General features: G+C 43.7%; 50 protein-coding genes and 2 pseudogenes (1 of these 52 running past the window's edge). 25 read left to right on the top strand and 27 right to left on the bottom strand.

Annotated elements, in window-relative coordinates; all coding sequences use genetic code 11:
- Positions 1–939 carry the beginning of a hypothetical protein gene (locus FS373_RS21520; protein WP_152830563.1) on the bottom strand. Its footprint begins 1713 nt before the window's first position, so 939 of the gene's 2652 nt are visible here — the first part of the coding sequence; it begins with the start codon at positions 937–939; the stop codon falls past the left edge of the window.
- A gap of 956 nt (positions 940–1895) precedes the next feature.
- Between FS373_RS21520 and FS373_RS21515 the strand changes: the two genes are divergently transcribed.
- The 3 genes from FS373_RS21515 (at position 1896) to FS373_RS21505 (ending at position 5821) form a co-directional block, all read left to right on the top strand.
- Positions 1896–2573 (top strand): hypothetical protein, encoded by a 678-nt coding sequence (locus FS373_RS21515; protein ID WP_152830562.1) that lies wholly within the window; start codon positions 1896–1898, stop codon positions 2571–2573.
- Positions 2574–2732: 159 nt separating this feature from the next.
- On the top strand, positions 2733–3005 hold the full coding sequence (locus FS373_RS21510) for a hypothetical protein (RefSeq protein ID WP_152830561.1): 273 nt from the start codon (positions 2733–2735) through the stop codon (positions 3003–3005).
- A gap of 230 nt (positions 3006–3235) precedes the next feature.
- Positions 3236–5821, top strand: coding sequence for an AAA family ATPase (locus FS373_RS21505; RefSeq protein WP_194165916.1), 2586 nt, complete (start codon positions 3236–3238; stop codon positions 5819–5821).
- 743 nt (positions 5822–6564) lie between these two features.
- Here the strand turns inward: FS373_RS21505 and FS373_RS21500 are convergent.
- Complete coding sequence (locus FS373_RS21500; RefSeq protein WP_152830559.1) at positions 6565–7362, bottom strand: class I SAM-dependent methyltransferase; 798 nt, start codon at positions 7360–7362, stop codon at positions 6565–6567.
- Positions 7363–7718: 356 nt separating this feature from the next.
- Between FS373_RS21500 and FS373_RS21495 the strand changes: the two genes are divergently transcribed.
- The gene (locus FS373_RS21495; RefSeq protein ID WP_152830558.1) at positions 7719–8594 is read left to right on the top strand and encodes a hypothetical protein; all 876 of its coding nucleotides are present in this window, start codon (positions 7719–7721) and stop codon (positions 8592–8594) included.
- Positions 8595–8672: 78 nt separating this feature from the next.
- Positions 8673–9341, top strand: coding sequence for an NAD(P)H-binding protein (locus FS373_RS21490; protein ID WP_144044699.1), 669 nt, complete (start codon positions 8673–8675; stop codon positions 9339–9341).
- Positions 9342–9372: 31 nt separating this feature from the next.
- Here the strand turns inward: FS373_RS21490 and FS373_RS21485 are convergent, their stop codons facing one another.
- Positions 9373–10200 carry a rhodanese-like domain-containing protein gene (locus FS373_RS21485; protein ID WP_227993143.1) on the bottom strand — a complete coding sequence of 276 codons (828 nt, stop codon included), beginning with the start codon at positions 10198–10200 and terminating at the stop codon, positions 9373–9375.
- Positions 10201–10460: 260 nt separating this feature from the next.
- On the opposite strand from FS373_RS21485, the gene FS373_RS21480 reads away from it, so the two are divergent.
- Positions 10461–10856, top strand: a complete 396-nt coding sequence (locus FS373_RS21480; protein WP_152830557.1) for a ribonucleotide reductase subunit alpha — start codon at positions 10461–10463, stop codon at positions 10854–10856.
- Between the two features lie 80 nt (positions 10857–10936).
- Here the strand turns inward: FS373_RS21480 and FS373_RS21475 are convergent, their stop codons facing one another.
- The 6 genes from FS373_RS21475 to FS373_RS21450 form a co-directional block, all read right to left on the bottom strand.
- Positions 10937–11767, bottom strand: coding sequence for a peptidylprolyl isomerase (locus FS373_RS21475; protein ID WP_227993117.1), 831 nt, complete (start codon positions 11765–11767; stop codon positions 10937–10939).
- Between the two features lie 142 nt (positions 11768–11909).
- The gene (narI, locus tag FS373_RS21470) at positions 11910–12587 is read right to left on the bottom strand and encodes a respiratory nitrate reductase subunit gamma (RefSeq protein WP_144044696.1); all 678 of its coding nucleotides are present in this window, start codon (positions 12585–12587) and stop codon (positions 11910–11912) included.
- A gap of 9 nt (positions 12588–12596) precedes the next feature.
- The gene (gene narJ, locus FS373_RS21465) at positions 12597–13331 is read right to left on the bottom strand and encodes a nitrate reductase molybdenum cofactor assembly chaperone (RefSeq protein ID WP_322619548.1); all 735 of its coding nucleotides are present in this window, start codon (positions 13329–13331) and stop codon (positions 12597–12599) included.
- Between the two features lie 4 nt (positions 13332–13335).
- Complete coding sequence (gene narH, locus FS373_RS21460) at positions 13336–14874, bottom strand: nitrate reductase subunit beta (protein WP_144044694.1); 1539 nt, start codon at positions 14872–14874, stop codon at positions 13336–13338.
- An 11-nt stretch (positions 14875–14885) separates the two neighbouring features.
- Entirely contained in the window at positions 14886–18650 is a 3765-nt protein-coding gene (locus FS373_RS21455) for a nitrate reductase subunit alpha (protein ID WP_152830556.1), read from the bottom strand.
- Positions 18651–18781: 131 nt separating this feature from the next.
- Positions 18782–20386 carry an MFS transporter gene (locus FS373_RS21450; protein WP_152830555.1) on the bottom strand — a complete coding sequence of 535 codons (1605 nt, stop codon included), beginning with the start codon at positions 20384–20386 and terminating at the stop codon, positions 18782–18784.
- Between the two features lie 376 nt (positions 20387–20762).
- On the opposite strand from FS373_RS21450, the gene FS373_RS21445 reads away from it, so the two are divergent.
- Both FS373_RS21445 and narL read left to right on the top strand, forming a co-directional pair.
- On the top strand, positions 20763–22508 hold the full coding sequence (locus FS373_RS21445) for a histidine kinase (protein ID WP_144044692.1): 1746 nt from the start codon (positions 20763–20765) through the stop codon (positions 22506–22508).
- A 19-nt stretch (positions 22509–22527) separates the two neighbouring features.
- On the top strand, positions 22528–23169 hold the full coding sequence (gene narL, locus FS373_RS21440) for a two-component system response regulator NarL (protein WP_152830554.1): 642 nt from the start codon (positions 22528–22530) through the stop codon (positions 23167–23169).
- 238 nt (positions 23170–23407) lie between these two features.
- Here narL and FS373_RS21435 read toward each other — a convergent pair whose 3' ends face one another.
- From FS373_RS21435 to FS373_RS21420, 4 genes are all read right to left on the bottom strand, one after another.
- The gene (locus FS373_RS21435; RefSeq protein WP_144044690.1) at positions 23408–23785 is read right to left on the bottom strand and encodes a GFA family protein; all 378 of its coding nucleotides are present in this window, start codon (positions 23783–23785) and stop codon (positions 23408–23410) included.
- A 151-nt stretch (positions 23786–23936) separates the two neighbouring features.
- Positions 23937–24578 carry a hypothetical protein gene (locus FS373_RS21430; RefSeq protein ID WP_152830553.1) on the bottom strand — a complete coding sequence of 214 codons (642 nt, stop codon included), beginning with the start codon at positions 24576–24578 and terminating at the stop codon, positions 23937–23939.
- A gap of 198 nt (positions 24579–24776) precedes the next feature.
- Entirely contained in the window at positions 24777–25271 is a 495-nt protein-coding gene (locus FS373_RS21425; protein ID WP_152830552.1) for a peptidylprolyl isomerase, read from the bottom strand.
- A 119-nt stretch (positions 25272–25390) separates the two neighbouring features.
- Entirely contained in the window at positions 25391–26221 is an 831-nt protein-coding gene (locus FS373_RS21420) for an isocitrate lyase/PEP mutase family protein (protein WP_227993114.1), read from the bottom strand.
- Between the two features lie 280 nt (positions 26222–26501).
- Here FS373_RS21420 and FS373_RS21415 point away from each other — a divergent pair, with 280 nt between their 5' ends.
- Together FS373_RS21415 and FS373_RS21410 are read left to right on the top strand one after the other, a co-directional pair.
- The gene (locus FS373_RS21415) at positions 26502–27908 is read left to right on the top strand and encodes a M28 family peptidase (protein ID WP_152830655.1); all 1407 of its coding nucleotides are present in this window, start codon (positions 26502–26504) and stop codon (positions 27906–27908) included.
- A gap of 246 nt (positions 27909–28154) precedes the next feature.
- The gene (locus FS373_RS21410) at positions 28155–29060 is read left to right on the top strand and encodes a substrate-binding periplasmic protein (RefSeq protein ID WP_152830551.1); all 906 of its coding nucleotides are present in this window, start codon (positions 28155–28157) and stop codon (positions 29058–29060) included.
- Positions 29061–29156: 96 nt separating this feature from the next.
- Here the strand turns inward: FS373_RS21410 and soxR are convergent, their stop codons facing one another.
- Complete coding sequence (gene soxR / locus FS373_RS21405; RefSeq protein WP_227993111.1) at positions 29157–29630, bottom strand: redox-sensitive transcriptional activator SoxR; 474 nt, start codon at positions 29628–29630, stop codon at positions 29157–29159.
- 85 nt (positions 29631–29715) lie between these two features.
- Here soxR and FS373_RS21400 point away from each other — a divergent pair, with 85 nt between their 5' ends.
- Both FS373_RS21400 and FS373_RS21395 read left to right on the top strand, forming a co-directional pair.
- A complete protein-coding gene (locus tag FS373_RS21400) occupies positions 29716–30129 on the top strand; it encodes a VOC family protein (RefSeq protein WP_144044686.1) in 414 nt (137 codons plus the stop codon).
- Between the two features lie 325 nt (positions 30130–30454).
- The gene (locus tag FS373_RS21395; RefSeq protein WP_144044685.1) at positions 30455–31009 is read left to right on the top strand and encodes a DUF2799 domain-containing protein; all 555 of its coding nucleotides are present in this window, start codon (positions 30455–30457) and stop codon (positions 31007–31009) included.
- 96 nt (positions 31010–31105) lie between these two features.
- Here the strand turns inward: FS373_RS21395 and FS373_RS21390 are convergent, their stop codons facing one another.
- On the bottom strand, positions 31106–31822 hold the full coding sequence (locus FS373_RS21390) for a glutamine amidotransferase-related protein (RefSeq protein WP_144044684.1): 717 nt from the start codon (positions 31820–31822) through the stop codon (positions 31106–31108).
- A 100-nt stretch (positions 31823–31922) separates the two neighbouring features.
- Between FS373_RS21390 and FS373_RS21385 the strand changes: the two genes are divergently transcribed.
- Both FS373_RS21385 and FS373_RS21380 read left to right on the top strand, forming a co-directional pair.
- A complete protein-coding gene (locus FS373_RS21385; protein WP_144044683.1) occupies positions 31923–32732 on the top strand; it encodes an AraC family transcriptional regulator in 810 nt (269 codons plus the stop codon).
- Between the two features lie 101 nt (positions 32733–32833).
- On the top strand, positions 32834–33085 hold the full coding sequence (locus FS373_RS21380; protein WP_144044682.1) for a DUF2999 family protein: 252 nt from the start codon (positions 32834–32836) through the stop codon (positions 33083–33085).
- Positions 33086–33652: 567 nt separating this feature from the next.
- Here the strand turns inward: FS373_RS21380 and FS373_RS21375 are convergent.
- A complete protein-coding gene (locus FS373_RS21375; RefSeq protein ID WP_144044681.1) occupies positions 33653–34630 on the bottom strand; it encodes a transposase in 978 nt (325 codons plus the stop codon).
- Between the two features lie 153 nt (positions 34631–34783).
- On the opposite strand from FS373_RS21375, the gene FS373_RS21370 reads away from it, so the two are divergent.
- Both FS373_RS21370 and FS373_RS21365 read left to right on the top strand, forming a co-directional pair.
- Positions 34784–35449, top strand: a complete 666-nt coding sequence (locus tag FS373_RS21370) for an SDR family NAD(P)-dependent oxidoreductase (RefSeq protein ID WP_144044680.1) — start codon at positions 34784–34786, stop codon at positions 35447–35449.
- Between the two features lie 183 nt (positions 35450–35632).
- Complete coding sequence (locus FS373_RS21365; RefSeq protein WP_152830550.1) at positions 35633–36457, top strand: substrate-binding periplasmic protein; 825 nt, start codon at positions 35633–35635, stop codon at positions 36455–36457.
- Positions 36458–36602: 145 nt separating this feature from the next.
- Here FS373_RS21365 and FS373_RS21360 read toward each other — a convergent pair.
- Positions 36603–37771, bottom strand: a pseudogene (locus FS373_RS21360) (M48 family metallopeptidase); the annotation flags it as partial.
- 244 nt (positions 37772–38015) lie between these two features.
- On the opposite strand from FS373_RS21360, the gene FS373_RS21355 reads away from it, so the two are divergent.
- Positions 38016–39041, top strand: coding sequence for an alpha/beta hydrolase (locus FS373_RS21355; protein WP_144044678.1), 1026 nt, complete (start codon positions 38016–38018; stop codon positions 39039–39041).
- A gap of 76 nt (positions 39042–39117) precedes the next feature.
- Here the strand turns inward: FS373_RS21355 and FS373_RS21350 are convergent, their stop codons facing one another.
- On the bottom strand, positions 39118–40035 hold the full coding sequence (locus FS373_RS21350) for a cation transporter (protein ID WP_144044677.1): 918 nt from the start codon (positions 40033–40035) through the stop codon (positions 39118–39120).
- Positions 40036–40392: 357 nt separating this feature from the next.
- Between FS373_RS21350 and FS373_RS21345 the strand changes: the two genes are divergently transcribed.
- The gene (locus FS373_RS21345; protein ID WP_144044676.1) at positions 40393–40689 is read left to right on the top strand and encodes a DNA polymerase III subunit epsilon; all 297 of its coding nucleotides are present in this window, start codon (positions 40393–40395) and stop codon (positions 40687–40689) included.
- A gap of 98 nt (positions 40690–40787) precedes the next feature.
- Here the strand turns inward: FS373_RS21345 and FS373_RS21340 are convergent, their stop codons facing one another.
- From FS373_RS21340 to FS373_RS21325, 4 genes are all read right to left on the bottom strand, one after another.
- Positions 40788–41423: a hypothetical protein gene (locus FS373_RS21340; RefSeq protein ID WP_152830549.1), complete on the bottom strand. Its 636-nt coding sequence runs from the start codon at positions 41421–41423 to the stop codon at positions 40788–40790.
- 385 nt (positions 41424–41808) lie between these two features.
- Positions 41809–42015, bottom strand: a complete 207-nt coding sequence (locus FS373_RS21335; RefSeq protein ID WP_152830548.1) for a hypothetical protein — start codon at positions 42013–42015, stop codon at positions 41809–41811.
- A 684-nt stretch (positions 42016–42699) separates the two neighbouring features.
- Positions 42700–44340, bottom strand: coding sequence for a chaperonin GroEL (groL, locus tag FS373_RS21330; protein ID WP_144044672.1), 1641 nt, complete (start codon positions 44338–44340; stop codon positions 42700–42702).
- A gap of 64 nt (positions 44341–44404) precedes the next feature.
- Positions 44405–44695: a co-chaperone GroES gene (locus FS373_RS21325; protein ID WP_013049650.1), complete on the bottom strand. Its 291-nt coding sequence runs from the start codon at positions 44693–44695 to the stop codon at positions 44405–44407.
- Positions 44696–44924: 229 nt separating this feature from the next.
- Here FS373_RS21325 and FS373_RS21320 point away from each other — a divergent pair, with 229 nt between their 5' ends.
- The 3 genes from FS373_RS21320 to FS373_RS21310 all read left to right on the top strand — a co-directional run bounded on the left by FS373_RS21320 (position 44925) and on the right by FS373_RS21310 (position 47678).
- Complete coding sequence (locus tag FS373_RS21320) at positions 44925–46301, top strand: MATE family efflux transporter (protein WP_144044671.1); 1377 nt, start codon at positions 44925–44927, stop codon at positions 46299–46301.
- 21 nt (positions 46302–46322) lie between these two features.
- Positions 46323–46988 (top strand): Qnr family pentapeptide repeat protein, encoded by a 666-nt coding sequence (locus tag FS373_RS21315; RefSeq protein WP_144044670.1) that lies wholly within the window; start codon positions 46323–46325, stop codon positions 46986–46988.
- A gap of 138 nt (positions 46989–47126) precedes the next feature.
- Positions 47127–47678 (top strand): hypothetical protein, encoded by a 552-nt coding sequence (locus FS373_RS21310; RefSeq protein WP_144044669.1) that lies wholly within the window; start codon positions 47127–47129, stop codon positions 47676–47678.
- A 68-nt stretch (positions 47679–47746) separates the two neighbouring features.
- Here the strand turns inward: FS373_RS21310 and FS373_RS21305 are convergent, their stop codons facing one another.
- From FS373_RS21305 to FS373_RS21290, 3 genes and pseudogenes are all read right to left on the bottom strand, one after another.
- A complete protein-coding gene (locus FS373_RS21305; protein ID WP_152830547.1) occupies positions 47747–49381 on the bottom strand; it encodes a polysaccharide deacetylase family protein in 1635 nt (544 codons plus the stop codon).
- Between the two features lie 401 nt (positions 49382–49782).
- Positions 49783–49965: pseudogene (locus tag FS373_RS32225) on the bottom strand (LysR family transcriptional regulator); the annotation flags it as partial.
- 11 nt (positions 49966–49976) lie between these two features.
- Positions 49977–50921, bottom strand: coding sequence for a LysR family transcriptional regulator (locus FS373_RS21290; protein WP_144044667.1), 945 nt, complete (start codon positions 50919–50921; stop codon positions 49977–49979).
- 204 nt (positions 50922–51125) lie between these two features.
- Between FS373_RS21290 and FS373_RS21285 the strand changes: the two genes are divergently transcribed.
- From FS373_RS21285 to FS373_RS21270, 4 genes are all read left to right on the top strand, one after another.
- Entirely contained in the window at positions 51126–52205 is a 1080-nt protein-coding gene (locus FS373_RS21285; RefSeq protein ID WP_152830546.1) for an efflux RND transporter periplasmic adaptor subunit, read from the top strand.
- Positions 52206–52271: 66 nt separating this feature from the next.
- On the top strand, positions 52272–55346 hold the full coding sequence (locus tag FS373_RS21280) for an efflux RND transporter permease subunit (protein WP_322619547.1): 3075 nt from the start codon (positions 52272–52274) through the stop codon (positions 55344–55346).
- Between the two features lie 219 nt (positions 55347–55565).
- Positions 55566–55934, top strand: coding sequence for a hypothetical protein (locus FS373_RS21275; RefSeq protein WP_152830544.1), 369 nt, complete (start codon positions 55566–55568; stop codon positions 55932–55934).
- 35 nt (positions 55935–55969) lie between these two features.
- A complete protein-coding gene (locus FS373_RS21270; RefSeq protein ID WP_227993103.1) occupies positions 55970–56335 on the top strand; it encodes a hypothetical protein in 366 nt (121 codons plus the stop codon).
- Between the two features lie 117 nt (positions 56336–56452).
- On the opposite strand, the gene FS373_RS21265 is transcribed toward FS373_RS21270, so the two are convergent.
- Positions 56453–56755: a hypothetical protein gene (locus FS373_RS21265; RefSeq protein WP_152830543.1), complete on the bottom strand. Its 303-nt coding sequence runs from the start codon at positions 56753–56755 to the stop codon at positions 56453–56455.
- 238 nt (positions 56756–56993) lie between these two features.
- A complete protein-coding gene (locus FS373_RS21260; protein WP_152830542.1) occupies positions 56994–57407 on the bottom strand; it encodes a hypothetical protein in 414 nt (137 codons plus the stop codon).
- Positions 57408–57671: the final 264 nt, after the last annotated feature.

Genomic DNA, 57671 nt, shown 5'->3' with positions numbered 1-57671 from the left:
CCCCGCTGATAATATGCTTAAATGACCGAGGAACTTATTAGGCTCATTGGCTGTATGTGCTTGACGCTTAGCTAAAATAAGTAACTCTTCACCCGCCAGAGAGCTAACGTCGGCAGTCTTAAGTTGCAGGAATGCTTCAAAACCGTCGTCACCTATACCCATCATCGTAAGGCGATATGAAGCCGCAATTGATTGGTTATATTTACTTTCAATATCATATAGATTATAAAGATAAACTATTCCATTATAACCAACGGCAAGTAGCTCATCATAGCCGTCGCCATCATTATCAACCAGTGTCGCTACAATCTGATTTTTGCTATTGTCCACATTCTTAGAAGGTAGCGTAAAGGCACCACCATCTTCGGTTGTTAGCGTGATATGATTACCTTTATATCGAATCCTAATAAATGCATAATTATTACCTTCATCTGCTTCCAGTACTATTTTTATCGGGGTTTTTAGCAGCCCGCCATTGATGGATTCAAAATTTGCATTAAGATCGACATAAGAAAGATTATCTAACTGATAAGCAGAAAACCCCATTTGGTCAACGAAGAACTCTCCACCTAAATCAGATTGATTATGTATATGGCTGTTACTTGTTAGTGGTTGTTCGTTAAATGTAAAACCATATGGGTCCGAAAAAGATTTGAATTTCACTCCCCAGCCAGGAGTAAACTTGCCATATACGAAATTGTGAACTGGAGCTGCTTCCATCAACTTTACTGGGGGAGAATAGTCAGGATCATGTTGTTTGGTTATTGGGTTGTATGGTCTGTTATCTATGGATAAAATAGGTAGACCAAGTTGAACTAAAGCATCGACATATTCATCTTCTGGTATGGGTTCTATTGAGCTTTGATGTATAAAACCCTCTGCATTAATAAAAAGCGGGGTTAGCAATAAAGCGAGAGGAAGTAAAAAAGTTTTATTCATTATTTATCCATATTAAAAACATTATTGCACCTTCGGCTGGAACAACACACTAAAAAATATTAATTTAGTACATAACAAGCAGAAGGTGAAACGTATAAAACAACACAGCAAATATTAAACTTGATGGATTTTAGTCACTACTGCCTAACAGGACAGTCCCCTATATATTATTAAAAGTCACTACTTAGATTAATGTTCAATATGAGGATGCAAGCACAAAGTTAATTATAAATAAATGGTAATTAAAACAATCATCTTAACTTCCATTTAAAAGTTAACCAGTTAATAAACTTCCTACTCAATGACATGATTTACTGGATTTTATAAGCTTGAAGTTATTGACAAACTTATGATCTGTATCAACTTACTGTCAGATTATTACTTGAGTTCAGTATCAATGAACAATATTTTAAATTGTTCTCTTACATCTAACACTTCTTCACCATTATATAGAGTTTAAGAACTAACTAATTTTTGTCCAGATATGTCTTAGAGTGATCGCTCTAAGCCATTATTGTCCCATTATGTTTTAGCACCAACATTTAGTTATGCACATACCCTACCTATTTCCCATATTTTTTCTTATAGGTTACAGGTCGATTTATTGAGAAGTTAAGTTATAACAAACTGAAAATAAAATCACAGCACTGTATACATCGATCTAGTCACATGTATAATAACCGTAAGTAGGAAGTGGTGATGACATATTAGAGCTTAAGAAATAACACATTTATGCCAAAGACTCTTTTTACTTCTCGTTATGTAAAACGTGAAAATTATCGATTATCAAAACTCTCGATTTCTCCACCCCAGATGATCATTACTTGGTAATGGTCTTACTGATAAGTTGCTAAAAAATTACGAATAAGTACCACTGTAATGACTAGGTAAGCTTATGGCATTAGCGTGTTTATCGGGACTCGCGCTAATAAGACGTTATATTTTTAGGATTATCAATGGAAGACGTTAGTAGATTAAAGAGTATAGTAGAGCTATACTTTAATAAAAAATACAAGTTATTTAAGCCTAAATATGCTAATGGTGACGAACTTAATAAGTGGTTCGAATTTGAAAGTCGAGCTGATTTTTTAGATTCCTATTTAGATTATTACCGACAATTACCAGATTTAAAGTCTGCAATTATCGATGGTTGCTCATCAAAGTTTAAAATATTATACGAAGGTCAAGAGTATGTATTGAAACATACGCATCAAGAAGAGTTTGAAGATAGTGATGGAAATATCAGAGGTGTGAAAAATATTGTATTGTCTAGTATGGCATATAAACTTATTTCTCAAGAAAAAAAATTAAAAGAAGCTAAGGCATTTGTCGATGTTTATGAAATAGTAAAGACAATAAAGGTGCCTGGCTTTGGTGAGTTATCAAATTACGATGCAGCCATACGTATATCAAGTTTTCTTGGTTTTAAACCAACTGATATTTACTTGCATGCAGGTACTCGTACTGGAGCACAATATCTTGAAGATAAAGGGTTACTTCCTGAGGATTCATTACTTGAAACAAAATTACCAATAGATATTTTCCCAGAACAAATTCAAGAGCTAGAAGCTTTTCAAATTGAAAACTTTCTTTGTTCATACAAACACGATTTAAAAAGTTTAACTAATTACTAAAAACGCTAATTTCAGCTAACAAATTTTTTCTGCTAAAGTAAGTGAAAATCTCAATATAGCCATAATCTATTGTTGCGTACGTATATCCAAAGTACATAGGAAATACGCGCACGCCGTAGATTAAAATGTTAACTTAAAACTCGAAAAAGAAGAAGCTCAATGATAAATGTTAATATTAATAATGATAAAGATATTGTAAATATTTCAGAAATTCAATTGGTAATAACTGGGTTACTAAATGCGAATTGCTCTACGACGGATGCCATTCGAGAGATTGAGAACATTGCAACTGCTACACGCGATTTAGATACTGCCGATTTTGCCCATGTAGCAGCTTACTATCATATTAGAACTCAAACAACGTTGAATTCTATTTGTTCTATTCATATAGGGATGTGTACAAATGGTAAACTTATCTTTAATCATCAGTAAAAGTTCACAAACCCATCAAATCGGACTCCAAACACTTGGCATTTTCACTTCGTTCATGGTAAGTAATTTGGAAGTTTAGAGTATTCAAAAAATGAAACCAGCGCGGTCTTTATGCCGCGTTATTAATAATAAGATTATTCATTAAGTAGAGGATGTTGTTTAACATCAAAGCAATTGCTTACTTTTTGCAGCATATTCATATGCTGACACATATTACAAATAGGATTTGTATGACGCAAATAGCGAAAGTTGTTACGTGGGTAAATAGGGCTAAAAAGCCGCTATGGTGGAGACAGGTAATTCGTAGAGTCATGGAGCAGGGAGAGCTTCAACAGCAAGATTTACAGCTTATTTACCAAGTTGCAAAAATGGAATTAGGTCTGCTTCCAAAAACTGCTGACTTTCCTAATTACATTAAAGCCGTTGCGGTTGCAGGGTTTGAAACCGAAGCCGCACCAGTAACCTTAGCAAGTTTAGGCAATGTAAAAAATGTCTCATCTTTAATTGAAGATGTAACACTAAATTTTCCAATTGAGGGTTTAACAGCCGTTTATGGGGATAATGGTGCTGGTAAATCAAGCTATGCAAAGATACTGAAAAGTGCATGTTTAACTCGCGGTGATGTCCCTGTTATTACTACCAATGCTTTCAACCCTTCAACGGTTCCATCACAAGCTACTTTAGGCGTGTCAGTTAACGGTGCCGCAGTAGTTGAAAGTATCTGGACTATTGGCGGTGAACCAAACTCAGAGTTGAAGTCTATAAGGGTATTTGATTCTCACTCTGCAACAAACTACATTTCTAAAACAGACAGTGTTGAGTACAAACCTGCAGAAGTAAAATTACTGGATGAGTTGAGTAGAGCTTGTCAATTTGTGAAGGACGAATTGACTCGTGAAATGGTTCCATTTAGCACCCCTTACAGAATACCTGATTTAAATCCATTATCTAAGGTGAGTGCTTTTTGTAATTCGCTAGTTACAGCCACACAAGCCACATTAGATGCTCAATGTAGTGGTGAAGGTGAGTTGCCCGAAATAGCTCAATTAAAAAAAGATATAACTGAATTAAGTGGGAAAACTCCTGCTCAAGTCAAAGCTGTTTATATAACCAAATTAAAACATCGTGAACCGCTATTGGCTTTCCTTAACAGTCTATGTGCAAAACTAGGTGATGAAAACCTAGCCAAAATAGGTTTGTTATACGATGATAAATTGACCAAGTTGAAGGCTGCTGAAAAAGTAAGACAGAGCACATTAAATGGTTTACCAATTGAAGGGATCGGCAATGATGCTTGGAAGCAAATGTGGCTCCATGCACAGAACTTCATAATTGGTAATGGTGATGATAAAACTTTCCCTCCAGTTGAAAATGAACACTGTCCTACTTGCTTGCAACCGATAGGAAAACAAGCTGCTGAAAGGATGTCTAGGTTCAATAATTATATTACAAATCAGTCTCAAGTAGATGCAGGTAATGCAACTAATGCTCTAACTTTACAGATGAATTTCATAACTCAATTGAGTTTTGACCTTAAACCGTATGATGGTATTTTTGCGGAAATTGGACAGTCTACACCTGAAGCTATAGACCAGTTCAACATCCTTATACAGCAATTGTTTGACAGGAAGAACAGCCTAATTTCTGCGAAACCAGCATTTATTCATCCAGCACTCGATATGAGATTTATACAACGACTATCTCAGCAAGTTGAGGGGATAAAAGTAAAAAGGGACAGTGTTGTTGATGATGGTACGTTAGCTCAGACAATTAAGGTTAATCAGGACAGACTAATAGAGCTTGAAGATCGACAGAAGTTATCTGCGCATAAAGAAAATATCGTTATAGAAATAAATCGTATTAAGACATTTGGACGTTTTAATACAGCCTTATCTACAACTAACCTTTCACTTATTACGCGATTTATATCGGAATTGTCCAAAACTGGCAGTTTGGGCTTAATTAATACTGCATTTGCCAAAGAATTAGCAGCGTTAAACTTTCAAAGTTTTGATGTAGAAACTAAAACTCAAGGTTCTGCTGGCCAACAGAAATTGACTTTACAGGTCTCAAGGTATGCGTCAAAGATAGGGCATATCGCCAGTGAAGGTGAGCAAAAGTGTATCGCTTTAGCTGGTTTTATGGCCGAACTAACGATTGATAACCGTAAGTCTGCCATCATTTTTGATGATCCAGTTAACTCATTAGATCATAAATGGCGTAGGTTATTTGCAGAACGGATAGCCGTAGAGTCACAGCAACGTCAGGTGATCGTGTTGACTCATGATTTACCATTTTTGGTTATGTTGAGAGAAGCTACTACTGACGGCTCGTTTAACTTATTGCATATTGCCCAAAGAGGTCAGTATTCAGGCTTCCCTGTCGGTCGTTTGCCATGGGATGCTATGTCCACAAAAGACCGAATAAAATTCCTACGCCAACTAGTTGTTGACTTGCGAAGGTACTGCAACGACTTAGAACAGTTCATCGAGGATGATTACAAAGAGAAAGCAAGATACGTCTATGGGAAGCTGCGAACTACTTTAGAAAGATTGAGTGAAGAGTGGTTGATGGGTGATGTAGTTCAACGTTTTAGCCGGAATGTCCAGATCGGTAAGATATCTAAACTATTAAAAGTTAGTGAGCCAGAAGTTACTTACATAACAAACATACACGATAAATGTTGCCGCTACATCGATGCTCATGATAACGCAGCAGGGCTTGGCGTGGTTGCAATGCCTAACATTGACGAACTAGACAAAGACATCGAAGGTTTAGTGACATTTTTTGGGGAAGTAAAAGATAACAGGAAGTAGTATTTCGAGATGTGAATATAGACTTGTTCGCATACAAGCAGGGGGTGATAATAGCACCCCAGCGAGTCATTTTCAATGACTCTATATCTCGCTTAAACTAAGCCGCTGCGCGGAGCCTAAAAAGGTTCAATCGAGTGTCTAACCGACTTTGAATCAGTTAGACTTAAAGAAGTGTGAAGGAACACAAGCATGATAAAGGAATTTGAATGAAAAACTTACCATTAGCTCGATTTCAATTGATGAGTTCAGCTCTACAGCCCAGAGCCAGCATCAAAAAAAGAAAATCCCTAAATAGATATGTGGGGTCAATAGATATGTGGGGTCAGTGTAAACTTTATTTGAACACCATACATTTACTAATCCCACGACCTACCTTTAGACCCTTTGCTCTAAATGATTTTTGTCCACAAACGAGTTAATGGCCAGTAAAATTCAAATCGAAGAAGCAAACATTCAGGTGTAAACGCGGCTGTGACCGTCCGTGACAAGGATGTCACGGCCGAGGCTATAGGGATATATTTACGCCGTGTCACAGAAGTTTTTGCACTTAAGGTCGCTCTTAGGCATCCATGCCTTCACGACATTCGTATATCCATATACAGCACCCACGGCAGGTGATAGATAAAATTAAAGTTGCGATCTTCAATCAACTAGCCAAACATCAAAGTCGCCCAATGAACCGAACTCAACAGATATTTAAGCAACTTGTTATCCGACAATGTCCAAAGCCTGCGTATAAATTATCACTGCGCTTTTTTCACGAATTTATAGATAAATCTGTCAGTCTTACCCCGTGTCTCTTTCTCGAACACATTGATCGACTTATTGTCGTTAGGATTTCTTAAGTAAAAGGCCTCCTCGACCAGCTTAAAGCCAGCTTCGGCCATCTGATACCTGACGATATTCGAGTCAATCCTATGCACTGAATTTGGCGCATCATAGCCTGAACCTCTGATGGCTTCATGATCGATAATAATAAATACACCATCATCTTTCATCGATGCCTTTATCTTAGCCAGCGCAGCCTTATGATCGACTGCCTGCTCGCGAAACTCTGTTCTCTCACCCGTTTTCTCATCTATGTTATAGGTGAAGAAAAGGTCATGATAATTCAGTGCCGTAAAGGCGATATCTATGCTCTTTGCTGGAATGTCCATATCAGCAATATCTATCTTATCCAGACGAGTAACATTGGACAGACGGTTAGCCTTAGTCCGCTCGGTAATCCCCTTCTCGGCGAAGCGCCAAATCACGCTATCATTTTGCGCGTATACCTTGCCTTTACTGCCTACGGCCATCGAAAATAACTCAGAGTACCAACCGCCACCGGCGAACAGATCCAGTACCTTATCTCCCTGTTCCACTCCAGAAAAATGCATCACCTCGGCAGGCTTACGTGCCTCATCGCGGGCCTTATCTTTAGCAGGGCGCCCACTGCTCACCATCAGTTTATTGAGATCCAACATGGACAGTGGCGTGGCAAGCACAGACGTTGCGGTAAAGCTTGTTGCCAGCAAGAGAGCTAGAGCAGAGATTCTCATCATCATTCCTTTATATTCAGAGTAAGCAGATATTGGATTTAGCTATCATGATTAACGGGCATCAGGTTACTGATAATATCGATTGGTATTAGTACAGTAATGTCCTATTAATCTCGAGTGATACAGGTGAGCTAATTGTTACAGATTATTTTATGCCGACTGCCAACTACAACTCCTATTCCACAGAGCTGCCAGCCTTGAATTTCCTCTGTTTGATTCCAGCTGCCATCCCCACAGGACTGGCTCTGTTAGCTCAATAAAAGCTGACTATTCATCCTTTGTAACACTCAAACACCTGATAAAAGCGCTTAAATATCTTAAGTTAAGATTGACTCCATCATTCAGGAAACGTCCATATGAAGCCAACGGCACCACAGATCCCCTATCGGGTACTATTGCCTATCGCCGTCGGATTCATCTGCTTTGTTATTTCAGCTCTCGAGCTCAGCCATGCAACCCAGCTCGATATCAAGCATAGTGGATTATCGAAGCAGCAAGCCAAAACGGTAAACCTATGGATCACTCAAGGTATCGATGCGGTTGAACAGACGCTTTCACCTATCCCTATGGACTCGCTGACCATAGAGGTCGTAAGAAAGAGATATGCCCGAGAACCTGTACCTTTTGCGCAAGTGGATCGCGGCTCACCGACTAAAGTGAAGCTTCAGGTTGATGCCAATGCATCCTTGCAGGAATTTGTCGATGACTGGACCCTGTATCATGAGCTGTCCCACCTTTATCTGCCTTATCTTGACACCCCCTCATTTTGGTTAAACGAAGGCTTTGCCACCTATATGCAATATCTGACCATGCTAGGCGCTAAAGTAATAGATCTAAGCCAATATGAAGCTCGCATGAAAGATGGCTTTGACCGGGGTAAAGCAAGAACCCGCTCACATCCAGGAAGGCTCAGTGATGTGTCTGATGATATGTGGAACAGAGGTGCCTTTACCCGAGTATATTGGTCGGGAGCCGCCTACTTTGCCGAAGTTGACAGGGCCTTAATCGCCCGAGGAACAGATCTCACCCATGTCATAGGGCAATATAGCCAGTGCTGTTTACGTCAAAATAGCTCTGGCTGGCAGCTCGTCACGCAACTGGACAAGGTAAGTCGTAGCAAGATATTTACCGATACTTACCTTGAGTATTATCAACGTCGGGATTTCCCCTCGATTTCTCCAGGAACACTCCAGAAAATTAGCCACCACTATCATTCAGAAACAGAAGCTTAGACCACTCCTCTCTCTATTCGCAGATCTTGAGAGTTAGCGTATGATAAATAAAGTTGAAGATAACAGGCTGAAATAGTAATGGGACATACCGCACTAGTTATAGGCGCAACCGGAGTAGTAGGTCGTGAGCTTGTCGAGCTACTAAGCCAGTCAGCCGATATAGAAAAGGTGACTGCGGTAACTCGCCGCCCCATAGAATACAGTTCGGATAAAATCATTAATTGTGTGGTGGAATTCGACCGACTAGAGCAATATTCATCAGCCTTCAAAGCCGATATTATCTTCTCCTGTTTAGGCACCACATTAAAGCAGGCAGGTTCAATCGAACGACAAAGACAGGTCGATGTCGACTATCAACATCGAGCTGCCAAATTAGCTCGAACCAATGGGATAAAGCACTATCTATTAGTCTCATCCAGTGGGGCTAAGCCTAACAGTTCAAGTGCCTACCTAAGAATGAAAGGCGAATTAGAAGCTAAGGTGGCTGAACTAGGCTTTACGCGGATCAGCATTATTCAACCTTCCCTGCTGTTGGGCAATCGTCAAGATTTTAGATTTGGAGAGAAACTAGGCGCAAGCTTGCTTCCCTTAATATGCCGACTTCCGGTATTGAGTAAGTACCGTCCAATAACAGGTAAACAGGTCGCCGTTAAGATGTGCCAAATTGCACTTCAACAAGTAGCGAGTGTAGATAATAATGACGAGCCTAAGCTGCAATACTATCGACTCGATGAACTGTTTGATTAAGCTCACTTTGAAATTCAGCTCGGGGCTAGATTTAGTCATATTCTGAAGGGCCTAAGTTAGCCTCTAGGTAGCCCTTCAAACCTCCAGCCATAAAAAAGTAATTCTTCACCCCCTCCTTCTCAAGTAAATACTGTAACCAGCGGGTTTGCTTACCTACTGCGTCATAGATGAGTAAGGTTAACCCATCCTTTTTCGCTTTCTTAATTAAGCCTATAATTTTGTCAGATGAAGCGACGCGGGTGACTTTAGTCAATATGATCACATCCCGTTGAAAGTGTTCCCTGATATCTATCACCATGACCTTTTTGCCTATTGCTGCAACAAAATCAGCGGGCGGAAGCAGGTGAGCCTGACGCAAATCATCATCGATTAACTTATCCAAGGAAACCGGGCTCTCACCTAATAAGACTGCCGCATCCGGGTGTGCCTTAGTCCAACCAAAGATCCCTAAGTCAAACGTCGACACATCTTTGATGCCGAACTTAACTGCCTTATCACAGGCCTTATAGGATTTTGCGCAAGTGATGCCATTACAATAAAACACTATGGGTCTTGAGTCCCTTTCTCTAATCTTCATCAAGCGGGTAATAAAGCCTGCGTTGGATATTGAAATATTGACCGCATTCTTAATATGTAAGGTATCGAATTCATATTTTGATCTAACATCTACCAGCACAGTAGAGTCTAACAGACGATACAAGTCTTGATGAGATATGGTGGGAATGTCACGATATTTTTCTCTGAGAGGAAATTGAGTCACATCGGCAGAAAACGCCATTTGAACGAAGAAAATAACAGACATAAAACTGATGCATAGAAATCTGATAAAACGAGAAGATATTTCCCCTTTCTTAATCATCACACTGTCCACCATTACTGAGAAAACATCACCAAAATTGACTTTCAATAAAGTTTAGTCAGCCCAAGCATGACCCGCAAGCCATTACATTTAAATCAACGACTTGGTAACCCCCTACAACAGTAGGCACCCTATAGAGTTGGCTTAGCCGATTAACCACAAGACAGAGGCTTAAAGATAACGACTTATTAGTTACCCTCATAGTCGAATGGTATATAATAACCACACTTTTTTTATGGTTAAATTAAGGCTTAAGCAAGATGATAAAAATGTTTAAAGAGCTATTAACAATGACACAAGAACAATCAAATCCACAACGTCTTTTACTGCTCTTCGCCAAGGCTGAAGCAAGCAATACTAAAAAGAGCAAGAAACATCAGCGTGGAACTATTTCACCTGTTATGTGTGTTGACAAGTTACCAGAAGAGATCAGCACTTTCGCTACATTAGTTAAAGAAGCCGACGCGATCAATAAAGACTGGGATTTCATGTTTATTGCAAGCTTAAGTGGGGAAGAGGGGCAAGCGCCAAGTACTGAAGATGCAGAGCCGTTTTTAAATAAAATGGCAAATGATATTGAAACAGGCAATGGAATGGGTCGCTATGTCATCTTTGACAGAGATGAAAACCCCATCGAATTAGCCATAAACGATTAATCTTACCTCAGTAGTGACTAGCAGAACTAGTCACCACTTATCAAATAGTAAAAGCATGAACCTGTCATATTTACACGTGATTAAACATGGATATTCTCATCTAGAAATCTCACTTGGATACCAGAAATATCAGCCTTCTCAACTAAACGGTGTATATAGGCTTGAATCGCAAGATGTGATGAACGATGAACCAGATAGCCACGGATCTTATCTGCAACCATGACATAATCAAGTGACTCCCCTTTAATTTTACGTGCTATATTAACAACATGAAGTCCATAACGAGATTCGATTGCCTTTGTCGCTAATCCTTCAGGCAGTAACATCAACTGACGCTCAAACTCAGGCACTGTTTGACCAGCACTGATCTGGCCTAACGCTCCCCCGGTCTCTTTAGAGGGACAAGCTGAATGATGCTTAGCAAGTGATGCAAATAATGTAGGATCTTTTTGCAGTTGTGCAATGATATCTTCTGAATCTGTTTTAGCATCATCACGTCCTTCAAAATCGTCTTTTGCGGCTGCTAATAAAATATGATCAACTTCCATTAATGGTCTGGTAGCAAATTTCTGGCGATTGTTCTCGAAGTAACGAAGGCAATCATCTTCGCTAGGATCATCATAACTGACCATCTGCTCAAGTAGCCGCTGAACGTTTGATTCTTCATTGCTTTCAGAGATATCAAAACCTTTAATTTTTGCTTGTTCAATAAGGAGTTGACGAATAACGAGTGTTTGTCCAGCCTGCTGAACAACCACATCAAAATAACTATTGGCATGATATTGCAACTCATTAGCAAGAGCTATCTCTTCGATGGTGACCCCGTTAACTGTAATAACAGGCAGTGATTCTTTAGAGGGGATTATAGGGGTACTTGCGCCACATGAACTCATAATTACGACTCTTTTCATTAGACATGTTTAAAAAAATTGGTCTATCTCTATTGGATTGTTCAGCTAATTAAAACGCTTTTTTTCGCCAAAATTATTGATTAGCCAACCTTAATCATTAGGGCTCACTATATAAGTAAAGTAAGCCCTAGAAGTTACCGAATTAGCGCTGACGTACAATCTGGTAGTTACGTGCAAAGTACTTCACTGGCACACTGATTACATGGACTAGACGTGTGAATGGGAAGATCATGATTAACGTAAGGCCGACTAAGATATGAACTTTATAGACAATATTGACCGAATTAATCGCTTCTGCCGCTTGCACACCTTGTAGTGTGACGAGACTCTGTGCCCAATCAGCCAGTAATGCCATTACAGAACCATCTAAGTGGTCCATAGACACAACAATAGTCATCAATCCCAGTAGCACCTGTATCAGCAACAGGCACAATACCAAGATATCTGAACGCTTGGAGTTGGCTCTTACACGTGCGTTAGTTAAACGACGTTTAATCAACATGACCAGACCAATAAGACAGAAAACACCAAATGTGCCACCACTGACCATTGCCAATAACTGTTTATTTGGCGTAGAGATCACATGATGATAGACAGACTCAGGTGTTAATAGACCCACAAAGTGACCCGCTAAAACAAAAATGACACCAATATGGAACAGGTTACTCGCTACGCGGAACCCTTTTTGGTCTAAAAGCTGACTTGAGTCCGCTTTCCATGAATATGGTTCACGATCATATCGAATCCAGCAACCAACAACCAACACAGTTAAAGCAATAAAGGGATATATCCCAAAAAGTAAAAAATTTAAATTTGACATTATTTCTCCTTACAATCCTGCAACTTGCGCAGCATCGGCATCATGCCACCTAATAGGCACTTGATTTACAGTATTAGGATCAAGTGATTTCTGCGAATGGTGAATACCTGATTTCGGGCAGTCCCCAACCATAGGATCATCAAAGCGAATCTCTTTATCTTCCCACTCTTTATCAATTGCCTCGACAGTATCATCTCGTACCTCTTTGCTGACTGTATCAACAATTTCTGCGCGGTCGACTTCGACTCCGGACACTTCGATAAGTGAATCTAGAAGCACATTATAATGGCACTTGCGCTCAATCAATCGCTCTGACAACATTGTTAAAATGTGACAAATATCCCCTAACCACTCTTGGATATACACTGGCAATTTCTCACTCAAATACTCAAGATACAGAGGGATATAATCTGGCAGCTGAGATGAATCAACTTCAAAACCATTAGACTTATAGACATTCATCAGATCTACCATCGCCTGCCCACGGTCACGGGATTCACCGTGAACGTGTTCAAACAAAAGTAGAGAAAGTGCACGACCACGATCAAACAGTAAGTCATAACTTTCCTGAGCGTCATATAACTCCCTTGCAGTCAGTTGGCGGATAAACTCCACCAAGGCCGCACGGCTTTGAGCACTGAGTTCATCCGACTGCTCCACTACACTTATCATTTCATCGGCAGCGCCAAACAGCGCTTCAGTTGGATAATCTAATAGACGTGAAACAACTTTAAGGATCAGCACAGTATTACTCCTCCACACTCACAGTTTTAATAATATGACGGCGAGCGACCTTCTTACCGCCGAACATATTCACGCCATTACTACCATCGCTACAACCATTACCGAACGTGAAACCACAGCCGCTCTTCTCACCGTAAGCCTCTGGTACATTCATCTCACGATGTCCGCTTGGAATAACGTAACGATCTTCATAGTTTGCGATTGCAAGGTAGCGATACATCTCATCAGCTTGCTTCTTAGTAAGACCTGCTTGCTGCAGAACTTCTAGATCTTCAATACCCTCAACGTTTTCAGCACGCTTATAAGCACGCATTGCAAGCAGACGCTCAAGCGCTCTGACAACAGGCTTTTCATCGCCCGCAGTTAGAAGGTTAGCAAGGTATTTAACCGGAATACGTAGGGCCCGCACATCGGGGATAACGCCAGCTTTGCCAAGGGTACCTGATTCAACAGCATTCTGAATTGGGCTTAATGCTGGAATGTACCAAACCATAGGCAAAGTACGGTATTCAGGATGTAAAGGAAGCGCTAACTTCCAATCCATCGCCATCTTGTATACCGGTGACTTCTGTGCAGCTTCGATTACAGAGTCTGCCACACCATCTTTACGCGCCTGAGAAATTACAACTGGGTCAAATGGGTCAAGGAATACTTCGAGTTGTTTCTCATACAGATCTTTTTCAGATGGAGTAGATGCCACCTCTTTGATCTTGTCAGCATCATAAAGCAGCACACCTAAGTAACGAATACGGCCAACACAAGTCTCAGCACAAACTGTCGGCATACCAGCTTCGATACGTGGGTAGCAGAAGATACACTTCTCTGACTTACCTGACTTCCAGTTATAGTAGATCTTCTTGTATGGGCATCCAGAGATACACATTCTCCAACCACGACACTTCTCTTGGTCAATAAGAACGATACCGTCCTCTTCACGCTTATAGATGGCACCTGATGGACAAGATGCAACACAAGCTGGGTTGAGGCAGTGCTCACAAAGACGTGGAAGATACATCATGAATGTATTTTCAAACTCGCCATACATCTGTTTCTGCATGTTGTCGAAGTTTTTATCTTTACTACGCTTTTCGAACTCAGTACCTAAGATCTCTTCCCAGTTCGGCCCCCACTCAATCTTCTCCATACGCTTTCCTGTGATGACAGAGCGCGGACGAGCTGTTGGCTGGTGTTCTACAATCGGGGCAGTGTGCAGATGCTGGTAGTCATAATCGAATGGCTCATAATAATCATCGATCTCTGGCATATTCGGGTTGGCAAAGATACTCGCTAATACACGAAACTTTCCACCTATACGAGGTTGAATATCGCCATTAGACTTTCTTTCCCAGCCTCCATTCCATTTATCCTGATTTTCCCACTCTTTTGGATAACCAATACCAGGCTTAGTTTCAACGTTATTGAACCAAGCGTATTCAACGCCTTCACGCGACGTCCATATATTTTTACATGTAATAGAACAAGTATGGCAACCAATACACTTATCAAGGTTTAGCACCATACCTATTTGAGAACGTATTTTCATGGTTCTACTCCTTAAGCTTCATCTGGGTTAGTTGGTAACGGACGCGGCAGATCATCAGTATTAGAACCCTCTAACCAATCAACTTTATCCATCTTTCTAACCACCACCATCTCGTCGCGGTTACAACCAACCGTTCCGTAATAATTGAAGCCCCAAGATTGCTGTGCATATCCACCTATCATGTGAGTAGGTTTCATCACAATACGAGTCACTGAGTTATGGTGACCACCACGAGTACCGGTCATCTCACTACCAGGTACATTCATAATACGCTCTTGAGCATGGTACATCATGGTCATGCCTTGGTTCACACGTTGTGAAACAACAACACGACAAGCGAGTGCACCGTTGGCATTGAATACTTCAACCCAATCGTTATCCACAATACCCGCATCTTTCGCATCAACCTCGCTCATCCAGATGATTGGCCCCCCACGAGAAAGTGTCAACATCAACAAGTTGTCAGAGTAAGTACTATGAATGCCCCACTTCTGATGAGGTGTGATCCAGTTAAGTACAATCTCTTTATTGCCGTTTTGCTTAGTGTTTTTAACAAGCTCAATAGTCTTAGTATCGATAGGAGGGCGGTAAGAGACGAACTGCTCACCAAATGCCTGCATCCACTTATGATCTTGATAGAACTGCTGACGACCAGTAATGGTTCTCCATGGCACCAATTCATGAACGTTGGTGTAACCAGCGGTATAACTCACATGTTCATCTTCCAGACCAGACCAGGTTGGAGAAGAGATGATCTTACGTGGCTGAGCTTGTAAATCACGGAAGCGGATCTTCTCTTCCTGCTTAGATTTAGCAAGGTGGGTATGGTCAATACCAGTGAATTCACCAAGTGCAGCCCAAGCTTTAACAGCAACGTTACCATTAGTCTCCGGTGCTAAAGTTAAGATGACTTCACAGGCATCGATAGCAGACTCAATGATTGGACGACCTTCACTGATACCTTCATCGGTATTACGATGGTTAAGATCACCGAGCAACATGATCTCATCATCTGTGTTCCAGCTTATTCCCTTGCCACCGTTACCTAGCTCATCCAGCGCCGGGCCAAATGAGGTAAACTTCTTGTAAGTATTTGGATAGTCACGTTCAACGACAACCATATTCGGCGCCGTCAGACCTGGAATCAGATCACACTCACCCTTCTTCCAATCTTTAACGTCAAATGGTTGGGCAAGCTCACCAGGTGTGTCATGCAGCATAGGTACTGTGACAAAGTCAGTCTCTGTACCTAAGTGTCCAACACAGACTTCTGAGAATGCCTTTGCGATACCTTTATAAATATCGAAATCAGATTTAGCTTCCCATGCTGGGTCAACCGCAGTCGATAGTGGGTGAATGAATGGGTGCATATCTGATGTGTTCAGATCATCTTTCTCATACCAACAAGCCGTCGGAAGAATAATATCTGAATACATACAGGTCGATGACATACGGAAATCAAGGGTTACAACCAAATCTAACTTACCAGTAGCCCCCTCTTCGACCCACTCAACTTCCTCAGGCTTGAATTTATCCTTCTTACCAACGTCCTCATTCATCACACCATTTTTGGTACCAAGCAGGTACTTAAGCATGTATTCATGCCCCTTGCCCGATGAACCAAGTAAGTTTGAACGCCAGATAAACATGTTACGCGGAAAGTTCTCTGGAGCATCTGGAGCCTCACAAGCAAACTTAAGCTCGCCAGACTTTAATTGCCCAATGGCATAATCTTTAGGAGACATGCCTGCAGCTGCCGCATCTTTCGTCAACTGAAGTGGATTTCTATTTAACTGAGGAGCTGATGGTAACCACCCCATACGCTCAGCTTTGATGTTGTAATCAAGCATATGTTCGGAGAACTGGGTCTTATCAGCTAGGGGCGATAAGACCTCATGAACACTGACTTTCTCATGACGCCACTGTGAAGAGTGGTTATAGAAGAAAGAAGTACCATTCATCTGGCGTGGAGGACGTGACCAATCTAAACCAAACGCTAATGGTTGCCAACCGGTCTGTGGACGAAGTTTTTCCTGGCCAACATAATGTGACCAACCACCACCAGACTGACCCACACAACCACACATCATTACCATGTTAATAAGGCCACGGTAGTTCATATCCATGTGATACCAATGGTTCATTGCCGCACCAACAATAATCATTGCCTTACCGTGAGTCTTATCAGCAGTATCAGCAAATTCACGTGCAACCTTGATTACTTTATCACGGGATACGCCTGTTATCTTCTCCTGCCATGCCGGAGTGCCTGGAACGTCTTGATCATAGCTAGAAGCAACATTCTCGCCACCCAATCCACGATCAAGACCATAGTTGGCCATCATCAAATCGTATACGGTTGCAACAATAAGCTCTTCACCTGAAGCCGTTGTGACTTTCTTGCTTGGAACATTACGAACCTGCACTAACGCTTGATCACATGCAACCCAATGCTTATTAGCATCGTCGCCAGCAAAGTGCGGGAAAGAAACCGCTGACACATCACCACCGATCAAAGAAAGTTGCAGCTTGGTATCTTTACCCTCTTTACCTTCACGCTCTTGAATGTTCCACTTTCCTTTCTCGCCCCAACGGTAACCGATGGATCCAGTAGGAGAAACAAACTCATCTGAGTTCTCATCAATCGCAATAGTTTTCCACTCAGGATTATTTTCCTGACCTAAATTATCAACTAGATCTGACGCACGTAGGAAACGAGTCGTCTTAAGTGAGTCATTATCATGCTTGTCAAGTACGACAAGCATGGGGAAGTCAGTGTATTGACGTACATAATCGGTAAAATACTCACTTGGATTATCTAAGTGGAACTCACGCAGAATAACATGACCAAATGCCATTCCCAGTGCAGCATCCGTACCTTGCTTAGGGTTTAACCACTCATCGGTCAGTTTAGAAACCTCAGCGTAATCGGGTGTAATTGAAACAGTTTTTGCACCTTTATAGCGAACCTCCGTGAAAAAATGAGCATCTGGTGTACGCGTCTGAGGGACATTAGAACCCCAGGCAATAATGTAGTTAGAATTATACCAATCAGCAGATTCTGGTACGTCAGTTTGCTCACCCCACGTCATTGGCGATGATGGCGGAAGATCGCAATACCAATCATAGAAACTTAAGCACACACCACCGATAAGTGAAAGATAACGAGAACCGGCAGCGTAAGAGACCATAGACATTGCTGGAATGGGTGAGAACCCCACTACACGATCTGGACCAAATGTTTTAGTCGTATAGACATTCGCTGCGGCAATAATTTCATTCACTTCATCCCAGCTTGAACGAATAAATCCCCCCATCCCCCGCTTAGATTTATAGGAATCAGTCTTAGCTTTATCTTCAACAATAGAAGCCCAGGCATTCACTGGATCTTGATTTATACGCGCCTTGCGCCACAGTTTAAGAAGCGGCTTACGTACTTTAGGGTACTTTAATCGGTTGGCACTATAGAGGTACCAAGAGTAACTTGCCCCACGAGGACAGCCACGAGGCTCATGATTAGGCAGATCTGGGCGTGTTCTTGGGTAATCAGTTTGCTGAGTTTCCCAGGTAACAAGACCATTTTTAACATAAATCTTCCAGGAACAAGAACCTGTACAGTTAACACCATGGGTCGAACGCACGATCTTGTCATGTTGCCAACGTTGCCGGTAACTATTTTCCCATTCGCGATTTTCACTGGTGGTATCACCGTGCCCATCACTAAACTCGCCTGTTTTCTTCTTTAAGAATTGTAAGCGATCCAGAAAATTACTCATCTATTTACTCCGTTTAACGATGACTGATAGTCCAGATTAGCGTCATCTAATCACTAAACACCGGTCATCGATATTGTTATCACCCATGGTTTTATCGGGGAGTCACTCCCCCGTAAAATATTCCACACATGTTAAGGATTTTTATGCTCAGCCCCAGGGCGAAGATAGAACCACCAGTTAATGACGATGCAGACCACGTAGAATATTGCGAATCCGTACAAGGCATTTTCAGGTGTAGTTAACTTAATTTGCTCACCGAGTTCTTGGGGAATGATGAACGCACCATAGGCAGCAATGGCGGAAGTCCAACCCAGTACAGGTCCAGCCTGCTCTTTGTTAAATACCATAGAGATGGTACGGAAGGTTGAACCATTACCGATCCCTGTGGCTGCAAACAGCACAAGGAAAAGTATTAAGAAGGGAATGAAAAAATCTTGAGGCGTCGCAGAAGCGTATGCAGCCTTCATAAAGTAAGCAACACCCACAGCACTTGCAACCATCACTATCGCACAGATCTGAGTCACTTTAGCGCCCCCCATCTTATCTGCAATCCACCCGCCCACAGGACGAATAAGTGCACCAATAAAGGGGCCCATCCAAGCATACATCAGAGCACTTGGACCATAGGGGTTGATGAGATCGTGGTTCATCACTCCGTCGACCATCACATGCTCATAACCAAAAATCACTTTGATAGACAGACCAAAACCTGCAGAGAATCCGATAAATGAACCGAACGTCATCGTATAGATAACACTCATTACCCAGGTATGGCGGTTACCAAAAATCTTGTATTGATGATTAAGGCTCTGTTTTACCTGACCAGGAATGAGCTTCAAGAGGAAAACAGTCAGTGCAATAATAATGGGTAATACAAGCCACTTGCTCAATTCAAAGCCTGAACCACCGACCTTCTCCGGTAACATTAACCACAGGCCGAAGATCGACGTTAAAAAACCGATAGCCAACATGCCTGAGATGATGCCAAATGATCGCGTTGTACCAGGTAGTTCAGGTGTGACGTGAGACGTTTTAATATTATTCATCCCCATCCAACCAACAACGGCGAGTGGGACCAAGAATAGCAACCAGATATAACCGGCATTATGGATCCACGCATCACTACCTGCTGGAATTTTACCAATCAAGGTTCCGGAGGTGTTGATCAACTGCATCGGCTCACCACCGAACAGACCGAAAGTCATAAATAGCGGCACTAAGATCTGCATGGTCGTCACACCTAAGTTACCCAACCCCGCATTCAAGCCAAGTGCCAAACCTTGTTTCTTCTTAGGAAAAAAGAAGCTGATATTTGACATAGATGAGGCGAAGTTACCGCCACCAAAACCCGATAACAAAGCGAGTAACTGGAAAATCCAAAGTGGCGTATTCATATCTTGCAGCGCAATGCCAGTTCCAATGGCAGGAACCATCAGGAGTGCCGTGGTAAACACAATCGTATTGCGCCCACCACATAGACGAATAAAGAAACTACTTGGTATTCGCAGTGTTGCCCCGGTCAAACCAGCAACAGCCATCAAGGTAAACAGTTCAGATGTGGCAAATGGAAAACCTAAATTCAACATCTGAATAGTAATGATGCCCCAATACATCCAAACAGCAAAACCACACAACAAACTTGGGATCGAGATCCAAAGGTTGCGATTAGCCACCTTCTTCCCTTCACGCTCCCAAAATGTGGGGTCCTCAACGTCCCATTTATTTATATCCGACATTATTTCCTCCAATAATTACAAGACGATCTTGATTCCTAGGCCAATATAAAGGGGGCTATATAGCCATTGATGTCATATCGACATCCTTCATGGAATATTTTGAAATCGACATAAAAATATCACTGGAAGAAAACAGCAAGTTGATCTAAATCATAGTTTTCATTGGTTACTTGAGGCCGTATAATTAACACTACTACCAAAGTATTAGCACCGAAAACAAATTAAGTTGCTGTAATATATTGATTAAAAATCATTGATGTGTACTTAAGATTTGAAAGAGAAAAATATGAACTATTAAGTGGTATAAAGATTAATTACACATTTCCCCTGCGAAATGTTACTAATCACTTATCCAATAGATGGGTGGCTTAAAAAGATGCAACAGGCTGCATTAAACTGTAATTCAGATCACACGCTTAATAAAAAATCTTCACTCGTTTCTAGTGCTCGCCTATATACGGCAATTATCATTACATCCTGCCTATTGAGTATGTTCGCATCTATTGTTGTTACAGACGATCTTCGTGGCGATGCAGAACATATTAATCGTGTCGGTTCATTAAGAATGCAAGTTATCAAGATGTCCCGAACCTCCCTTTCAGACCAGAGTAATGGCACAAACCTATTACGGAATGAAATGAGGGTATTTGATACAAAAATAAATGATATCTTATTTTATTTAACCAATAGTACCATCGGCAATCCGGAAACAATTAATCAACATACACGGGTTATTGCTCAATGGAATAATATTAAAGACAATACTTCTCAGATTGAACTAACTGAATATGATCAATTTGTTGAGACAATTGATCAGCTTGTTAGCCTGTTACAAACGGAGTCTGAGAAGAAACTAATGTTGTTAAGTATCATTCAGGGCTTTGACGTATTAATGATCCTGCTGATATCCATCTTTGTTTTTATTAAGTTAAACAACTCACTCATCAGTCCACTTAAACAGTTAGTCAATATTGCATCAGAGATAGGCAAAGGCAATTTTGATCTAAAAGTGGCTCAAATTGAAAATAATGAGCTTGGGGTGCTATCTCACACCATTCACCAGATGGCTGACCAACTTTCTGATACTCATAAAGAATATGAACGTCGAGTTGAGCTAAAGACCAGGCAGCTTACTCATAGTAACTTATCCTTAAAGGTACTATACACAGCCGCAAAAGGTCTGGCTAACTATGAATATCGAAAAATAAACCCACAGATAATCGATGAACTTGAGCACATTATCAATAATGGAACGATCTCCATTGCGCTCACTGAACACCACATTGACAATCTTATAGAGTACAGAGTGAACGGGAGAAAAACTAAACATAAGGATATGAATATAAGGCAATTTGTTTTGAAGAAACAGGGCCATTTCTTTGGAGATATTATCTGGCAATACCCTAAGAAGAGTGAACCTGAATCATGGCAAATTCAACTTTTACAAGCGATGGCGGACATTGTCGCTACAGCGATTGAATTGGAACAGAAAAAGATCACCGAAAATAGGCTACTGATTTCAGAGGAACGTGCCGTAATAGCAAGAGAGTTACATGACTCTTTGGCGCAGTCACTGTCCTTTTTAAAGGTGAAAATGAGTCTATTAACAAGACAGATAGAAAAAAAAGTAGCTGAAGATCAAGTAAACAGCACCATCCATGAGATCAAAAGTGGTCTTAATAGTGCCTATATACAACTAAGGGAATTGTTGACCACCTTTAGGTTGAGGTTAGACGACCCCTCTATTGAAAGTAGCCTAAAAGGCACTGTTGCTGAGTTCACAGAAAAGTGTCAACACCCAATCCAATTTACTTTAGATCTCCCGCAGCATTCACTCACTGCTAATAGAGAGATCCACCTACTGCAAATCATCAGAGAGGGGTTATCTAACATACACCGCCACGCCAAAGCCTCGAACGCGGGCGTTAAATTAGTAAAAGCCAATGGTAAGATTCTGCTTGAGATCTGGGACAACGGCATTGGACTACCAGAGAATATCGAGCAGATAGGCCATTTCGGTTTAGGTATTATGAAAGAACGTGCTAAGTCACTCGGTGCCGATATTCACATGTTATCTAATCTCCAAGCGGGTACCATAATTTCCCTAACCTTTGATATATAACGATTAAGTAAGAGTAAAAATGACCAAAGCTACTATATTGCTCGTCGACGACCACCCTACACTACGTCAAGGGTTAGCCCAACTTCTCTCACTCGAAGATGATCTTGAGGTAATTGCACAAGCCAGTTCTGGTGATACAGCAATTAGCCTCGCGATTAAGCATAAGCCAAATCTGATTTTGTTAGATCTCAATATGAAAGGTTTAACTGGTATCGAAACTCTCATCTCTCTTAGAGGTGCGGGAGTAGAAAGTAAAATAGTTATATTTACTGTATCAGACAATAAATGCGATGTACTACAGGCTATTCGATTTAATACCGATGGTTATTTGCTAAAAGACTCAGAACCGGAAGAGTTGATTGATAAATTAAGACAAGCATTAGCAGGCGATTTTGTTATCAGTGCACCGCTGACTCAGATCCTGGCGCGTAGCCTAAGAAAAGATAATAAACAGAGCGAGCCCTTAGACAAGTTGACCCCAAGAGAGTTACAAAACCTAAAACTTATCGCATCAGGAAAGAGCAATAAATACATCGCTAATAAGCTCGATATCACAGAATCAACGGTGAAAGTACATGTCAAAAACCTTCTGAAAAAGCTGGGTTTTAAAACTCGTATCGAGGCTGCACTATGGGCTGTAGAGCATAAAGTTAGTCATTAACTTCACATAAGAGGAAGCATGATTATTATGTAGGCAATCAATATAGGACATCTACAATGAATAAAATACCAGTCGCACTAAGAGCACCTAGGTAAGGTGCAGATAATTAGCTGCGCTTATCTCACGTGTTGAGCGACACTCTCGTTCCACAATCAAGATGTCCGATTCTATTAGACCGAATATAGTGGTGTGGATGGCTAATCACCTTACACATCGACATCTAGCTTTCATGGTGATATTAATCTAAATACTTCCAGCTATCTGCGCCATCGAAATGCCTTACCTTGATATCTTTCATCTGAGCGATAGGGGCCATGCGAAAATTAATGCCATATTTAGCATCAGGGACTTTATCCGTCGTTACATAATGGGTCAAGCAACCACAGTTTTGGCAGTGATGAAACTCGATATACTCCTCTCCCCATCGATAAGCCTGAGTGGCCGGCACACTCGTTCCCGCAATATCTGTGATAAACGAGAGTTGAACTTGGTCCGGCGTATAGTAACCCCATAGTGAACCATAACGATTACAGGTGGAGCAGTTGCAGGAAGTGAGTGATTCAGGGGAGTGAGTCACTGTGATTTTCACATTGCCGCAATGACAGCTTAATTCCATTTTTAGTTCCAGTGCTTTGAAAGGTTAGCACTGTAAACTAAAGCAAGTCGTCGCTCTCCACAATAGTATTACTTTCAAAACTGAGCTTATAAGAAAGCCACGGCTTTGCAGCAGAAAACCCCAAAACTAAGAGATTTGGGGTTTATAAATATTATAAACGTGTGATTTTAGGCGTTAAAAAGTCATCTTTACCTAAGGTCAGCTGACCCTTTTGACTATCATCTTTGCTCTGCCACTGAGTCCAAGCTTCAGCCTGAGCCTCATCAACATTAGTTTTATAGTCCTTATACCAGACAGAGACCTGCTCAGTTTGGTCTACGAGTTTCAGCTCCTCTAACCATGAATCGAATTCAGGGTTTTGTGGACTAAACTCAGGATTAAATTTCCCATCAAGCTCAGCCTTGATAGGACGAAGCTGGAAACCATTGCCATAAACAAAGCGCAGCAAAACATAGTAGCGCTTACCAGCTTCGACATCTGCATTTAAGAAAGTTGCAACCGATGGCAGTGTTGTATGGGACATAAACAGATGATGGCCAGGCTCAACGTTTTGCACCATCATAGTTTTAGAGCCTAACATGCCATAAAAGGTCTTATCCTCGCCTTTTACATCATATAGGCCAACCAAAAATGCACCGCTTATGCTATTAGCGGGGTTTAAGAATATGATCTGTGCCTTGTCGGCTTGTGGGAGTTCAATAACTTGTTGAGTAGAAGGTGTGATGAATGGTTTACCTGCACAACCGCTTAAACTCATGATCGCGATTAGCGTTATCAACTTCAAGTATTTCATTGGGTTTCCTTGTTATGAAATGTATTCCCTCATAAGTCGTCTGAGCATATGAGAGATGGCGCGAATATTAGCGAGCAAAAACACACAACTCAATAACATTTACACCACATTAAACAATAGGAATCAGAATTACATTCCATCCAACTGATTTATAACGATTACTTTCCATTTCAGCAAGATAAACGCCTAGCGCTTACCCTAAGTATTAATCGTGACCTTCTCGACAATAATAGGCTCGCGCGGCACATCGTCATGCCCCATCTTCGACGTGGTTCTGGCCTTCTCTATCTTTCTTACCACATCCATGCCAGCAGTGACTACGCCAAATACCGCATAACCCCAGCCAGAATTAGTGGTACCAGTGTGATCGAGAAAATCATTATTACCAAGATTGATAAAGAATTGACCCGTTGCAGAATGAGGCGAATCGGTACGCGCCATGGCTAAGGTGCCTTTAACATTTTTTAAGCCTCGATTGGCTTCATTGACAATTGCTGCACGAGTGGGCTTTTCATCCATATCCACTGTAAAACCACCACCTTGGATCATAAATCCCTTGATCACCCGATGAAAAATGGTTCCGTCATAGAAACCGTCCTCACAGTATTTCAAGAAGTTCTTCGAGCTCACTGGCGCAGTTTCCATATCGAGTTCAATCTCAATATCGCCAAAATTGGTGGTAAAAATAATCATGATAAGTCGCTTTGATAGAAAAAATAATAAAGACAAAGTATACCCTGAAACCACAGAAAGGGCTTGAATCCACAGTTTTATCTTCCATGATTTAACTCGCCACTCCTTTAAGCACAAATTTACCTTGCACACATAACCAAGGTATTCATTTCATTATAATTCAGTAATTCACACTGCTCAGTATTCTTACAAGAGACCTCAGATACTTTCGATGTACGTTTCAAAGTCGAGTATGCATCGAGGAAACTCCCTGGCCCGACACTAAATCTGGTAACCCCAAATTTAAGCAGAGTATCGGCTCGCTTTGAAACAGCTAAGTGATCACCAGCCAACATAAAGTTCAAAGGCAAATCCAGATTGTTAGCTAAACGGGTAGCAGCCTTGTCTGAATCTAGTCCGGGAATAAAACCGCAATTAGCACCAGCGGCCTGATAACGAGTTAAACGGGCCTCGGTCATGGTTAGCGCCTCTTGGTTATCGGCCAGCCCTCGTAGAAAGACATCGGTTCTGGCATTGATAAATACCTGCCCACAAGATGCAGATGCCCGTATCGCTGTTATTTTCGCCACCAGCAATTCAGGCGTTTTATCGCCATCTTCTATGTTGATACCGACCACGCCTAATCTCACTAGCTCAGTCACTAAGGACGCCACATCTGCAGGCTTGTCACTATAGCCATCCTCTATATCGACGGTCACAGGAAGCTGGCTCACTCGCATGATATTTGCGACAGCAAGCAGCAATGCATCGACGGGTAGCTCACCGCCATCGGCATAACCTAATGACCAGGCTAATGAGGCGCTACTGGTCGCCAATGCCTTAGCCCCCGACGCTTGCACCACTGCCGCGCTGGCAGCATCCCAAACATTGACGAGCATCAGAGGTGATGACTGTGAATGTAACTTGCGAAAAGTATCCAGGTGAGATTCAAACATGTTCGTTAATTCCATTACTTGTGCTCCATGACAACTCTGTGCCAGCCGCTAGTTTAGTGACACGCAGTCTAGCAATAGACTTGCCCTTATCCTCGCGGGAAACGGAACTCAACACAGATTGATCTAGTATTCCTGTTAATCTCGGCATGATTTACTGGCTAAACCTGGATAACTAGCAAGACATATCGACTAACAATTCCTCGGCTTAACCCTGCCATTTATGAGCTGTTTTTTGATAGAGTAAGAAGCAGAATAATAATAAATCGAGGTTTCCATGCCCACCCAGACTCCCTTTATGAATCGCCACTCATTCACAGCTAAACGCATTGTTTCCGTGCTGCTAGTGACTGGTACACTCGCCTGTGTATTATTCGCCACCAGCAGTCGTGCGCAGAGTACGGCGCCAACTGTGGCGCCTTCTCAGGAAGATATGCGCCTCTATGATATTGCCACGGCGCCAAGCGCCGACAGGCTGCGCAGTGATGTCGAGAAGTTGGTGAACTTCGGCACCCGCCACACCTTGTCAGAGACAGAGTCTGATACCCAGGGCGTAGGCGCGGCCAGACGTTGGATTAAAAATGAGTTTGAACGCATATCCGCTGACTGCGGCGGCTGTCTGGAGGTGATAACTTTATCCGATACCGTCACTGGCAAACGTATCCCTCATGCTACTGAAGTCGTCAATGTCATTGCCATCCAGCGCGGTACGCTCGAGCCTAAGCGCGTGGTGATGATGAGCGGCGATATCGATTCTCGCGTCACAGATGTGATGGACTCAACCTCTATATCACCCGGTGCCAACGATAATGCATCCGGTGTTGCCGGAGCCATCGAAGCCGCCCGGGTACTGTCTAAATATCAGTTTGCAGGCACTATTATCTATGCCGCGCTATCTGGCGAAGAACAAGGCCTCTATGGCGGCGCAGCGCTTGCTCAATACGCCAAAGATCAGCACTGGCAGGTACAAGCGGTACTAAACAACGACATGATAGGTAACATCGAAGGCATCAATGGCGTCATCAACAACCACACGGTACGGGTTTTCTCTGAAGGGGTTCGCATCGCCGAAACTGCCGAAGAAGCCAAGCAGCGTTATTTCAGCGGCGGCGAAAACGACTCGGCATCCCGCAACCTGGCGCGCAAGATAAAAACCTTGGCCGACCAATACATGACGAATCTCGATGTGATGATGGTTTATCGTTTAGATCGCTTCGGCCGCGGCGGCCATCACCTCCCCTTTAACAAGGCAGGCTTTCCCGCCGTACGCATCATGGAAACCAACGAGAATTACAACCGTCAGCACCAAGATATTCGTGTCGAGAACGGCATAGCCTACGGCGATGTGATTGAAGGGGTGGATTTCGACTTCAATGCCAAGCTCACCGCGCTTAACGCCATCAGCCTGGCATCAATGGCCTGGGCTCCAGCACCACCAGCTTCTGTCACCATAGAAGGGAAAGTCTCCGCCAGCACCACCTTAAAATGGCAGCATAATACTGAGCAAAATAATGTCATCGGTTACCGCGTCTATTGGCGGCTCACTACCGAGTCTGAATGGAAGCACAGTCGATATGTCGGCAAGGTGAATTCATTCAAATTAGAAAACATGGTCATAGATAACTACTTATACGGCGTCGCTAGCGTAAGTGCTAACGGCAACACCAGCCCGGTGGTCTTCCCCGGCGCAGCAGGCGCTTTTTAAGCTGAATATATGTTGGTGATTGGGCTCTCTAATTAAGTGCCTAGTCACCTTTTTCCTTTCTGCTTACGCCAGCTCATAAATTCCCCATCGATTACACTAAAGCTAACCAAACAAGCTAAACCAACTAAACCAACTAAACCAACTAAACTTGAGACTAGTGAATTTCGTTTGATATTGATTGCGAAATAATTTCAATCGGTATAACCCGCTGCTCAGTGGGTCATCGATATTGGGAGCAAAGCGTGTATGAATCAAATTATGATTAAGCATCAAAATGACTCTCAATATATAACCTCATTCGTTTCATTTTTGCCTAAGCATACCTGCCAGTTGTTGGCGCTACTAATATCAATAATAAGCCTAGGGAGCATGGAGAGGGTTTATGCCGACAGCTTAGTCGCCCTAGATCCGCTCATGGAAAGCGAACCAGCCACCATGCGGATCTGTTATGAAGATAAAACCCATTTTCCCTTCACAACTAAGGAGAGCATCAGCGATAGCAATACCCTTGGTTTACGCGGCACCTTGGCGGACCTAATTATGACATCCGCACACACTTCAAGCCTGCCTATACAACTCGTTAGGCTACCTTGGAAACGCTGTATTCAACATCTAGCCCAAGGGAAAACCGATGCTATTTTTGCGGCTATATGGACACAAGAAAGAGAGACTTGGGGGGTATTCCCTAAGCTAAATGGCAATATCAATTTAGATCAACGTTTATGGCGGGGCAGATATCGTGTATTTACCCATAAACACTCGAATCTTAAATGGAGCAACGGACAATTTTCAGGACTGAAATTAGGTGTAGCTGCGCCATTAGGTTATATCGCCCATGAGAAACTGTCTAAGTTAGGGACATTACCCGCCAACAACTTAACGCCGAGTGAAGGGTTTATCCTACTCGCCAAAGGAAGGCTCGATGGCTATGTGATTGAGACATACATAGGGAAAAACATGATTAAACAGCTGAACTTAACCGATGAGCTCACTGCATTAAAGGAAGATTTTATGCACGTAAATTGGTATATGCCTGTGTCTCACCAGTGGTACCGGCAACATCCAGAACTTACGCTAAAATTTTGGCAAACATTAGCTGAAGTGAGAGAGGAGCAAGGTGACGCAATTTTCAATAGCTATATCAATCCGTAGCATCTCATTATCCACTCAGCGCTTGTATCAATCTCCTTTACCTAAGCAGGCAAAGATAAAATGCTTAGCGGCCGACGAATGCGTTTATTTACAGCTTTACTGCTGCAAAAAAACGGCGCCAGGACCTTTGTTCGCGGCTTCATCGCCAGGATTACGCAACTTACAAGACTTAATGGATAAACACCCACAGCCTATGCAAGTATCGAGTTGATCTCTGAGTTGAGTAAGTCGATCGATTCGCGCTTGTAATTGCTTGCGCCAACTCAATGACATTTGCTGCCACTGCGCCGTAGAAAGGGACTTATGTTTTGGTAGTTTAGCAAATACCTCTGCAATCTCGTTTAACGATATCCCTAATCGTTGCGCCGACTTAACAACAGCAATTCGTCTCAATACATTACCGTGATAACGGCGTTGATTGCCCGAATTTCTTGCACTGTGAATAAGTCCCTTCTCTTCATAGAAATGAACCGTTTGTACACTTACACCTGCACGTTTTGCCACTTTTCCAACACTTAACTCAGTCGGGGTCACAGAATCCATCGCCGAACTGATAGATTTCGAATTCATAAAAAAACACTTTACCTATAGTTAACCATAGGTTTTACACTCATCGAAATAGTAAATCAAGCGAAGACTAATGTAAGGGACAAACATGAAGGTTCAACAAAAGGCACCAGCGCTAACAGGCATAGATCATCTCCATTTGTACGTGGAAAACAAGCAAGCAGCTCTTGAGTGGTATAAGAATATATTAGGTTTTAGCCCAGTCGACACGCTAGCTGACTGGAATACCGAATCGGGTCCGCTCACTATCGAAGATGCCAGCGGTATTATTCATCTTGCCTTATTCACCCGTGATATCCAGCCTCCCGTTACCTCAATTGCCTTTAAAACCAGTGGTGAACAGTTTCTACTCTGGCTAATCCATTTTGCACACCAAAAGATAAAATTAAGAGTCGCCGATCACCAAGTCTCTTGGTCAATATACTTCAAAGATCCCGACGGAAACATGCATGAAATAACCACTAGCGAACATAAATTCGTTACCGATAACATCAAACAATAATCCTCACAAAGATAACGTTAAATATTTAGCAAGATAACAATATAGGGGCCACCTATTTTCTCCCTAAATCCTGCTTCCACTATTACCAGCATATTAATCAGTACAGCGGCCCGTTAGCGCTCGGTTAAACTCGAACGAAAAACCAATAAAAATACAACCAAACCCGATCAAAAGAAAAACCAAATAAAAACATAAAGACATAAAAACTAAAGAGGTCACTCTATAAAACTGGAAAATTGATACATTTGTAAATAAATGCAGAAACAAAAGGTTTCACGCTGATACCTCTGCTAAATTACCGCCCTATATTCGATGGGGAGAAATCATGAAATTTAAAATACTGGCAGTAATAACAGCCTTAAGCCTGACTCAATGTACAAGTATGAATATGGAGCAATGCCAACTTGCAGATTGGTATTCCATAGGTATGAGTGACGGTAATAACGGCGCAGTGTCTTATACCGTCAATGACTATATCAAAGACTGTAATGAGTTCGGTTTAGCCGTGAATAGCGAAAAGTGGACTGCAGGCTATCAAGCCGGGCTTAAGAACTACTGCCAGACAGAAAATGGTTACAAGCTGGGATTACAAGGGGCTTACTACAATGGTGTTTGCTCCAATAATGAATTCCTAAAAAGATATAATGAAGGCCATCGCAAATACGAGATAAAACAGCGGATCTCAAGTATTGAATCGAGACTGAAAGGTATCAATCATGAAATAACCAGCCTGAATAAAAAAATTAATGCAGGCCAAGAGGTCGCTAATAACAAAGAAGACAAAAAGAGCCTGAAACGAGAAGAAAATAAGTTAGAAAAAGAGCTAATGCTACTGCGTATCGGTGCTGCAGATATACTCCCGATCCAATTCATCTTCTAAGCCTTAATCCTAATCCCTAAACCAGGGCTCTAAACTAGGCCCACCATCTACCCCTAAATTAAGTAGTCCTCTAAATAGGCCCCTAATGTCAGAATCTTACAGTGTCTGCCTATAGTTATCGATTAGGTCATCAAGGAAAGAAAACAACAATGTGTTCATACTTGTAGTATCAGTTGCAAGCAGGACTTCCCTGCTCTGAACCCAAGGCTCACTCGCCACCAGACTTGTATCTAACGCTGAGTTAACTAGCCCTTGCATACTTTCCTTGGTGAACTCTAGGTGACACTGAAAGCCGTAGACAAGTTCTGAATACTCAACAATTTGCCGGGGACAGCCAATACTCGATGCCAGTACCTTAGTCGATGGCAAGATTCCCGGCATGTCATTGTGCCAATGGCCAACAACTTCTTGGTGCTTAAAGTGTTTGAGTTTGGAATGACTCTGCCCTATGTCTGTAAGCATGATAGGAAAATAGCCAATTTCGGTAGACGGACTAAGTTCAAATTTGGCCCCTAGCGCTTCACCTATCAATTGCGCCCCCAGACAAACACCAAGAATCGCCTTACCAGCTTCAATACACCGGCTGATAAGACTTATTTCGTTGTTTGCATTGAAATAAGAACACGTTTCTACTGATGTTGACGGAGATTGAGGCCCGCCAAGGATAACCAGTAAATCGAAATCAAGCAGGTTTGGTAATTCATCCCCCAGATATAACCGGGTACTGGTCTGTTTAAAACCTCTGCCCGATATCCACTGAGTAAAAGCCCCGGGACCTTCATAGGATTCGTGAATAATAAAATGAACATGCATTGCTATACCCCTCAAATTTGTCGAATGAAGCATAATGCTATCGAAAAGAGGCGTGTCTTAACCTATCCTATAAGCCATAAAGCATCGATAAGTCGCCACCATGAATAAAAAGTTAGCCAATGAACAAATCAGCGCATCTAGCACTAGCCAAGTCATAGCTAAGACTATCCATATGCCCGCTAATTTTGTTGATGACTGGCATACACACATCTGGCATCAGATCATTTTTCCAGTCACTGGGCTACTGCAATCTGATATTGGCAAGAGCAGCTTTATCGTTCCACACAATGCCATACTCTTTGTTCCGGCAAATACCCCACATAAATCAGTCGCCGTGACTCAAACACGGTTCTTATCCCTCTACTTAAACCCGAGCCATTCAGCCATGGGGCAAAACATGAAATTTCTGAATGAGCCAAAATCTTGCTTAGTGACACCGTTTCTAAAAGAACTGATCCTGCTCTTGATACAAGGCGATAAAGCCACACAGACAGAAGAGATGACAGCACATCTGCTTTTAGTCCTCAATGATCAGCTAGTGCTAGCAAACAGTTATCAGATCCCCCTATTAATCCCAGATGACCGAAGACTAAAAACGATATTTTCTCAGCTAAAGCAACAGCCAGATTTACAACTCACCTTATCTGATTGGGCGAGAAGGGTCGGAGCATCAGAAAGAACACTATCCAGGCTGTGCGCCAAGGAGTTCAATCAATCCTTTTCACTATGGAGGCAGAATGTCCGGCTAGTGCTGGCGCTGCAACTGTTAGAAAGCAAACAATCAATCAACAGCATCGCCCTGGATCTAGGCTACCAATCAGATTCAGCCTTTATCCATGCGTTTAAAGGCTTATTCAATCAAACACCCACCCAATACCGAAAAGAGTATCGAAAGAACGCCCTCGCCTAGCGTGCTCACTGAAAACTAAGCTGGTACATTTATTTTTTCACAGCCCCGATGAGTGATAGAATCGATGCCTGTTTAACTTAAAAATCATACAAGGTAGTGCAATGAATCCCATTCTTGCGATCTTAAAAGAGCACAATGTTAGCGACGCACAGATCAAAGACCTGTTCCAGACTCTGACCGAAAACCCTATGGCTGCTATGGCCACAATCGGCCAGTTAGGTATCCCACCAGAGAAGCTACAACAGCTCATGGGGCTAGTCATGCAGAACCCTGCCCTGATAAAAGAAGCCGTTGTTGAACTAGGCCTGGATTTCTCGAAAGTTGAAGCCGCAAAAGCACAACTACAGAAGTAGGCCCACACAGCTAAAAACACTTCTTTAAAAATAAGGCCAGCCACAATTAATCCAAAGAATTGTGGACGGCCTTATCTTTTTGTCACCGGCTCAATTTGCTACATAACTCCCAGCACCATTAATCTCCGTCACCCCTTTAATAATCAACAAACTGGCTCAAAACTAACTAGGCAAACTAACTAAGCAAACTAACTAAGCAAACTAACTAAGCAAACTAACTAAGCAAACTAACTAAGCAAACTAACTAAGCCACCCATTATAAATCAACAACATACCTACCAAACCCCTGATTATTAATACTCAGCTAAGCGACAAAGTTAACTCAGCCTGTTATAGGGCTATACAGAAACTAACTAGGCCATCCATTATTAATCAACAACATATCTATCGAATCCATGATTATCAATACTCAGCTAAGCGACAAAGTTAACTCAGCCTGTTATAGGGCTATACAGAGTTGGTTATCCATAAAGTTGGTCGCTTTAAGAGGGGGGAGGTGAATTAAATGCAGGACTACCCAACCCATTAAATGAATAGGTTAGTTGGAATAAGGAATGATTGAACGTATCAGCTTGCTTGTAAATACTGACAACATTGAGAGAAATGCCGTCGTCGCTTCTCTAAGTGTTCACAGTAGCTCGTTAGCTCCTGCAAGGTGCCTACAGGCCCATGGAATAGCTTACCAAAATCAGCAGTGAGTTTTATCCAGTTATCACTGGGAATATTGAGTCGTGTCAGTATTCTTGCTGCATTGACTGAAATTTCACCTCGCTTATCATCACGAAGTATACGGCCCGTTTCATCAACTAGATCTAAGTAGTCTTTAAGGTCAAAGTTGATACCTTTAGCTTGCTGCTCATGCTCATTGCCAATAAAAGATAATAGTTTTACCGGTTGCTTCCCCTTCAAGGCCGCCTTAACTCTTAGCTGAAGGCTGGTATAATCAGAATTTTCTGGTGTTTGAGCTACCTTCGCACGGATAGGGTTCAGTTCAACATAAGCCATACACGCTAAAACGGCCGCTTCATCGAGTAAAGCTTGGCTTTTAAACCTTCCCTCCCAGAAATGCCCGGTGCAGTTATCTTCATCGTTGGCTTTCCTAGCTATGGGTTCATTGAGACAACGCATGAACCAGCTAATATCACTGAGACGTGAGCGATAAGTGGCAATGAGATGTTTTAACTGAGCCACTTGGTACTCATCAATAACCTCTCCTTTAGCGAACTTCTGTGTAATCTCTGTACCCTTGAAACATTTATGCCACTGTTCAACCACCTCTCTATCGGACCAGGTATTGACCGTCTCTAAATCAATATACAGCACTAAATGCAGATGATTACTCATCACGGCATAGGCAGCCACATCAATAGCAAACACCTCTGTCAATTTGAGGAGCTGCGTTTCTACCCAACCCCGACGATGGTCATAGTTTTTGCCTGTATATTTGTCGTCTCCGCAGAGATGGGCGCGGCGGACTACGCGACTACAGCAGTGATAGTAAGGTGTGTCTTCGAGACTAATTTGAGTACTTCGAGGGCAGGGCATAATAATCTCCAGCTTAAACTCTTCATTAAGCTTAGTAAGAAGAGTAACTGTATGCCATTAACTATGGGTGGCCTGATTTATTGATTGCACTCAGATGCGAATCTCATGCATATTTGGAAACTGACGCAGTCTTTTTTGACCTTAAGGAATTTCATGATTTTAATTACTGGTGCCAGCAGTGGCTTAGGGGCCGCGCTGGCAAATATATATGGCAACGAGGGGCGTTCGCTATTGCTCACCGGGCGTAATGAGCAACGCCTTGCCCAAGTGGTGAGCACTATTTCCGGTGAGGTCACCACCATCTCCGCTGACTTGTGCCAATCCCGGGAAATATCGGCGCTGCTAGACTCACTGCCACAGGCCCCAGATACCGTGATCCATTGCGCTGGCAGTGGTTATTTCGGTGCAATCGAACAGCAACAGCCAGACTCGATCGGTGAACTGATCCACAACAACCTGACGGCGACGATCTTGTTGCTGCGGGAGTTGGTGAAGCGCTATCGCAATGACAAGATCAGTGTCGTTGTAGTGATGTCGACGGCGGCCCAGGTCGCCAAAGCCGGCGAGTCCACCTATTGCGCAGTCAAATGGGCGATACGGGGACTGGTCGAGTCTCTGCGCCTGGAGCTCAAAGGTAGCCCGATGAAGTTGATCGCCGTCTACCCCGGGGGCATGGCCACTGATTTCTGGAAAACCAGTGGCAAGGAGCTCGATACCTCGGGGTTTATGACCGCCCAGGAGGCCGCCATCATGTTAAAACAGGCTCTGGTCAGCACAGATCATGGTTATGTGTCAGATATTACGATCAATCGAGCCTAGTTGCTCATCTGCACAGCGCTTTGCCTGACATCTTGCCGACTCTAAGTAGGATGACTTGGGTAGCGATACCCAAGTCGCCTGAGATATAAAAAGTCGGTATTAGTTTACTCAGCCCCTACTTGTTACAAATCTGATATATTTAAAACTAATATATTTTGGTCAAGATGATGAAGAGGAAACTGGATGGGCTTTGAAAGAGAGACTCGTGTTGAACCGCTTCATTCATATTTCTCACATATTCTTGCCCGAATCCGATATTTATTGCCATTAATGGTGATGATCCTTTCGCTGTTTATCGACCCCGTAAAAGCCGATACATTAACGCTCTCTCTGACAACGGGTGACAATTACCCGCCTTTTACAAGCCGTGAACTTCCCCAAGGCGGCATGGCGACCACACTGGTGATCAACGCCTTCGAAAAATCTGGTTATTTGGTTGAAGAAATCGAATGGCTTCCATGGAAAAGAGGGTTTACGCTCACACAGCGAGGACAGTACCATGCTACATTCCCCTATGGTTGGACCCCAGAACGCGCAGAATATTTCTATTTTTCGGCTCCCTTCTTTCCGACAAAAAAATATGCTTGGTCGCGTTTGGGGCAAGCAAACACATTAACGAACGAAGAAGATTTACAGGGAACGGTTTATTGTAACCCGCGCGGATATGCGGACTTTGGGAAAATAAAGGAACTTATAGATCGAAACCTACTCCGCCGTGAGACACCCAATAGTATGCTGCATTGCTTCAAAATGTTGCTGCAAAAGCGGGTTGATTTCGTCAGTGCGGCCCCCAACGATGCCATGAAAGCACTTTTAGAGGCTGAGATATCGCCACAAGAGGTTCAACGATCTGAATTTGTTGTTACAGAAATCCCGCTTCATGTGATTGTACCCAAACAAATACCACGGGCTCAGGACATAATTGACGCCTTTAACAAGGGGTTAATTATACTCCGGGAAAATGGCCGTTATGAGGTTCTAAAGGAAGAATTCAATTGGGTGGAGTAACACAATGAAAAGTGAGAAAAGCGAGGTCAGAATCTGACCCAATCTGTTATAGGTGTCTATTATTTCACCAGCATCTAATTTAAGCATCCACATTAAACGCAAGACAGTCTCGCATTTAATGTAATAGCATAGACTTGGAACCAAGTTAGCCTTGGCAATCTACTGGTAAATAGTCATCTGGAATGTGTTCACTAGTGCACCTCCAACTGATGTAGCCCATTTCATCCACGTTCGGGATTAAGTAGATCTCATATTGCTGATAATCACCTAAAGCTGCAGAACCTAGAAAACTTAAAATGCCATCACTGTATAACCAGTAGGTAGGCAACTCACGCTCTAATGCGATATCAGCCACATCCCCAGGCCAATCATTGCGGGTCTTATAATAGGCTTCAACCGCCTCGCTCACAGGCATCATCGCCTTGTGGTTGGTTTCGACACTTTTAATCGCCAGAGTGATATCTGTTACTTGTGCCTCAGCCTCCACTTCGTCAGTGTCATACTGACTCATCTCCGCGGCTTCTACGCTTGATCTACGCTTGAATTTGTTTTCTCTAGATATTGTTTATATTGAGGAATCGCGATAGCAGCCATAATACCTATGATTGCCGCTAATACGATGATCCCCCCACCACCATTGCCCATACGTGGTACACACATACTAAATAAATAAGCGACGGCGTGGCGTGATGGTGGGAAATAAGTGCTGCCGGTAGACCGTGCATGCACCCGAGCCATACGCTTAGTCAACCAAGGATAGCTGCCGTTTAGCTCGTGCAGTGACATCCAAAAGCCATTTGTTTCTTTGGCTTGATTAATGTATTGCTCGACATTCATCCGCTTCCATTGCTCTACCCCAGCTGCGAGTACCGCTACGGCATTAGTGGCAGAACCGGGGTTGTTACAACAACGCTCGCCATGCAAATCACAGGTGTATTCACACGCTCTTGCGTAGGCCGGGCCAATCAAAGGTAACCAAGCCGAAAATACCAATAACGGTCCCTTGCCCAAGTGATTACGGTGAATGTGACCAAGCTCGTGACCGATATAAAAATTGAGTGCATCTTTATCGGTTTCTAACGCATCGACGATGGAAGAAAAAAGCACGATATAATTACGACGCAAGAAACGTGTCGCTAACGCATTCAACATACCGTCGGCCGCCAATAAATACACCTTAGGTGGTTCAGGCATATCTAAGCGTGCGCAGCAGGCCAAGTATTGAGTGTAAAGCTCTGGAAGTTGCTTTGTATTGACTTCAACCGCTGAGCCTTTTAAATAACACATGAAGGCCATATATGGCCATGTTACTATCTTCATTAGAAAACCAGTTGCACACCCACCATTTATCCGACTGCGAATTAGCCATCGTTCAGCTCGATTGGCTTTTATAAGTAAGTAGAAAATTGGTAACTAGCTGTAGATTAGGATGTTATTGATTTCCAGTGAATGGCTTGATTTTTTATTAATCCAAAGTTGATTTTATAGCCACCAATAAATCTTCTAAAAATGGTTGTGAAAGATGAATAGAAAAGTATTAGGACGATCATAATTACGTATGAATTCTACGACGATAGCGGCTGATTTTTATGTGCCATCAACCATCTCTGCAGAGGGGCAGGCTTTCCTAAGTAAAACCTTCTCCCATGAAATTAGAAATGCTTCTGTTATTCCCTCTGAGCTTGATAGTGAGGGCTGGAAGCAGTTGCAAGATTTGTCAAACGAACAGGTAAAATCATTCAATGATTCAGTGGTATCACTTTATCAGCCTCATATAGAGGAAATGATGCTCGAGGGTGTACGAATACTCGATATTAAACCTCAAAATTGGCAAGATAACGCTAAAGTCCTTGTCTATATTCATGGTGGTGCTTATGTTGCCTATAACCCTGAATCTACACTAGCCAGTAGTGTCCCTGTCGCTGCAGATACCGGGACTAGAGTCATCTCAGTCGATTATACCCTCGCGCCACATGCACAATATGACATTATTATCGATCAAGTCTTAAGTGTGTTTAAAGGGCTAAAAAAGCTTGGCTACAAAATGTCAGATATCGCTGTATATGGCGACTCTGCAGGCGGAGGGCTAGCGGCAAGCAGTATACTTAAGATGCGTGATCTAGGTGAAGAGCTTCCTGCTGCATTGGTATTATGGTCTCCTTGGGCTGATATAACCGAAACAGGCGATACTTATCATACTTTAAAAGATGCCGATCCACTTTATCTGTATGAGTTACTCCTGAAACCGTCGGCAGATGCTTACGCTGATATTAAAGATCAAAAGCATCCTTATGTTTCACCTGTATACGGCGATTATAGCAAGCCATTTCCACCTACTTTGATTCAAGCTGGAACTAAAGAGATATTTTTGAGTAATGCGGTACGTCTTTACCAACAAATTGACAGTCAAGGTGGTGAGGTGAAATTAGATATCTACGAAGGAATGTGGCATGTATTTCAAGCGTTTTCATATTATATTCCTGAAGCGCAACTGGCACGTAAGAAGATGGCTAAGTTCATATCAGGGAAGTTCACCGCTAGTGAGAAGTCAGCTGATAATACCAGTCCCACTATAAATAGGTGATCAGTTCAGAGCCACTCAGGCTGAAAGATCACATTATTAGTAGGATTAATATAAGATGCTCAACGACTCTAACAAATTAAACCAATACCAACTCAACATCAACAAAAGTAAACTCATCTGTAAGCTCTGCCTTCAAAGATTCCTTCATCATCATGACGGCATTGCTATTACTCCCTGATAACTTACTTAAAGACAAGCTAATAATCACCAAGTAGCTACTACCAGTCTTACCGATATTGAGTGACTCGGAGCTTATTCCTTGCAGTTCAAGTTGGCGATTTACTTTATCTTCGATAAGTTGATGTTGTGCTTCATCCTGCAATTTACCACCCGCCAACTCAACAAATGCCTCTTTAATAATGCCTACAGGCTGACCAAGTATTGCAATAGCGAGAAGTATCACTAACAAAGCATCACCAATATACAGCAGAAAGTCAAATTGACTTCCGGGTTGAACATAACCAATCACAACTAAGATAGCACCCGTGGAAGCCGAAAGTATTCCGTCGATAAATGAGGCTTTTTGGTCAACTTTGAGCATTGAACTACCCATCTTAATACGCCTGTTTTGCACTCGATACATTGCCGATAAACCCCAACATATTGATACCATGGCTATCGCATAGTAGGCGATTGGTCCTGTCTTAATCATATTAAGCGGCTCTCCTTCCAAGTATTGGAAGACCTTATTGGCATTAGAGGTTATGGCCGAGATGATAACGCCGAGCAACAACAAGCCTTTCATCAACGAATACAGAGCTTCGGTAACGTACAAACCAAAGGGAAATGTCTCTGAACGAATAGTCTTAATTTTCGAGATTTTAAACGCCACTATAGAAGATAAAAACAGGATAAATGACATGTTACCGTCTAGTAGCAGAGCTTCAGACCCTGACAGGTAGAATGTAAACCAGCCGCTCAATGCCATCACAAAGTTGGCAACAAGACCGATGGAAATCGATTGGCGCTCAATAATTCCAATTTTATCTTTCATAATTCTCTACACATTATACGTCGGTTAATTTAACAGTTGATCAGCTAGTTAGTCGTTCATTCTAGTACTAATAAGCAGCCAAAGCTAAACTCAAAATACCACCTTATATCCTCTATATCAGGTCAGGTGACTTATCATTATGAAAAAGTAGAAATAACAAAACAACAACAAAATAACAAAGACGGCCTAAAACCTGACTAAAGGTAGGCTAAAGGTAGGCTAAAGCTAGATACCATGGGGCTTGAAACGCATCTTATGCTAAAATCCTGCTATCAGCTTTATGAATGTGCAACAGATCTCATTTGTTTGACTGAGCGTAGTGAAACCTACCGTGATTAACTAATGAGGATACAAGATATGAACAAGTTAAATGCCGAAGAGCGTAAAGCCCGAGATAATGAACGTTTTTCACAGCGAGTGGATGAGCGGAGGGTAAAGGGCGAAGATGTCGTTGCTTACGCACTAGCCAATAAGAAAGCCTTTAAGTTTCTGACTAAGTCAGAGAAGCACAGCCTTAAGGAAAGACAAGCAGTGCTTCTGGAAGAAGCGAAGATTAAAGCACAAGAAGCAATGAAGCTTAGAGATGAACAAGAATTAGAAAAGGTTGAAGCGGCATTTCCCGAAGAGGAAGACACGACCAACAGCCATAGTTAATTATTATAGCTGGCCGAGTTCAAAATATGTGGGGGCAGGAAATAGAATGCCCCTACAAAGGAGTCGACCCTGACCCTGACGGCGCCCGATTGATTAGCTTAAAACAAATCTTCCAGCCACTTTTTGGTCAGGCCAATACCGACCATAGCCTTAAGTTTTATTAGCGCCATAGTATCACCAGACTCCAATATCGCAGGGCCACAACGCGGGTCTGAGCGCTGTAATGCTCCGGTCATTTTATGATTAATTGGGATCGGTTCACAGCCGTGTCCTGACTCACAAATAAAGTCCCATTTCTCTTTAGCGGGCGCATGACAAGCGAAGCAGTTGCCACCGAAACGATTCACCACATCAAGGAAACCACGTTTTGCAATTGTAGAACCACTTTCATTAACTTCCAATTCAAAAAATTCCCAGTCACCGGTTGCCATAAAAGTGCCTGGCTCGCGCTTGACCATCACTTCCGTAGGTACCAGTTGCACCACTGATCCGGTCGGATAAACAGCCCCCTCAGGAGAATTTGCTGCGGCCAGAGTTCCTTCAATATCTCCCAGCAGATTGTCTACGTAAAAATGGCGCACTGGCGTCATTTCTCGTATGCAGCTAAAACTCTCTTCGTCGATAGTTATAACGGCGGATGCAACTTCAGGCGTTGCCGCATAACTCACTGTACTGCTGATCAGTGTAATGAACAAAATCATCATCCATTGACCAATAGTTAATACTGTTTTCATGGTGTTCCTTATTGTTAAAGCTTATAAAACGAGCCAAATTTAAATCGTGTTTTCGCTACAGGCATTCACAGAGTTACCAGTGGTATCTTGTACTCTTGCCCCATAAGCTTATGGCGGCGACACCTACAGCCATTGAATACGTTTATTCTATTAATCCCCACTATGGTTGCACGCAATTAAATTGCCAGCAATCATATTGAATTTGTTTGATATTGACAATATTTCTGCTGCATAAACTTTTCAAATAAGCACATTTTTTCAAGCCAAACTATCTTAGTTAACTCTAGTCATAAGAACTTTATGTAGTGTAAAAGTCGGGGGGAGTTTGAGTATTGGTGATAAATAGGGTCAGAGTCTGACCCTGACGAATCCCCACTTTAGACTACTACTTAATGAATCCTGAAATTACACTCCAATCAACTTTACTATCGAGAAAATAGATTGCAGAAAGACCACCAAGACTAAACCAAAGCTTCTTTAGTGCAAAAATTAGTTTTTGAATTGATAAGCATAAGTTACCAATACTATCTATAACTAATTCCCCCTGCTTAACATGAGCAGAAGCTTTTTTGCCCCAAGTTGGTTTAACCATACAATCATCTCACTTACCTTTAATAAGACTAATTATACCAAGCTCATCGGACCAGTAAAATAACAGTTGACAACTCACCATAACATCAAATTAGTTAATAGTAAGAGAGGGGGGATAATTGAGGCTACGACTGAGAATGTGGCAGAGCCCTAGCTCATGAACGAGAAGCATGGACGTTGAACTGGCCTTGTAAATAGATGCACATCCCAAAGCAGTCCTCCTTGCCCTACTCTTTATTACTAGAAGGGGTGGGAAACCTGCGACCTTAATCAAGCGCAGCTTGGTTAGCTTACAAGCTAAGAACAAAGCAGTGGTTCCCGGCCTAAAAGAACACCGGGATGACAGAATGGATTCCGGCCCAAGAGCATTGCCGGAATGACGGTGTAGATGGCCGCGCTGGCAGCTAGAAAACAAATCCCCTCTTAGTACATCCCTATACTCCGGGGATAACCACATCCATGTGCAAAAAAGCCCCGACACTGTTAAGTATCGGGGCTTTCATTACTCTTTTTCAAGAAATGAGGCTTTAAGCTTTTAGGCTTTAGACCAGCAATGATTTTTTGCTAATTTTGGCGAAGGATAAATCGTGTTAGTACAAGGCGCTGTGAGCGACGCGTAGTCTTTCTTACGCGAGCGAACAGCAACGCCGTAATCACCGATTTAGACCAGTCAAAAAAGCAAAAATTACATCATGCCGCCCATACCACCCATACCACCCATTCCGCCCATATCAGGTGCAGAAGCATCTTGTGGAACTTCGGCAACCATACATTCGGTTGTGATCATCAGGCCAGCAATAGATGCTGCGAACTGTAGCGCGCTACGAGTCACTTTAGTTGGATCTAGGATACCCATCTCAAGCATGTCACCGTAAGTGTCGTTACCTGCGTTGTAACCGTAGTTACCAGTGCCGTTCTTAACGTTGTTAGCAACAACTGAACCTTCTTCACCCGCGTTAATCGCGATCTGGCGTAGAGGAGCTTCCATGGCGCGAATTGCGATAACCACACCGTGCTTCTGATCTTCGTTAAGTACTTCAATATCAGCAATCTTGCTGGCAACACGTACCAGAGCAACACCACCACCGGCAACAACACCCTCTTCGACTGCTGCGCGAGTCGCGTGAAGTGCATCTTCTACACGTGCCTTCTTCTCTTTCATCTCAATTTCGGTAGCTGCACCGACCTTGATCACTGCAACACCGCCGGCTAGCTTAGCCATGCGCTCTTGTAGCTTCTCTTTGTCGTAATCAGAGGTAGACTCTTCAGCCTGGATCTTAATCTGTGAAACGCGAGCCTTGATTTGGCTCTCTTCACCAGCACCGTCGATGATAGTCGTGTCATCTTTAGTGATGATAACGCGCTTAGCCGTACCAAGATCTTCCAGAGTGGCTTTCTCAAGCTCTAGACCAATCTCTTCAGCGATAACGGTGCCGCCGGTCAAGATAGCGATATCTTGTAGCATAGCCTTACGTCGGTCACCGAAACCTGGTGCCTTAACGGCAGCAACTTTCACGATACCGCGCATGTTGTTGACTACGAGTGTCGCTAAGGCTTCACCTTCAACGTCTTCGGCGACGATAAGCAGTGGCTTACCAGTCTTAGCCAGACCTTCAAGGATAGGCAGTAGCTCACGAATGTTAGATACTTTCTTGTCTACAAGAAGAATATATGGGCTTTCAAGCTCAACACTGCCAGTCTCTGGCTTGTTGATGAAGTATGGAGACAGGTAACCGCGATCGAACTGCATACCTTCTACTACGTCCAGCTCGTTTTCCAGAGCCTGACCTTCTTCAACTGTGATAACGCCTTCTTTACCTACGCGCTCCATCGCTGTTGCGATGATTTCGCCGATAGTCTCGTCAGAGTTAGCTGAGATAGTACCAACCTGAGTGATAGCATTTGTGTCAGCACACTCTTGAGATAGGTTTTTAAGCTCGGCAACGGCTGCAATAACCGCTTTGTCGATACCGCGCTTAAGATCCATTGGGTTCATGCCAGCTGCGACGGCTTTAAGGCCTTCGTTAACGATAGATTGAGCAAGAACGGTAGCGGTAGTGGTACCGTCACCGGCTTCGTCGTTGGCTTTAGAAGCAACTTCTTTAACCATCTGCGCGCCCATGTTCTCGATCTTGTCTTCAAGTTCGATATCTTTAGCTACTGTGACACCATCTTTGGTGATCAGTGGTGCGCCGAAGCTCTTGTCCAGAATCACATTACGACCCTTAGGGCCCAGAGTGACTTTAACTGCGTTTGCTAGAATGTTTACGCCCGCAAGCATTTTTACACGTGCGTCGTTACCAAATAATACTTCTTTAGCTGCCATGTTCTTTATCCTTTAAAATTTGTTTGAATGGGATGCTGAAACTTAATGAGTTCTTAGCAAGTGCTTAGCTCACTACAGCCATTAGGTCAGATTCTGAAAGGATCAGAACTTCTTCACCATCAATCTTCTCTTTCTTCACGCCGTAACCTTCGTTGAAGATCACTATGTCACCCACTTTTACGTCTAGTGGTTGAACAGAACCATTCTCAAGAATTCGGCCATTGCCTATTGCAAGAACTTCACCGCGAGTCGATTGCTCGGCAGCACTACCTGTCAGTACGATGCCACCAGCAGATTTTGATTCAACTTCAGAACGCTTAACTATGACACGGTCATGTAATGGACGAATGTTCATCTATGGACTCTCCTAATGATTTTGCCCAACATATTAAGGCAGGCAAATAAAAAATTTTACGACAAAATTATCTGTAAATTACGTCGCTTGATGTTGGATATATGGGGCCATCTAGATGAGAACCAAGGTCTTTACAAAAATAATCTCACTTTTTTTATCCGGCTTTTATAAAAGCAGCACCAATCCTGATAGAATTGCCCTCCTCCAGTAGACAAGACAAGACTTCTCCATGAAAGACAGACACGGGCTGCTCACCCAGCCAATCGGTCGTGTACTGCTAAATATGAGCCTCCCAAACCTGATTGGTATCTTGACCATTCTTGGGTTCAGCCTAGTCGACACATTTTTTATCAGTCAGTTAGGCACCGAATCTCTGGCGGCCATCAGCTTCACCTTCCCAGTGACTCTGATTATATCCAGCATAGCCATAGGTATAGGCGCCGGTGTGTCGACTAACTTAGGCCGTCTCATAGGCGGTGGTCAGGCAGATAAGGCCAAGGTGTTTCTGCATGACTCATTGTTACTGACCTTTATGCTGACTGCGCTTATCTCCATGCTGGGTAGCCTGTGCATGGGCCCGTTATTTAGCCTGCTGGGCGCCAATGACTCCAGCCTGCCACTGATAGATGACTACATGTTTATCTGGTATCTGGGAGCCCCTCTGTTGGTGCTGCTCATGGTTGGTAATCAGGGACTGCGTGCCACGGGAGACACTCGCTCACCGGCTAAGATTATGATGTTGGCGGCCTTGATTAACCTTATTCTCGATCCCCTGCTTATCTTCGGCATCGGCCCTTTTCCCAGACTAGAGATCCAAGGCGCGGCCATAGCCACGGTTATTTCCTGGGCGGTAGCCCTGTCGTTATCCAGCTATCTGTTAATATTTAAGCGTCACTTAGTGGAGTTTGCCGACCTCAACATTGAGCGCCTCAAGTGCAACTGGAAACAGCTGGCTCATATCGCTCAGCCTGCGGCCCTGATGAACCTACTCAACCCACTCGCCAATGCGATGATCATGGCCATGCTAGCCCGTATCGATCATGGTGCAGTCGCCGCCTTCGGCGCCGGGATCCGTATCGAGTCCGTATTATTAATAGCCGTGATGGCATTATCATCCAGCCTGGTGCCCTTTATCGCCCAAAACTTAGGCGCGGGTCAGACCGAACGTGCCCGTGATGCCTTGCTGCTATCACTCAAATTTATTTTGGTGTTTCAGACCTTGCTCTACCTGCCACTGCTACTATTAGCCGAGCCAATTGCTCAGTTATTCAGTGGCGACCCTCAAGTCGTAGAGTGGTTGTCTTTCTATATCTTAATGATCCCCGCCGCCTACGGTCCCCTGGGTATCGTTATCTTGATGGCCACATCACTCAATGCCTACCACAGACCCATGAGCTCTCTGGTCCTCAATGTGTGTCGCCTGTTTCTGATCATGCTGCCTTTGGCCGCTCTGGGGTCTTACCTGGGTGGTGTCAAAGGCCTGCTACTGGCATTGCCTATCACTAACACCCTGATGGGTATCGCCTGTTATATTCTGGCGAAAAATATCTCCGAGCCGGAGCAGCTAAAATACACACAAGCTTATGCCCCTGAAACTAAAAAATAACGCGAAAGGTAACTGACTGATATGCAGCCTGATACTTACACAGACAAAACATTTGTCGATGCTAACTTCAGTGGCGAAGATCTGCAGGATGCCAGGTTCGAACGCTGTGAATTTTATCGCTGTGATTTCAGTCGCGCCGATCTGACCGATGCCTGCTTTATTAATTGCAGGTTCGTCGAGACGGGCACGAGTGAAGGCTGTAACTTCAATTATGCCACTCTTATTAGCGCCAGCTTCAAACACTGTAACCTGAGCATGGCGCTATTTATCGGGGCTCGCTGTTTCGGTATCGAGCTTAGGGAATGCAACCTACAAGGTGCGGACTTCGCCCGGGCCAGCTTTGCTAACCAGATCACCCACAAGACCTTCTTCTGCAGCGCCTACATCACGGAATCTAACCTCTCTTACGCCAATTTAGAGTCGGCCAAATTAGAGAAGTGCGACCTGATGGACAATCGCTGGCGCGGCGCTAACCTACTCGGCGCATCTATGAAGGGATCAGATCTCAGCGGCGGCGAGTTCTCCCAATCACAATGGGGCACATTCGAGCTAGAAGGCAGTAACTTATGCAGGGTGGAACTGGATGGACTGGATCCCCGCAACGTCAAGCTCGAGGGCGTGATGATAAACCAGTGGCAGCAGGAGCAACTGCTGACACCACTGGGGATCATAGTCGCGCCGGACTAAGAAGGCTAATAAGTGGCTCAAGACAGAGCGAAGCAAGCTTAGACTAACCTACATGCGTAATAGCTTTTCTATTGTTAAAACAGTAATATTGTATCGGAATAGCACTGTTAGCCTCATACATGGAATGTAAGGATAGATATGTATAATCTCTTTAAAATCACTGTTATCGCTGTAATCATCACCTTTGTTTATCAACAGTGGTTTGCCGCCCTCCCCCTCACAGGCTACCATCTCTCGTCTGTCCCCGTAAAAGTTAAAATGCTAAGCGGATCTCAAGTCAGTCGCAGCACGGATACCACCTCTGATATAGAGTCAATTATCGCTCCTAAAAGCAAAGAGAAGCCAATTGTTATGGTCGCGATGTCCGTGAGCTCAACCATGGAGAACTTTGAGGAGTCCGACATAGAGTTCATCCCTGATGAATACCAGAAGTTTGATCAATTAGGTTCTATCTACGGCAATATTGCTGGCAAAAGCTTTTCCGTCAAACAGGATCGTGGTTTTATCGATCAAAATGGCAAGCGGGGCTACCAGATGACGATGAAAATGACGGCTCAAGAGAAAGAATTCACCTTAGTACAGCAGGTGTTTATTGTCGGCGAACATCTACTGGTCTTTATGGCCAGCTACAGTGATACACAAGAGGAAAATACCGCCATGGCTTTCCTCGATTCCATTGAGTTTTTATAACACCTGTGTAAGCTTACGGATAACTAAGTGTTCCGTTATCCGTAACCACTTTCGGCGTTCCTACTGTGTTACCTTTTATCACTAATCCCAAGCATGGTCTCCAGATTAACGAATCGATACCCTTGGCTACGGTAGTAATCGATAACGGCAGGCAGAGCATCGACGGTATTTGTCCTGTTGCCACCAGCGTCGTGCATCAGGTTAATCACCTCGGGATGCAGATTATTGATCATCACATCACTGATATTCTCTACCGTGACTATAGGTGAGTTCCAGTCTCGGGTGTCCACCGACCATAAAATCACTTTCATGCCTTTTTCGTCCAGGAAGGCTACTTGCTCATCAGTGATCTCGCCATAGGGTGGACGATAGAAGCGAGGTGAAATACCTAACATAGTTTCAAACAACTCATTGGTTTTCAGTATTTGCGTTTGCCACAGATCATTATTCGTCAATGAGCGCCCATGAGGGTGGCTCCAACTGTGGTTTGCTAGTGTGTGCCCCTCGGCTAAGGCTCGCGACATAATGGCTTGATTGGACTTCATGTTTTGACCCATCCAGAAGAAGCTGGCCGGGATCTTATACTGAGCCAAGAGATCTAAAATCTGGGTGGTATAGATAGAGGGGCCATCATCGAAGGTTAAAGCGATAAGCTTGTCTCGATTCCACCCCTCAAGAAAATAGGCCCCGATATAGTCACTGGCCTGCCTGGTAAGCTCACTGATCTCGACTTGATTAGCCACATCGCCAGTTCTGACGTATTGCTCATCCTTATGATTCACTGTTATCGACGAAGCTAAGTTAATCCGAAATAGCCCAGGGTCCAGTGAGAATGCATTGCTGGCATCGCTGCCTGGATAACGGCTGAAATGCTGCTCCACTAAGTAATAACCTAGCTTCCAGGCAATACCATCATCTTTCGGTTCTGTCCCATCAAACCAAACATCGACACCAGTGCCGTTATCAATTTCATTATCGATAGCTGACTTAGCCTGAGTGATTGCATCATTGAGTGCTACACCTATCAATTCTGTCTCTTGGTATAAATGAGCAGGCTTGAGCTTTGACTCAATAAAATGCAGTGCTAATCCGTTACTCACTAGTTTGCCCAGCAGACCATCTTCAACTTGATGAGCCTGTCTTAAGGCCAGATAGATAGCCCTAGCCAAAGGCTGAGTAAGGACGCTATCTTCAGGGACTACAGCAAGGGTCAAGATCACTCGACTCTGACCTAGTTCGGAGCTAGAAATGTCGATAATAAAAGCTTGAGTTTGCAGCGGATCTAGCTTGATGCCTAAAACAAAAGTGTCGAGCGTAAATTGGCTAGAGAAGGCATTGGAAAGCCTGGCTAATTGAGCGTTAAGTCCTGATAACATCTCTTCACTTGGCTCACTATCAATTGCCCAGTAGGTTGGCAGAGCGAGTTCATCCAAGATGGGTTGATAATCGACACCAGCTAGCGTGACACTCGCCCTTGGGGTTTTTCCATTACCAGAATCATTATTGCCAGAGTTATCCGTGCTGCCAGAGCTAATAGACGTTGTATCGACAGGCACCTTAGCCGTTGAGCCACTGCTTCCCCCACAGGCCGATAATAACAGGGAGGCTAACACCCAGATTAACAGTAACACGCTCTCTGACAATATCGGTCGTTCACTATTTTCGATTGCCTGTGACCTTTGCTTAGACTCAATCAACATCATATTCTATATCCCTATCTGTCTTATACCGATTGGTATTAGTTCATTCTCACCCGTGGTCATTTACAGCTAAGAGCATCAGACAGCGAAGCAGGTGACAGCGCTGTCATTTATTTGTTTATTTAGATTAACAAATAACCAGGGGGATAGGTAATGGAAAAGGTACGAGTTCCTAGGATCTAAAGCCTAGACCCTAGGTCCTGGGCTTCATTAAACCCAGGACTTGATAGATCCACGTAGCCGCTCTTCTCGGCCGCAACCTTTACCCGCACTACAACGCTCAAGCGCGCCTAGCATGTGGTCGATAAACCTCTGGCTCGCTAAGCTGATGAAACGTCTTGAAGGGTAGACCAGGTAGCACTTGCCAACATTATATGATTCTACATCTTCAAATTTGGCTTAAGTTAGACCCATGACTTAATAGATCCACGTAGCCGCTCTTCTCGGCCGCAACCTTTACCCGCACTACAACGCTCAAGCGCGCCTAGCATGTGGTCGATAAACCTCTGGCTCGCTAAGCTGATGAAACGTCTTGAAGGGTAGACCAGGTAGCACTTGCCAACATTATATGATTCTACATCTTCAAATTTGGCTTAAGTTAGACCCATGACTTAATAGATCCACGTAGCCGTTCCTCCCTTCCGCAACCTTTACCCGCACTACAACGCTCAAGCGCGCCTAGCATGTGGTCGATAAACCTCTGGCTCGCTAAGCTGATGAAACGTCTTGAAGGATAGACCAGGTAGCACTTGCCGACGTAAGGCTCTACATCTTCAAACAACATAGTCAGCTCACCTCGCTCAACATACTCACGAGTCAGCTTTGTGGGCAAAAAAGCAATACCCCGGCCAGTTAGGCTCGCTTCCAGACAGAGCTGAATACTATTGAGACACAAGTTACCTTTCACCGCTATCTTCATATCATTGCCGAAGGGGACTTCATTGAAAATTCGACCGTTAGGGTAACGAAACAGTATAGAGTTATGCAGCTCGAGCTCCTCTGGCAACACAGGCGTGCCAGCCTTGGCCAGATAATCCGGACTGGCAACAAAATGCAGCTCTTCGCTGATCACCTCTCGCGCCACCATCTCATTTTCATTAAATGAATCTTCTACCATAAAGGCGAGATCGATATTGTTACGGATCATATCCTGAGGATCAGTGCTGACAATCAGCTCGACGGTGAGCTCAGGGTGATGATCCATAAACTCGAAAATGCCATTGGCAATATCCAGTAGCTCGGGCACGGGAAACATGAGGATACGTAGGTGGCCGCCAATCTCGGCTTGAGTATCCGTGAGCTCCACCAGAGTCTGCTCAAGATCCCCGAGGATTGCTAAGGTTTTGTCGTAGAAATGGCTCCCCGAAGCCGTTAACGTCATGGCTCGGCTCTGACGATGAAATAATTTAACCTTAAGCTCATCTTCTAATGCCTGCAGACGGCGGCTCACGGTCGACTTAGGCAGATTCAGCAGATCCGAAGCTTCTACTAAACTCCCCGTTTCTACGATGCGATGGAACAGGGAAATATCTTCAGTTTTCATAACTAACTCTCACTAACTCTCGATGATTTTCACACTCAAATCGGTAACGAAAATGATCATGCTCACGCTTGATTTTAACAATCAAGCCTAAACAGTCTCATTTTATGGAACTTATAATTCCATATATTCCCATTTTGTTCAATATTAGATACTGCTATCTTAGCCAGTATTGATACATCTTGTCGCACACATGGAAACTGGTTTATGAAGTACCTAGCAAAAACATTCGCAGCCTTAATGATCACAGGCATATTGGCTGGCTGCAGCGCAGAGTCGATCGAAGTTGCCCCACAAAGCATTAGACCAGTGAAGTTATTGGAAGTCACAGATGTTAATGCTGCTTCTATTCGTGTCTTTCCGGCAAAAATAGCCGCCACTAAGCAGGCAGATTTAGGCTTTAGAGTGTCCGGTCAGCTGATCGATTTTACTCTGGTGGAAGGTCTGCATGTGAAAAAAGGCGCTATTTTGGCTAGGCTGGATGACAGAGATGCCCGCAATACCTTACTCAACCGCGAAGCCGATCATGAGCTCGCCACCGCCGACTATAAACGTAAGGGTGAGCTCTTACGCCGCCAGTTGATCTCACCGGCAGATTACGATCTCTCTAAGGCTCAACTCAAATCAGCCACTGCTGCTCTGGCCAACGCCCGCGATCAATTGAGCTACACCAATTTGCTCGCACCATATGACGGCACGGTCGCTAAGATCGCCATAGACAATTATCAGATGATTCAAGCAAACCAGTCGGTGCTCGTGTTACAGAAAGATCGTAATATCGACGTGGTGATCCAGGTACCTGAGTCTATGGCCAGCCAGGCAATCAAATTTAATCCCCATGCTAAATTTCAACCTCAGGTACGTTTCAGCGCTCAGCCGGAGCAAGCCTATCCGGTAAAACTGAAAGAGCACGCGACTCAAGTGACTCCAGGCACTCAAAGTTACGAAGTAGTCTTCACACTCCCCAGACCCACTCAAATCAATATTCTTCCTGGTATGAGCGCCGAGTTGACCTTAGATCTCTCTATAGACTCCCAGTTAGATAAGGCAGTGATCCCAGCCAGTGCAGTGATGAAGCGTGATCAAGATGGTGAGAGTATCATCTGGCTCTACCATGCAGACACAGGCAAGGTGACTCCGCAAATCGTCACCTTAGGCCGAGTCACCACAGATGGCATAGAGATCTTAACAGGCTTGAACAAGGGCGATCAACTAGTGGTAGCCGGTGTACAGTACTTGTCAGCAGAACAGAAAGTTAAACCTCTCCACTGGCAACGCGGGGTGTAATACCAATCCTACTTAATATCATCTAAGCCTTTATTTTTACTTTTTCGCCTGCAAGGATTTTACGCCGTGAATTTCGCACAATACTCTATAGAACATAAAGTGGTGAGCTGGATGTTTGCCCTATTGCTACTCGTGGGGGGCAGCATCTCATTTCTTGGGCTAGGTCAGCTCGAATTCCCTGAGTTCACCCTCAAGCAGGCACTCGTTGTCACCGCCTACCCTGGCGCTTCACCCGAACAGGTCGAAGAGGAGGTTACCCTTCCTCTGGAAGATGCCCTGCAACAACTCGATGCTATCAAGCATATCACTTCGATCAACAGTGCCGGCCTGTCTCAGATAGAAATTGAGGTCCACGAGCATTACGGTGCAGACGAACTGCCTCAGGTGTGGGACGAGGTACGCCGTAAGATCAACGACAAAATAGGTGAACTGCCACCAGGGGTTGCGACTCCTTCTGTTATCGATGATTTCGGCGATGTGTACGGTATTTTGCTCAACATTTCAGGGGATGGCTACACTAGCCGTGAGTTACAAAATTATGCCGATTTTCTCAGGCGTGAACTTGTGCTTGTCGATGGTGTGAAAAAAGTCACCATAGCCGGCAAAATTACCGAGCAAGTCGTGGTCGAGATTTCCCAGCAGAAACTCAATGCCCTAGGCCTGGATCAAGACTACATCTATAGCCTGATCAATAGCCAGAACGTCGTCTCCAATGCCGGCAGTATCCGCGTGGGCGATAATCGCATTCGTATCCACCCCACCGGTGAATTTAGTCAGGTGGAGCAGATGGAGCGCCTGTTAATCAGCGCGCCAGGCAGTACAAAATTGGTCTACCTTGGCGATATAGCCCAGGTCTATAAAGATAACGATGAGACTCCAACCAATATCTACCACGGCAATGGCGAATCAGCCCTGTCTATCGGCATCTCATTTTCCAGTGGCGTCAACGTGGTCGATGTCGGCGCAGCCATCAATGAAAGACTCGTCGAGCTAGATAACGAGCGTCCAATAGGCATAGAACTCAACACTGTCTATGACCAGAGCAAGATGGTCGATCAGACCATCACAGGTTTCTTAATCAATCTGGCCGAGTCTATTGCCATAGTGATCGTCGTGCTCTTGGTATTCATGGGTGTGCGTGCCGGTCTACTGATGGGACTGGTACTGCTATTGACCATATTAGGCACCTTCATCATGATGAAAGTGCTCAATATTGAGCTGCAGATCATCTCCCTCGGCGCCCTCATCATCGCCCTGGGTATGCTGGTCGATAACGCCATCGTGGTGACCGAAGGCATACTCATAGGCATCAAGCGTGGCCAAAGCCGACTAGAGACATCTAAACAGGTGGTGTCACAGACTCAATGGCCGCTACTTGGCGCCACAGTCATCGCTATTCTTGCCTTCGCTCCGATTGGCTTGTCAGACACGGCCACGGGTGAGTTCTGTGTCTCCTTATTCCAGGTCTTACTGATCTCGCTGTTTATCAGTTGGATCACCGCCATGACCTTAACCCCCTTCTTCTGCCACTTGATGTTTAAAGATGGCGAAGTCAGCAGTGATGAGATTGAGGACCCTTACAAGGGCTTGATATTCCAGTTGTACCGTACCAGCTTAAATCTGGCGATGCGTTTTCGCGCCGTCACCCTGCTCATCGTTATCGCGGCACTGTTCACTTCGGTAATGGGCTTCGGATACGTGAAAAATGTCTTCTTCCCAGCCTCAAACACGCCTATGTTCTTCGTGGATGTATGGATGCCCGAAGGCACAGATATTAAGGCGACAGAACACCTGCTCGGCCGCATAGAAAAAGACCTGCTCGCCCAGCAAGAGACCCATGATATCGGTCTGGTTAACCTCACCAGTGTTGTCGGTCAGGGCGCCCAAAGATTCGTGCTCTCCTATGTCCCGGAGAAAGGCTACAGCTCCTACGGTCAGCTACTGATCGAGATGACAGATCTCACCAGCTTAGATAGATACATGCGCACCTTAGAGAAGGAGTTAAGCCTCAAGTATCCCGAAGCCGAGTATCGTTTCAAATATATGGAGAATGGTCCTAGCCCTGCGGCTAAGATAGAGGCGCGCTTCTACGGTGAAGATCCTCTGGTACTGCGCCAGCTTGCTACCCAAGCCAAGGCTATTTTAGATGCTGAGCCGACAGCCGTAGGTGTGAGACATAGCTGGCGTAATCAGGTGACTCTGATCCGCCCGCAACTTGCACTCGCTCAGGCCCGTGAAACCGGGATCAGCAAACAAGATCTCGATAACTCACTGCTGGTCAACTTCAGTGGTAAGCAAGTCGGTGTCTATCGTGAGAACAGCCATCTGATGCCCATCATAGCCAGGGCTCCGGCCGAGGAACGCCTCGATGCCGACAGCCTGTGGAAACTTCAGGTCTGGAGCTCAGAAAACAACGTCTTCGTGCCTGCCACTCAGGTGGTCTCAGAGTTCAGCACCGAGTGGGAAAACCCGCTTATCATGCGCCGCGACAGGAAACGTATGCTGGCCGTGTATGCCGATCCAATCAACGGCACCGATGAGACTGCAGATTCGGTGTTTCGAAAAATCAGAGCGGACATAGAAGCCATCCCACTTCCAAGTGGTTATGAGTTCGAATGGGGAGGCGAGTACGAGACAGCAGGAGAGGCCCAGGTCTCGGTATTTAGCTCAATACCTATGGGCTATCTGGCCATGTTCCTCATTACAGTGTTGCTGTTTAACTCGGTGCGTCAGCCTCTGGTTATCTGGTTTACCGTTCCACTAGCCTTAATAGGTGTGGTATCTGGCCTACTAATATTCGATGCTCCCTTCAGCTTCATGGCGCTGCTAGGTCTATTGAGTCTGACTGGCATGATCATCAAAAATGGCATAGTACTGGTAGATCAAATAAATCTGGAACTGAGTGAAGGCAAGGAGGCTTATCGGGCTGTGGTCGATTCGTCCGTGAGCCGGGTAAGACCCGTGTTGATGGCAGCGATAACGACTATGTTGGGAATGGTGCCTCTGCTATCTGATGCCTTCTTTGGCTCTATGGCTATCACCATTATCTTCGGCCTGGGCTTCGCCTCAGTGCTGACACTCATCGTCTTACCCGTCACTTATACCTTGGCATTCCGTATTCCTTACCCTAAACAGGCATAAGGAAACAACAGCAAAAAATGGCTTAAAAAAGAAAGTAGTAAGAGGAAAGAACAAGGAGAAGGCTAACGACTCAGCGATTAACAAGTAACTTGCTTCCCGGCAATCCCGATCCCATTGCGGATCGGGTTTACTTTTAGCCCGAGGAAGTATTAAAGCGGCATTAATGCCAATACCTTGATACTGTATTGGGAGTGACTCCCCATTTATAGGTCGATTCAAATGAAATATGCCCACCTCTTATCCTTTACCTTGGCCGCCAGCCTATTGAGCACTATGCCTGTCACTGCTCAAGGGAATCAATTAGATGATAATCCTTCGCTGACCTATCGAGTCGGCGTCATGGTCGAGGAAATTTCAGACGCCTTAACTAAGCCAAATGATACCGAGTCACTCGCCACCATAAGCCAATATGGTACAGATTCACGTTATTACGTGATGATCCGCGGCTGGTTAGTACAGGAACTCGCAGGCGTCCAGAGCCAGTTAGACGCTAGCCAAACAAACGAGTCCAACTCAGAAAATAAACAAAAATTCATCGACAAAGTGACATTTTTACAGCGGGCCATTCGTCGAATTGATTTAGAATGATTGCAACATACGTATCTAGCAACAAAGAAGCTCATATGAAAAAGGCAATCACAGCCGCGCTGATCTCAGCCTTCGTCTGTCCGGGAACAGGCCATTTCTACTTGAAGAAATATAATATCGGCACCCTTATCTCTGCCGTCAGCCTGAGCGGGCTAGTCTATCTCCTCTATCAGGCGGTAGAGCGAGCACAAGAGATCTCAGATCAGATATTATCCGGTGCCGTTCCGCTGGATTTTAATCTGATCTATCAGATGATCACCGAGCAACCCAGTGGCGCAAAGGCACTCTACGCATCTATTGCCACTTGGACATTTATCATTGGCTGGCTGGTTGGGGTTATCGATGCCTATCGACTGGGGCACGCTTTGGATAAGAGCCTGGATAAAGCTGATAAGCGATAAGCAATAAGCAATAAGCAATCAGTGAAAAAAGAAAGGCCCAGAACAATCCATCTTAATCCGGGCCTTTGCTTCTTACTATTTCCTATTTATTAAATTAGTACTTTTAACGGCTAACTCTTAGATACGCTTCATTGCCGTTGTCGTAGAGAAATCATGTTGAGTCGAAGGGTTCACACCCTTTTGGGCGACTGCTGGTTCATTGATAGAAAACAAATATTTGTCGCTTGCCGCTACCGTTTTAGAAAAATCATGTCGGGTCGACACTTGTTGCAACTGATTTCCCTTAGCAGGCTGATTATTTGAAAAATCGTAGCTGGATTTTGCAGCCGATGTCTTAGAAAAATCAGGAATATCTGCAAAAGCAGACGCCGATGAAAACACAAATACTGCAGATAAGGCCACGCTGGTTAATAACTTCATATAAAACTCCAATCTTTTTTGACCACAAGTATGTAACAACAACTCTAAGTTAGTTTTTACAAATTGTGAACAAATTAATTACATTTGATGCAAATTAATACAAGTGTGATTAAGTTGCCAAAATAAACTTTGGGGGCGTGGCTGAGCAATTTCACTACAGGACAACTCCTAAACAAGACCATTGTTAAGTCAGGAATAGAACTGTGAGTAGAAAAGAAAAACCACAAGAGAGTTGGAATTAACTTATTGGAGGGCGATAAACTTGTGCGGCATCGGCAGTCTGAATAGACCAGAGTCGATTAGGGATCCGTTCACTGGATGTAGAAGCTATCAAATCTAGGGAAGATTGGATAAATATACCAGTCATAGAGGCGCAATGAGTCACACAGTGACCACTGGCTAATATGATACAAGCTAGGTCACACTGAACGACACTTTGGGGGAGATCTGGACTGGTTGAGGTTTTAGCCTCAAGGGTAGAGGTAGCAACAGTTTGTCGGACCTCATCTTTTTGCTGAGAGCCAGCTTCCTGTAGCAAAGCAGATTTATGACTCATGGAATGTAAAAAGTCAGGCATGGCCATCGCCGGCGACAAGAGGTTTTGTCCAACTAATGCGATAAACAACAGCAGATGTATGATCTGTTTTGTCATGAGTTAAATTATTCAGCCTTAAAAAATGCTACAAGGAATGGATGACACAAGGATAGACATTCGTCACCTTAAAAAGTTGCATACCCGACATGTTTTTTTACTGTAATACATGGGGTTAAAAGCTAAGACGACGGCTGCGTCCTAAGAGAGCATCATCTCAGCTCTACCAGCAAAGCATCATCTCAGCTCAACCAGCAAAGCATCATCTCGGCTCAACCAGCGAAGCATCATCTCAGCTCTACCAGCAAAGCATCATCTCGGCTC

The sequence above is a fragment of the Shewanella sp. YLB-07 genome (genome assembly GCF_009377275.1).
Note: the sequence above shows the minus strand (reverse complement) of the source record. Positions and strands in the feature narration are given on the sequence as shown.

Excerpts from the sequence above, each read along its gene's own strand:
- FS373_RS21515 (WP_152830562.1), top strand. The coding sequence starts at position 1,896 with ATGGAAGACGTTAGTAGATTAAAGAGTATAGTAGAGCTATACTTTAAT.
- FS373_RS21490 (WP_144044699.1), top strand. The coding sequence starts at position 8,673 with ATGGGACATACCGCACTAGTTATAGGCGCAACCGGAGTAGTAGGTCGT.
- FS373_RS21315 (WP_144044670.1), top strand. The coding sequence starts at position 46,323 with ATGCAGCCTGATACTTACACAGACAAAACATTTGTCGATGCTAACTTC.
- FS373_RS21320 (WP_144044671.1), top strand. The coding sequence starts at position 44,925 with ATGAAAGACAGACACGGGCTGCTCACCCAGCCAATCGGTCGTGTACTG.
- FS373_RS21380 (WP_144044682.1), top strand. The coding sequence starts at position 32,834 with ATGAATCCCATTCTTGCGATCTTAAAAGAGCACAATGTTAGCGACGCA.
- narH (WP_144044694.1), bottom strand. The coding sequence starts at position 14,874 with ATGAAAATACGTTCTCAAATAGGTATGGTGCTAAACCTTGATAAGTGT.
- FS373_RS21345 (WP_144044676.1), top strand. The coding sequence starts at position 40,393 with ATGAACAAGTTAAATGCCGAAGAGCGTAAAGCCCGAGATAATGAACGT.
- FS373_RS21395 (WP_144044685.1), top strand. The coding sequence starts at position 30,455 with ATGAAATTTAAAATACTGGCAGTAATAACAGCCTTAAGCCTGACTCAA.
- FS373_RS21285 (WP_152830546.1), top strand. The coding sequence starts at position 51,126 with ATGAAGTACCTAGCAAAAACATTCGCAGCCTTAATGATCACAGGCATA.
- FS373_RS21430 (WP_152830553.1), bottom strand. The coding sequence starts at position 24,578 with ATGAAATACTTGAAGTTGATAACGCTAATCGCGATCATGAGTTTAAGC.
- FS373_RS21270 (WP_227993103.1), top strand. The coding sequence starts at position 55,970 with ATGAAAAAGGCAATCACAGCCGCGCTGATCTCAGCCTTCGTCTGTCCG.
- narI (WP_144044696.1), bottom strand. The coding sequence starts at position 12,587 with ATGTCAAATTTAAATTTTTTACTTTTTGGGATATATCCCTTTATTGCT.
- FS373_RS21340 (WP_152830549.1), bottom strand. The coding sequence starts at position 41,423 with ATGAAAACAGTATTAACTATTGGTCAATGGATGATGATTTTGTTCATT.
- narL (WP_152830554.1), top strand. The coding sequence starts at position 22,528 with ATGACCAAAGCTACTATATTGCTCGTCGACGACCACCCTACACTACGT.
- FS373_RS21485 (WP_227993143.1), bottom strand. The coding sequence starts at position 10,200 with ATGATTAAGAAAGGGGAAATATCTTCTCGTTTTATCAGATTTCTATGC.
- FS373_RS21275 (WP_152830544.1), top strand. The coding sequence starts at position 55,566 with ATGAAATATGCCCACCTCTTATCCTTTACCTTGGCCGCCAGCCTATTG.
- FS373_RS21390 (WP_144044684.1), bottom strand. The coding sequence starts at position 31,822 with ATGCATGTTCATTTTATTATTCACGAATCCTATGAAGGTCCCGGGGCT.
- FS373_RS21350 (WP_144044677.1), bottom strand. The coding sequence starts at position 40,035 with ATGAAAGATAAAATTGGAATTATTGAGCGCCAATCGATTTCCATCGGT.
- FS373_RS21510 (WP_152830561.1), top strand. The coding sequence starts at position 2,733 with ATGATAAATGTTAATATTAATAATGATAAAGATATTGTAAATATTTCA.
- FS373_RS21415 (WP_152830655.1), top strand. The coding sequence starts at position 26,502 with ATGAATCGCCACTCATTCACAGCTAAACGCATTGTTTCCGTGCTGCTA.
- FS373_RS21505 (WP_194165916.1), top strand. The coding sequence starts at position 3,236 with ATGACGCAAATAGCGAAAGTTGTTACGTGGGTAAATAGGGCTAAAAAG.
- FS373_RS21355 (WP_144044678.1), top strand. The coding sequence starts at position 38,016 with ATGAATTCTACGACGATAGCGGCTGATTTTTATGTGCCATCAACCATC.
- FS373_RS21495 (WP_152830558.1), top strand. The coding sequence starts at position 7,719 with ATGAAGCCAACGGCACCACAGATCCCCTATCGGGTACTATTGCCTATC.
- FS373_RS21435 (WP_144044690.1), bottom strand. The coding sequence starts at position 23,785 with ATGGAATTAAGCTGTCATTGCGGCAATGTGAAAATCACAGTGACTCAC.
- FS373_RS21375 (WP_144044681.1), bottom strand. The coding sequence starts at position 34,630 with ATGCCCTGCCCTCGAAGTACTCAAATTAGTCTCGAAGACACACCTTAC.
- FS373_RS21455 (WP_152830556.1), bottom strand. The coding sequence starts at position 18,650 with ATGAGTAATTTTCTGGATCGCTTACAATTCTTAAAGAAGAAAACAGGC.
- FS373_RS21305 (WP_152830547.1), bottom strand. The coding sequence starts at position 49,381 with ATGATGTTGATTGAGTCTAAGCAAAGGTCACAGGCAATCGAAAATAGT.
- groL (WP_144044672.1), bottom strand. The coding sequence starts at position 44,340 with ATGGCAGCTAAAGAAGTATTATTTGGTAACGACGCACGTGTAAAAATG.
- FS373_RS21290 (WP_144044667.1), bottom strand. The coding sequence starts at position 50,921 with ATGAAAACTGAAGATATTTCCCTGTTCCATCGCATCGTAGAAACGGGG.
- FS373_RS21385 (WP_144044683.1), top strand. The coding sequence starts at position 31,923 with ATGAATAAAAAGTTAGCCAATGAACAAATCAGCGCATCTAGCACTAGC.
- FS373_RS21475 (WP_227993117.1), bottom strand. The coding sequence starts at position 11,767 with ATGAAAAGAGTCGTAATTATGAGTTCATGTGGCGCAAGTACCCCTATA.
- FS373_RS21450 (WP_152830555.1), bottom strand. The coding sequence starts at position 20,386 with ATGTCGGATATAAATAAATGGGACGTTGAGGACCCCACATTTTGGGAG.
- FS373_RS21325 (WP_013049650.1), bottom strand. The coding sequence starts at position 44,695 with ATGAACATTCGTCCATTACATGACCGTGTCATAGTTAAGCGTTCTGAA.
- FS373_RS21400 (WP_144044686.1), top strand. The coding sequence starts at position 29,716 with ATGAAGGTTCAACAAAAGGCACCAGCGCTAACAGGCATAGATCATCTC.
- soxR (WP_227993111.1), bottom strand. The coding sequence starts at position 29,630 with ATGAATTCGAAATCTATCAGTTCGGCGATGGATTCTGTGACCCCGACT.
- FS373_RS21480 (WP_152830557.1), top strand. The coding sequence starts at position 10,461 with ATGATAAAAATGTTTAAAGAGCTATTAACAATGACACAAGAACAATCA.
- FS373_RS21260 (WP_152830542.1), bottom strand. The coding sequence starts at position 57,407 with ATGACAAAACAGATCATACATCTGCTGTTGTTTATCGCATTAGTTGGA.
- FS373_RS21425 (WP_152830552.1), bottom strand. The coding sequence starts at position 25,271 with ATGATTATTTTTACCACCAATTTTGGCGATATTGAGATTGAACTCGAT.
- FS373_RS21420 (WP_227993114.1), bottom strand. The coding sequence starts at position 26,221 with ATGGAATTAACGAACATGTTTGAATCTCACCTGGATACTTTTCGCAAG.
- FS373_RS21370 (WP_144044680.1), top strand. The coding sequence starts at position 34,784 with ATGATTTTAATTACTGGTGCCAGCAGTGGCTTAGGGGCCGCGCTGGCA.
- FS373_RS21365 (WP_152830550.1), top strand. The coding sequence starts at position 35,633 with ATGGGCTTTGAAAGAGAGACTCGTGTTGAACCGCTTCATTCATATTTC.
- FS373_RS21310 (WP_144044669.1), top strand. The coding sequence starts at position 47,127 with ATGTATAATCTCTTTAAAATCACTGTTATCGCTGTAATCATCACCTTT.
- FS373_RS21500 (WP_152830559.1), bottom strand. The coding sequence starts at position 7,362 with ATGAGAATCTCTGCTCTAGCTCTCTTGCTGGCAACAAGCTTTACCGCA.
- FS373_RS21445 (WP_144044692.1), top strand. The coding sequence starts at position 20,763 with ATGCAACAGGCTGCATTAAACTGTAATTCAGATCACACGCTTAATAAA.
- FS373_RS21265 (WP_152830543.1), bottom strand. The coding sequence starts at position 56,755 with ATGAAGTTATTAACCAGCGTGGCCTTATCTGCAGTATTTGTGTTTTCA.
- FS373_RS21410 (WP_152830551.1), top strand. The coding sequence starts at position 28,155 with ATGAATCAAATTATGATTAAGCATCAAAATGACTCTCAATATATAACC.
- FS373_RS21335 (WP_152830548.1), bottom strand. The coding sequence starts at position 42,015 with ATGGTTAAACCAACTTGGGGCAAAAAAGCTTCTGCTCATGTTAAGCAG.